Source organism: Mesorhizobium sp. WSM4884, from assembly GCF_029625675.1.
GTDB lineage: Bacteria > Pseudomonadota > Alphaproteobacteria > Rhizobiales > Rhizobiaceae > Mesorhizobium.
Map to the genome: position 1 here is coordinate 1 of NZ_JARTVO010000011.1, position 57,671 is coordinate 57,671.

The 57,671-nt window shown below is 64.6% G+C and carries 49 protein-coding genes (1 of these 49 running past the window's edge); 19 read left to right on the top strand and 30 right to left on the bottom strand.

The features are described 5' to 3' along the window. Positions 1-984: 984 nt before the first annotated feature. From P9236_RS18265 to P9236_RS18275, 3 genes are all read right to left on the bottom strand, one after another. A complete protein-coding gene (locus P9236_RS18265) occupies positions 985-1,647 on the bottom strand; it encodes an SMC-Scp complex subunit ScpB (protein WP_063169436.1) in 663 nt (220 codons plus the stop codon). 2 nt (positions 1,648-1,649) lie between these two features. Further along, positions 1,650-2,606, bottom strand: a complete 957-nt coding sequence (locus P9236_RS18270; protein ID WP_063169437.1) for a DUF1403 family protein — start codon at positions 2,604-2,606, stop codon at positions 1,650-1,652. Positions 2,607-4,134: 1,528 nt separating this feature from the next. Beyond that, positions 4,135-5,958 (bottom strand): adenylate/guanylate cyclase domain-containing protein, encoded by a 1,824-nt coding sequence (locus tag P9236_RS18275; protein WP_278075882.1) that lies wholly within the window; start codon positions 5,956-5,958, stop codon positions 4,135-4,137. 442 nt (positions 5,959-6,400) lie between these two features. On the opposite strand from P9236_RS18275, the gene P9236_RS18280 reads away from it, so the two are divergent. Beyond that, positions 6,401-8,008 carry a caspase family protein gene (locus tag P9236_RS18280; protein WP_278075883.1) on the top strand — a complete coding sequence of 536 codons (1,608 nt, stop codon included), beginning with the start codon at positions 6,401-6,403 and terminating at the stop codon, positions 8,006-8,008. 21 nt (positions 8,009-8,029) lie between these two features. On the opposite strand, the gene P9236_RS18285 is transcribed toward P9236_RS18280, so the two are convergent. After that, positions 8,030-9,163: a hypothetical protein gene (locus P9236_RS18285; RefSeq protein WP_278075884.1), complete on the bottom strand. Its 1,134-nt coding sequence runs from the start codon at positions 9,161-9,163 to the stop codon at positions 8,030-8,032. Between the two features lie 333 nt (positions 9,164-9,496). Here P9236_RS18285 and P9236_RS18290 point away from each other — a divergent pair, with 333 nt between their 5' ends. Continuing rightward, positions 9,497-10,390 (top strand): DUF1186 domain-containing protein, encoded by an 894-nt coding sequence (locus P9236_RS18290; protein ID WP_278075885.1) that lies wholly within the window; start codon positions 9,497-9,499, stop codon positions 10,388-10,390. Between the two features lie 38 nt (positions 10,391-10,428). Here the strand turns inward: P9236_RS18290 and recQ are convergent, their stop codons facing one another. Then, on the bottom strand, positions 10,429-12,294 hold the full coding sequence (gene recQ, locus P9236_RS18295) for a DNA helicase RecQ (protein WP_278075886.1): 1,866 nt from the start codon (positions 12,292-12,294) through the stop codon (positions 10,429-10,431). A gap of 178 nt (positions 12,295-12,472) precedes the next feature. On the opposite strand from recQ, the gene P9236_RS18300 reads away from it, so the two are divergent. Continuing rightward, positions 12,473-13,099, top strand: a complete 627-nt coding sequence (locus P9236_RS18300) for a LysE family translocator (protein WP_278075887.1) — start codon at positions 12,473-12,475, stop codon at positions 13,097-13,099. A 268-nt stretch (positions 13,100-13,367) separates the two neighbouring features. Here P9236_RS18300 and P9236_RS18305 read toward each other — a convergent pair whose 3' ends face one another. The 8 genes from P9236_RS18305 to uxaC are packed head-to-tail and all read right to left on the bottom strand — an operon-like array spanning position 13,368 to position 20,439. After that, positions 13,368-13,700: a cupin domain-containing protein gene (locus P9236_RS18305; RefSeq protein ID WP_278075888.1), complete on the bottom strand. Its 333-nt coding sequence runs from the start codon at positions 13,698-13,700 to the stop codon at positions 13,368-13,370. Positions 13,701-13,728: 28 nt separating this feature from the next. Next, the gene (gene kduD / locus P9236_RS18310; protein WP_278075889.1) at positions 13,729-14,496 is read right to left on the bottom strand and encodes a 2-dehydro-3-deoxy-D-gluconate 5-dehydrogenase KduD; all 768 of its coding nucleotides are present in this window, start codon (positions 14,494-14,496) and stop codon (positions 13,729-13,731) included. Further along, positions 14,493-15,344 (bottom strand): 5-dehydro-4-deoxy-D-glucuronate isomerase, encoded by an 852-nt coding sequence (kduI, locus tag P9236_RS18315; RefSeq protein ID WP_278075890.1) that lies wholly within the window; start codon positions 15,342-15,344, stop codon positions 14,493-14,495. Before kduI ends, kduD begins: the two co-directional genes overlap by 4 nt. A 16-nt stretch (positions 15,345-15,360) precedes the next feature. Next, positions 15,361-16,134, bottom strand: a complete 774-nt coding sequence (locus P9236_RS18320) for a FadR/GntR family transcriptional regulator (protein WP_278075891.1) — start codon at positions 16,132-16,134, stop codon at positions 15,361-15,363. A gap of 11 nt (positions 16,135-16,145) precedes the next feature. Further along, positions 16,146-17,426 carry a TRAP transporter large permease gene (locus P9236_RS18325; RefSeq protein WP_278075892.1) on the bottom strand — a complete coding sequence of 427 codons (1,281 nt, stop codon included), beginning with the start codon at positions 17,424-17,426 and terminating at the stop codon, positions 16,146-16,148. Between the two features lie 3 nt (positions 17,427-17,429). Continuing rightward, positions 17,430-18,014, bottom strand: a complete 585-nt coding sequence (locus P9236_RS18330) for a TRAP transporter small permease (RefSeq protein WP_278075893.1) — start codon at positions 18,012-18,014, stop codon at positions 17,430-17,432. Then, a complete protein-coding gene (locus P9236_RS18335) occupies positions 18,011-18,988 on the bottom strand; it encodes a TRAP transporter substrate-binding protein (protein WP_278075894.1) in 978 nt (325 codons plus the stop codon). The genes P9236_RS18330 and P9236_RS18335 overlap by 4 nt, the downstream gene beginning before the upstream one ends. Before the next feature lie 32 nt (positions 18,989-19,020). Further along, positions 19,021-20,439 carry a glucuronate isomerase gene (gene uxaC, locus P9236_RS18340; protein ID WP_278075895.1) on the bottom strand — a complete coding sequence of 473 codons (1,419 nt, stop codon included), beginning with the start codon at positions 20,437-20,439 and terminating at the stop codon, positions 19,021-19,023. A gap of 192 nt (positions 20,440-20,631) precedes the next feature. On the opposite strand from uxaC, the gene P9236_RS18345 reads away from it, so the two are divergent. Beyond that, the gene (locus P9236_RS18345) at positions 20,632-22,128 is read left to right on the top strand and encodes a mannitol dehydrogenase family protein (protein ID WP_278075896.1); all 1,497 of its coding nucleotides are present in this window, start codon (positions 20,632-20,634) and stop codon (positions 22,126-22,128) included. A 188-nt stretch (positions 22,129-22,316) separates the two neighbouring features. Here P9236_RS18345 and P9236_RS18350 read toward each other — a convergent pair whose 3' ends face one another. The 7 genes from P9236_RS18350 to P9236_RS18380 all read right to left on the bottom strand — a co-directional run bounded on the left by P9236_RS18350 (position 22,317) and on the right by P9236_RS18380 (position 28,971). Further along, positions 22,317-22,724, bottom strand: a complete 408-nt coding sequence (locus P9236_RS18350) for a F0F1 ATP synthase subunit epsilon (RefSeq protein ID WP_278075897.1) — start codon at positions 22,722-22,724, stop codon at positions 22,317-22,319. A 116-nt stretch (positions 22,725-22,840) separates the two neighbouring features. Then, on the bottom strand, positions 22,841-24,436 hold the full coding sequence (gene atpD / locus P9236_RS18355) for a F0F1 ATP synthase subunit beta (RefSeq protein ID WP_278075898.1): 1,596 nt from the start codon (positions 24,434-24,436) through the stop codon (positions 22,841-22,843). A 70-nt stretch (positions 24,437-24,506) separates the two neighbouring features. Further along, positions 24,507-25,391, bottom strand: coding sequence for a F0F1 ATP synthase subunit gamma (locus P9236_RS18360; protein WP_278075899.1), 885 nt, complete (start codon positions 25,389-25,391; stop codon positions 24,507-24,509). A 29-nt stretch (positions 25,392-25,420) separates the two neighbouring features. Next, entirely contained in the window at positions 25,421-26,950 is a 1,530-nt protein-coding gene (atpA, locus tag P9236_RS18365; protein WP_278075900.1) for a F0F1 ATP synthase subunit alpha, read from the bottom strand. Further along, on the bottom strand, positions 26,950-27,510 hold the full coding sequence (locus P9236_RS18370; RefSeq protein WP_278075901.1) for a F0F1 ATP synthase subunit delta: 561 nt from the start codon (positions 27,508-27,510) through the stop codon (positions 26,950-26,952). Before P9236_RS18370 ends, atpA begins: the two co-directional genes overlap by 1 nt. Positions 27,511-27,757: 247 nt before the next feature. Continuing rightward, entirely contained in the window at positions 27,758-28,153 is a 396-nt protein-coding gene (locus P9236_RS18375; protein WP_126091336.1) for a DUF4345 family protein, read from the bottom strand. A gap of 122 nt (positions 28,154-28,275) precedes the next feature. Further along, positions 28,276-28,971: an aspartate/glutamate racemase family protein gene (locus P9236_RS18380; RefSeq protein ID WP_278075902.1), complete on the bottom strand. Its 696-nt coding sequence runs from the start codon at positions 28,969-28,971 to the stop codon at positions 28,276-28,278. A gap of 66 nt (positions 28,972-29,037) precedes the next feature. Between P9236_RS18380 and P9236_RS18385 the strand changes: the two genes are divergently transcribed. Together P9236_RS18385 and P9236_RS18390 are read left to right on the top strand one after the other, a co-directional pair. Beyond that, positions 29,038-29,283, top strand: a complete 246-nt coding sequence (locus tag P9236_RS18385) for a type II toxin-antitoxin system Phd/YefM family antitoxin (protein ID WP_278075903.1) — start codon at positions 29,038-29,040, stop codon at positions 29,281-29,283. After that, positions 29,280-29,735: a type II toxin-antitoxin system VapC family toxin gene (locus tag P9236_RS18390; RefSeq protein ID WP_278075904.1), complete on the top strand. Its 456-nt coding sequence runs from the start codon at positions 29,280-29,282 to the stop codon at positions 29,733-29,735. The genes P9236_RS18385 and P9236_RS18390 overlap by 4 nt, the downstream gene beginning before the upstream one ends. A 10-nt stretch (positions 29,736-29,745) precedes the next feature. Here the strand turns inward: P9236_RS18390 and P9236_RS18395 are convergent, their stop codons facing one another. Beyond that, positions 29,746-31,929, bottom strand: coding sequence for a primosomal protein N' (locus P9236_RS18395; RefSeq protein ID WP_278075905.1), 2,184 nt, complete (start codon positions 31,927-31,929; stop codon positions 29,746-29,748). A gap of 91 nt (positions 31,930-32,020) precedes the next feature. Here P9236_RS18395 and fsa point away from each other — a divergent pair, with 91 nt between their 5' ends. Then, positions 32,021-32,677: a fructose-6-phosphate aldolase gene (gene fsa, locus P9236_RS18400; protein WP_278075906.1), complete on the top strand. Its 657-nt coding sequence runs from the start codon at positions 32,021-32,023 to the stop codon at positions 32,675-32,677. A 69-nt stretch (positions 32,678-32,746) separates the two neighbouring features. Here fsa and lptE read toward each other — a convergent pair whose 3' ends face one another. Continuing rightward, positions 32,747-33,325, bottom strand: a complete 579-nt coding sequence (gene lptE / locus P9236_RS18405) for an LPS assembly lipoprotein LptE (protein ID WP_278075907.1) — start codon at positions 33,323-33,325, stop codon at positions 32,747-32,749. Continuing rightward, entirely contained in the window at positions 33,312-35,939 is a 2,628-nt protein-coding gene (leuS, locus tag P9236_RS18410; RefSeq protein WP_278075908.1) for a leucine--tRNA ligase, read from the bottom strand. Before leuS ends, lptE begins: the two co-directional genes overlap by 14 nt. 146 nt (positions 35,940-36,085) lie before the next feature. Here leuS and P9236_RS18415 point away from each other — a divergent pair, with 146 nt between their 5' ends. The 3 genes from P9236_RS18415 (at position 36,086) to P9236_RS18425 (ending at position 38,512) form a co-directional block, all read left to right on the top strand. Next, entirely contained in the window at positions 36,086-36,751 is a 666-nt protein-coding gene (locus tag P9236_RS18415) for a YggS family pyridoxal phosphate-dependent enzyme (RefSeq protein ID WP_278075909.1), read from the top strand. 150 nt (positions 36,752-36,901) lie between these two features. Next, positions 36,902-37,303, top strand: a complete 402-nt coding sequence (locus P9236_RS18420) for a hypothetical protein (protein WP_278075910.1) — start codon at positions 36,902-36,904, stop codon at positions 37,301-37,303. Positions 37,304-37,462: 159 nt separating this feature from the next. Then, positions 37,463-38,512: an aldo/keto reductase gene (locus tag P9236_RS18425; RefSeq protein ID WP_278075911.1), complete on the top strand. Its 1,050-nt coding sequence runs from the start codon at positions 37,463-37,465 to the stop codon at positions 38,510-38,512. A gap of 61 nt (positions 38,513-38,573) precedes the next feature. Here P9236_RS18425 and P9236_RS18430 read toward each other — a convergent pair whose 3' ends face one another. Beyond that, positions 38,574-39,479, bottom strand: a complete 906-nt coding sequence (locus P9236_RS18430) for a LysR family transcriptional regulator (protein WP_278075912.1) — start codon at positions 39,477-39,479, stop codon at positions 38,574-38,576. A 123-nt stretch (positions 39,480-39,602) separates the two neighbouring features. Here P9236_RS18430 and P9236_RS18435 point away from each other — a divergent pair, with 123 nt between their 5' ends. After that, complete coding sequence (locus P9236_RS18435) at positions 39,603-40,787, top strand: MFS transporter (protein ID WP_278075913.1); 1,185 nt, start codon at positions 39,603-39,605, stop codon at positions 40,785-40,787. Between the two features lie 50 nt (positions 40,788-40,837). Next, on the top strand, positions 40,838-41,872 hold the full coding sequence (locus P9236_RS18440) for an aldo/keto reductase (protein ID WP_278075914.1): 1,035 nt from the start codon (positions 40,838-40,840) through the stop codon (positions 41,870-41,872). 134 nt (positions 41,873-42,006) lie between these two features. Here the strand turns inward: P9236_RS18440 and P9236_RS18445 are convergent, their stop codons facing one another. After that, positions 42,007-42,279, bottom strand: a complete 273-nt coding sequence (locus P9236_RS18445) for an usg protein (RefSeq protein ID WP_278075915.1) — start codon at positions 42,277-42,279, stop codon at positions 42,007-42,009. Positions 42,280-42,588: 309 nt separating this feature from the next. On the opposite strand from P9236_RS18445, the gene acs reads away from it, so the two are divergent. Together acs and P9236_RS18455 are read left to right on the top strand one after the other, a co-directional pair. Then, on the top strand, positions 42,589-44,544 hold the full coding sequence (gene acs / locus P9236_RS18450) for an acetate--CoA ligase (RefSeq protein ID WP_278075916.1): 1,956 nt from the start codon (positions 42,589-42,591) through the stop codon (positions 44,542-44,544). Next, a complete protein-coding gene (locus P9236_RS18455; RefSeq protein WP_278075917.1) occupies positions 44,544-45,290 on the top strand; it encodes an MOSC domain-containing protein in 747 nt (248 codons plus the stop codon). Before acs ends, P9236_RS18455 begins: the two co-directional genes overlap by 1 nt. 10 nt (positions 45,291-45,300) lie before the next feature. Here the strand turns inward: P9236_RS18455 and P9236_RS18460 are convergent, their stop codons facing one another. Both P9236_RS18460 and P9236_RS18465 read right to left on the bottom strand, forming a co-directional pair. Further along, a complete protein-coding gene (locus P9236_RS18460; RefSeq protein WP_278075918.1) occupies positions 45,301-46,575 on the bottom strand; it encodes a cyclopropane-fatty-acyl-phospholipid synthase family protein in 1,275 nt (424 codons plus the stop codon). 547 nt (positions 46,576-47,122) lie between these two features. Next, positions 47,123-48,499: a pilus assembly protein gene (locus tag P9236_RS18465; protein WP_278075919.1), complete on the bottom strand. Its 1,377-nt coding sequence runs from the start codon at positions 48,497-48,499 to the stop codon at positions 47,123-47,125. Between the two features lie 453 nt (positions 48,500-48,952). Here P9236_RS18465 and P9236_RS18470 point away from each other — a divergent pair, with 453 nt between their 5' ends. Then, on the top strand, positions 48,953-49,618 hold the full coding sequence (locus P9236_RS18470; RefSeq protein ID WP_278075920.1) for an HAD-IA family hydrolase: 666 nt from the start codon (positions 48,953-48,955) through the stop codon (positions 49,616-49,618). A 133-nt stretch (positions 49,619-49,751) separates the two neighbouring features. Here P9236_RS18470 and P9236_RS18475 read toward each other — a convergent pair whose 3' ends face one another. Then, positions 49,752-49,973, bottom strand: a complete 222-nt coding sequence (locus P9236_RS18475; protein ID WP_278075921.1) for a DUF1674 domain-containing protein — start codon at positions 49,971-49,973, stop codon at positions 49,752-49,754. A 122-nt stretch (positions 49,974-50,095) separates the two neighbouring features. Between P9236_RS18475 and htpX the strand changes: the two genes are divergently transcribed. Then, positions 50,096-51,130, top strand: a complete 1,035-nt coding sequence (gene htpX, locus P9236_RS18480) for a zinc metalloprotease HtpX (RefSeq protein WP_278075922.1) — start codon at positions 50,096-50,098, stop codon at positions 51,128-51,130. Beyond that, positions 51,121-52,506, top strand: a complete 1,386-nt coding sequence (locus P9236_RS18485; RefSeq protein ID WP_278075923.1) for an RsmB/NOP family class I SAM-dependent RNA methyltransferase — start codon at positions 51,121-51,123, stop codon at positions 52,504-52,506. The genes htpX and P9236_RS18485 overlap by 10 nt, the downstream gene beginning before the upstream one ends. Here the strand turns inward: P9236_RS18485 and P9236_RS18490 are convergent. Next, on the bottom strand, positions 52,503-53,435 hold the full coding sequence (locus P9236_RS18490) for a phytanoyl-CoA dioxygenase family protein (protein WP_278075924.1): 933 nt from the start codon (positions 53,433-53,435) through the stop codon (positions 52,503-52,505). The two genes, P9236_RS18485 and P9236_RS18490, sit on opposite strands and share 4 nt — an antisense overlap. Before the next feature lie 229 nt (positions 53,436-53,664). Between P9236_RS18490 and P9236_RS18495 the strand changes: the two genes are divergently transcribed. Together P9236_RS18495 and purH are read left to right on the top strand one after the other, a co-directional pair. After that, the gene (locus tag P9236_RS18495; RefSeq protein ID WP_278075925.1) at positions 53,665-55,389 is read left to right on the top strand and encodes a heparinase II/III family protein; all 1,725 of its coding nucleotides are present in this window, start codon (positions 53,665-53,667) and stop codon (positions 55,387-55,389) included. A 97-nt stretch (positions 55,390-55,486) separates the two neighbouring features. Further along, a complete protein-coding gene (gene purH, locus P9236_RS18500; RefSeq protein ID WP_278075926.1) occupies positions 55,487-57,103 on the top strand; it encodes a bifunctional phosphoribosylaminoimidazolecarboxamide formyltransferase/IMP cyclohydrolase in 1,617 nt (538 codons plus the stop codon). A gap of 193 nt (positions 57,104-57,296) precedes the next feature. Here the strand turns inward: purH and P9236_RS18505 are convergent, their stop codons facing one another. Next, a protein-coding gene (locus tag P9236_RS18505; protein WP_278075927.1) for an MFS transporter crosses the window boundary here: on the bottom strand, positions 57,297-57,671 show its 3' end. The gene runs 1,002 nt beyond the window's last position; the window shows 375 of its 1,377 coding nt (coding positions 1,003-1,377); its start codon lies beyond the right edge, outside the window; the stop codon is at positions 57,297-57,299.

The window sequence follows — 57,671 nt, forward strand, 5'->3', positions numbered from 1 at the left end:
GATGGATGCTGAAGCGTGGTAACTCCAGTCTCCTCGGTCCGGTCCGAATGGACAACCTCTCGAAAGCTCACACCTAGAACTCCTCTTGAAAGCGTATCTAGCTTCAAAGGGCGTGTCGAAACGCGGTCTCCGGCTCGGCTTCGGTCACAAGATCGAGGACATTTACGAAGCCGCAGTGGCCCTAGGAATGCCGCCGATTGGGAACGTGAAGATGATTGCCAACAACCTTGACCTGATGAATTCTCAGCAAGATTTTAGGTACCCGTCGGGGTACAAGCTGAATGTCCCGCCGCCGAGCTTCTGCCGAGAAACGTATAACGCTCTCCACACAGCGATCGAGCCGAGGATCCCCACCGAGGTACTGAAAGCCAACCTCAAATTTCATTGGGATTTTCGGGGGAAGACTGTCATTTGGAAGGACGAATAGCCCGAGGATGATCTTCCCCATCTACGTTGGCGTTCTTATGGCGCTGCTGTCAGCATCCGCCATTGGCGGTGGCGGCAAGGCGATCTTGTTGGGATGGCCGCCTCGCTGACAATGGCCGGGATGGGCACTCGCCGGCTGGCTAGGTTCTTAGCAGGCCATAGCCGGCTGTCTGGTGGAGATCGTCTTTCAGGGCTTTGATCGTCTGTGAAAGGTCGCGAACCTTGTCCATCAGCGTCTGAATGGTCGCCCCGATGGGCTGGATCTTAACGCCTCAATCGTCGCGAGAAGCTCAAGGTAGACGTGGTTCAATTGAACTTTCTCCCTTCGAGAGCTCTCAATGGTGATCGACATGTGCGACCAGGCTCGATCAATTGCCTGTTCGCTTATCCTTCATCGACAAGCGGACGCGTGCCGCCACCTCCCTTCCGTCACGCGAAGGACCCAGCCGGCGAGACCAGACGGCGTGCGTGGCGCAATCTTCTATGTGACGAGCGGCGAGATCGCGTGTGTCCCGCCGTGATGGGATCATCTATTCGTCGAGCGCGGCGCTGGCGCCATCATCGTCGATATCTGCAAACCCTGGGATGATCCAGCAGCTTCTCCTTCGACAGCAGCCCGGCGTCCTCGAGCGCCTCGAAATCCGGCAGCTGGCGCAGCGTGTCGAGCCCGAACTGCGACAGAAAAGTTTTGGTCGTCACATAGGTGTAGGGCGCGCCCGGCTGCGGGCTGCGCGGCCCCGAGGCGACCAGCTGCTCAGCGCGCAGCACGCCGATCAGGTCACGTGACACCTCCTTGCCGAAAAAGCTCGACAGCTCGCCACGGGTGATCGGCTGGAAATAGGCAATGCACATCAAGACAAGCGCCTCCGCCTGCGACAGTTCTTTTGCTCCCTCGCCCGCTGCCGTGCCGAAGGCTGCGTGAATGGCGTCGCCAAAAACCTTTTTGGTCCGGTGCTGCCAGCCGCCGGCGACCGCGACCAGCTCGTAAGGGCGGCCGGCGAGTTCGGCGCGAATGTCGTCGATGATCAGCTCGATATTGCAGTTTTTTCCCACCACCCGCGCGAGGACACTACGTGTCACCGGTTCATTTGCCGCAAAGATCACCGCTTCGACGCGGGCCATCCATTCGCACCAGCGCAGCTCCGGCGGCAGATGTTCCAGTTCGGTGTCGAGCAGCGCCGGCTGATCGTTTGGCTTGCGGCGGGCGGACGCTTCGCTCATCGCTACAGCCCGAACAGCCGGAATGTGGGGCGGCCGGAGAGCTCGCGCACGACCTCCAGTTGCTGCAGCCGTTCGAACAGCCGTCGCGATGCAAAGCGCGACAGATTGTCCGTCGTCAGCGATCCGGACACGGCGTCTTCACTGAGCAGCAGAAAGATTACGTCGCCGGCGCCTTTGGCGCGCAGTTTCGGCGCCACCGCCAGGAGTTTTTCGGCCCGGCGCGACAGCTCGGCGGCCAACCGACAAGCGTCCGCGGCGGCCGCGACGAGCGCGATGCAAACCGCCCGCTCAAAATTCTTGTCCCCGGGCCGGATGCGCCGGCCACCGCCGGCCTCGGTGCGGAAAGATGGTCCAAAACCCTGCGCCATTAGGAGCGGCAGGGGCTGCGGCCAGCCCAGGCGTTGCGCCAGTACCAGGTCGGCGAGCCACCAGCCAAAGACTTCGGCATCGGGACGCATGGCGACGACCTCAGCGGCGATCGCCGCGGCGTCGAATGGCGCCGACCGCTGGGATACCCCGAGTTTTTCGATCTGCGTGCAAAGGTCGGCGAGCGCGGCGCCGTCCCAATGGAGGCCAAGCTGGTCGAGTATCTTCCCGAGCCGGCCGGGCGTAGCGGCGGGCGGCTGCCTGGCCAACTGCCGCCAGGCGCCAAAGACGGCGCCTGCGGGACCGGGGTCAGCACGTAGGGGACGCAAATGCCAGGCATCGCGCAAGGCGGCCGCATCCTCGGCGCGGCCGGCGAGCCGCATGCTGGAGGCGGCGCAGCGAACCGCCAGCCGCTGCCGCCAAGCGCCGGCCCAGGCTGCCTGCGCGCGGGCGAGCGTGTCGAGGGCACCCAGGGCGGCGCCGGCCCGGAAGGCGGCGTCGCCGTCACTCGGCGCGCCGGCGCTTGTGATCGCCCACGCGGGAACGGAGGGCGGCGCAGAGGAGCTGGCGGTCGCGGGATCGAGGCGAATCATAATTTGGAGAGTAAAGTGCCGGTGCGCTTTTCGCCATGATTTTCGTGCCAAAACGCACAGCCTGTCGGATCAGCACAACGACTGATAGTGTTGCATTATCAATCTCTTCACGAGTTCGTCCCTGCTAAGCCATTTGGCCAACAAGTAAGTCTCGACAGGGCACCTTTTTGCGCAGCCGGACGAAACTCCGTTCGGAAATGTGCCGGCTCGCGGCGTAGGAGCCTGCTCAGGTTCAGATGTCATGAAGGCATCTAACGCCCGATCTGCCGCGCAACTTCGGTCCCATATTCATTGCCGACGGGGTATCTGAGGGCGACGTTTTTTGCGGGTTTTTCCTGGTCGGCTTTGGAGGTGATGCTGGCGCCGATTGTCACAGGCTACTTCACTATCTGTTCCTTGACCGATGAGATCTTTTGCGCTGCGGCGCTCCCGTCTTTGCTGTGGGTCACCTTCTGACCCAAGCCCCAACGTACACACGCGGGAGTGTCCTACAAGCCATCGGTTTCGACAGATCGGATGGATTGGGCAGGCGAGCCCAAAAGCTGCGAGCTTAGAGCGGTTATAAATCGTAGTTGTAGCTGTGTAACAAACTGTGTAACAAAAAGCGCGAAAAGACTAGTATTTTCAGTATCATAGAGGTGAAAGGGAATCCCTCCCTCTCCGCCATCTTGCTTCGCGCTGCGCGCTTCGCAGGACAGGTCCCGAATTCCTCTCAGCGCGAAGCAGGATATCCTCCGAAGCTTTGGCGAAGGAGGGGTGCAGCAGCCCGCATGTTACGTGACAAAAATCCGACCATGGCGATAATAATAGGATCTCAGGAGATCACCCTGCGGAGGACCGTTCGACATGCGCTCTGGGCGGAATCCAGCGGTGTCCGGATTGATTGTTAGACACCGGATGGAAAGATGATCGGGCGAACTATAGCGGCTGCCCTTGCAATGGCGTTTTCCTTTTCGCCTGCGCATGCGCAACCACGGCATCGTCTACCGAGCGGTTATAAATGGGGCCGCTGCCTGCTTGTTGTTCACGGTCAGACTCGCATATCCGGAAGATGCTTCTATCAAATCGAGAAGGGCGGCGATTTTAATATCCAGGGGCCTCGGCAGGTTTTTGCAGGTATCGACTACCCCGACACGCATAGCGGGGCTGGAGAAATGTCAAAAGATTACTGGGCAGTCGTATACAAGGACGGTGATCTTTGGGAAGGCTATGGGAACGCGGACGTTCGCGACACTCACGGCGAGGTGGGAGATTGGGGAGACCTTCGCCGTGAAGGCGCGTGCTATGTTGGGAAGGACGTTCGAGTGTGCCTTTGGCGCTAGCGGGCCCAAAGGCGATCGCAGGGTCGAGCTCAGTGAGATCGATTGGTGGGTAGGCTGGTCGCCGCCCGTTGATCCATCGGACGGTCTTCCTTCCGGTCGATGCGGGCTCATGCTTCGTGTGGCTACGCTGCGTTCATGGCCGATGTTCAAGCGACACCGCCTGCCGGACTGACGCTCAGGAGAGGCACCCTTTGCAACGGCGGCGATCACTCCGGCACGCCGGCGACGCCTAGCGCGTCGAGGTATCGCTCGGCGAACGCCTTGTCCTGCCACGGGTTGATCTGTCTCTGCAGGGTGAGCGTGTAGGTTGGGAACGCCTCCATCAGCCGCCGCGCCGCTGCCTGCGCTTCGTCTAGCCGGTTGAGCTTGACCAGCGCCATGATCACCACCCGGTGCGAAGAACCATAGTTCGGCATCTCGTGCAGCGCGCGTTCTCCCCATGCCAGCGCTTCCTCGTAGCGCTCGAGCATCAGGTAGCTCATCCCGATGCCGGAGAGCGCGATGCCCCTCTCGGGGTCGATCGGGCTCAGCCGCATCGCCCTGTGAAAGTGCTCGATCGCGACGAGCGGACGGCCGGAATGTGCGTTCACCCAGCCGCTGCCCGTATGACCCTGCGCCGAATTGGGGTTGAGCAGCAGGGATCGTTCGATGGTGCGCAGCGCCATCTCGTAGTCCTTCGCGCTGTAGGCGATCACCTGCGCGGCGAACCGCAGGCTCGTGGGGTCGTCGCGCGCTTCCGCCAACACCTCGCGCGCCATGCGCGCGGCGACTCTGGTATCGTCGGGCTCGTGCCAGCACTGGCTCACGGATAGGCTGCGGATATACGCGCCGAGTGCCTTCGCCAGGTTGAAGCCGGGGTCGATGCTGAGCGCTTCGTTGGTGAGCCGGCGCACGTCGGCAAAGCCTTCGCGCGTCATGCTATAGAAGCGCGGCAGGGCGCGAAGGTAGAGGTCGTAGGCGCTGATGTAGTCGGTCGGCTTCATGCGCGCCTGCTTGATCTCCTGCAGCCGGATGCTCGGCTCGACAGCGCCGACGACGCTCTCGGTCACCTTGTCCTGCAGATCGAAGATGTCGCTCACGTCGCCCTCGAAGCGGTCCGCCCAGACGTGGTGTCCGCTGATCGCGTCCACCAACTGCCCGCTGATGCGCACCCGCGATCCTGCCCTGCGGATGCTGCCTTCGAGCACGTAGCGGACGCCCAGTTCGCGCCCGACCTGACGCAGGTCGACCGCCCGTCCCTTGTAGGTGAAGGACGAGTTGCGGGCGATCACGAAGAAGGAGTTCACCCGGCTCAATCCGGTGATGATGTCCTCCACCAGCCCGTCGGCGAAGTATTCCTGGTCGGGGTCGCCGCTCATGTTGGTGAAAGGCAGCACCGCGATCGAGGGTTTCTCGGGCAGGGGAGGCGGTGCAGCGCCGGCGTCGGTCTCGACGCGGTAGGCGCGCACAGGCCGCTCGATGTTCTTGAGGCGCAGGTCGCCGAGCGGCGTGAAGCCGCAGTCGAGCTTGCCCTGAAGGTGGTCGTAGGCGGTGCCCGAGACGACCACGCTGCCGGGATCGGCGACGTTTTCGAGGCGGGCGGCGACGTTGACCCCGTCGCCGTAGATGTCGCCGTCCTCCTCGCAGACCACGTCGCCGAGATTGACGCCGATGCGGAAGCGAATCCGCTCTTCCTCAGGCGTCTCCGCCTCGTTTTCCGCCAAGGCCTGCTGGATCGCCATCGCCGTCGTCACCGCGTTGACGACGCTCGCGAACTCGCACAGCATGCCGTCGCCGGTGAGCTTGACGATTCGGCCCTGGTGCTCGCAGACCAGCGGTTCGAGGAGGTCCTTGCGGTAGATCTTCAGCCGCTCGAGTGTGCCGCGCTCGTCGCGCTCCGTTAGCCGCGAATAGCCGACCACGTCGCAAGCCAGGATCGCTGCGAGGCGACGCTGCGTGGTCATTGCGTCACCCAGCCAAGCGCCTGCACGCGGGCCGCCCCGCGTCCATGTCCCGCCAACCTCCAGACGCGCCACGCGCATGGTATCCATCTCTCCCAGTCTCCGTCCGTCGCCGATACAGAACGGAGAACGCAGCCTGACCTTGCCCTTCACGAGATTCGCTATCGCGCTTGCGAGGCGTGGAGCGTTCCGGTCGCCGCGCTCACGCCCGACCGATGACACGCCCACGCAGCCTCAGGAACGCTGACGCGCCACTCCCGGAAGGCCGGGGATATTTCCTGCTCTGTGTAACCGGTTGACGCCACCGTGGCGGTGCTTTTGTATCGGGCATCACACCGGACGTTCGGCATCGAGACGCGCCAGCGCCGGCCGGTGGCAGCAACAAACCCGGCCGCCGCCGCATCCTCGGTACGAAGCAGGATGCACATTCAACCCCGCTAATGTGTTATGTATTTCATGGAAGGGGCTCCCCCCACGTGAAATGCGACTGGAATGAGCAGGTAAAGCCGCAACCTGATTGAGAGTGCGCGCGATGAGGTTATGGGCCGCCATTGTCGGTTTGATTTTCCTGGCCGCTGCCGATCTGCTGCAGGCAGGCGCCCTTGCCGCCGGCAGCAGTCGGGTCGCGCTGGTCATCGGCAACAGCAAATATGTCTACGCGCCCGCCCTTCCCAATCCTGCCGGCGATGCCCGGCTGATGGCCGATGTGCTGCGCAAGGCGGGGTTCAACGTCATCGAAGGGGTCGATCTCGACTATGCCGGAATGCGTGACCGGCTGAACAAGTTCACCGAGGCCTCCTACGACGCCGATACCGCGCTGATCTATTACGCCGGCCACGGCATGCAGGTGAATGGCAAGAATTACCTGATCCCGATCGATGCCGAGCTCACAGCCCCGGCGCATCTCAAGACCAGAACCATCCAGATGGACGAGCTGCTCGCCGCCCTGCCGCCCGACCCGGCCGTGGGCATCGTCATCCTCGATGCCTGTCGCGACAATCCACTGGCGAGAACCCTGGCGGCCGCGTTGCCGAAGAGCCGCTCGACCACCGCGCCGGGCCTGGCGCCCATCGACGTCAGCGGGTCGGAAGTCGGCACCGGCGGCGTGCTGATCGCCTTTGCGACCGATCCCGGAGCCGTGTCCTACGACGGCAGCGGCGCCAACAGCCCTTACACGACTTCGCTGGCCAGGCATCTCGCCGAGCCGGGCGTGGAAATCCAGAGCGCGCTGACCCGCGTTCGCGGCGAAGTGACGGCCGAAACGGACGGCCGCCAGCGGCCCTGGCACAATGCCTCGCTCGGCCGCGAGGTCTTTATCGGCCCGCAGACGCCGCCACCGGCGGCGCCCGCTCCGCAGCCATCCGCGACCGAAACTCCGGCCGTGCCGCCAAGCTCGGATGCGCGCGGATGGGAAATCGAGCAGCGTGTGTGGGACGAAGCCTCGAAGCGCAACACGCTTGCCCACTACGAGGCCTATCTGCAGCAATTCCCCAACGGAGCGTTCGCCGACCTCGCCCGCCTCAACATCAATCAGTTGAAGAAGCCGCCGATCACTGTCGGAAATGCACCGGCTGCCGACGCCAAGACAGAGGGCGACGCGTCGCGGTCGGCCACGGCGGCGGAACCTCCGGCCCCGGCCGCCAATCCGGAAACCGACGCCGGGACCGAACTGACGGAAAGCGCAATCGGCCTTGATCGTCAGGCAAAGATCGATCTGCAGGAGAGGCTGCTGGCCATCGGTTACGACCTGGACGAGGCCGATGGCGACTTCGGCATCAAGACGCGCCAAGCCATCGGCCGGTGGCAGGAAGAAAACCGGCTGCCGCCGACCACCTACCTTACGCAAAAGCAATATGCCCGGCTGAAGCTCGACACGAACGATGCCCTGAAGAACTACCGCGCTCAAAAAGCGTCGGAGGCCGAAGCGAAGAAGCAGGAAAGCACCACGTCGCAAAAGACTGAGAAGCCGCAACCGGTCGTCCGCGCGAAGCCGAGACGCGAAGCAGCCAATCCAAGGCCGGCGCCGAAATCCAAGCCGGCGCAGCGAAAGTCCGGATACCGCACCTGCAGCGGCATCGACGGAACCTTCGAGGTTCCCGCGTCCCAGAGATGCCCGTTGAGCGGCTACGCGCATTATTGAATGGATGGCGGCCCCGCGGACCTATCCCAGCGTCGCCAGACGTTCGATGAAACGGCCTTTACCGGCATGGCGCTCCCGGATCGATTGAAGCCGGAGGCGGAATTCCTCGACACCGTCCTGTCTTTCGGCGAGCGCCAGGAGATCGGAAAGAAGGGCTGCTGCCTTGTCATATCCGGCGGGATTGCGTCGCCCGATTTCATCCTCGACGTCGCTCCACACGCTTTCGCCCCGGCCGCGAATGGCCTCGAGCCGCACCTCACGCGCCTTCTCGGCCGCCTCCGCCTCCAGTCGCCGCTGCGCTTCCGCCAGTTCCGCCTCGGCGCGCTCGCGGGCAAGACGGATCTCACGGGCGCGGTTCAACAAGTCCGCGGCTATGCGCGGAGCGTCGGGCGAGATTGCCGTCTGGAGTTCTGAGCGCGCCCGCACCAAGGCTCGCAACTCTGCTGTCACATGCGGCTCGCCATTGAAAATCCGTGTGAGCAGGCTGGTTTTCTCCGCATCGCTCATCGCCGCGACTATTCGCCCGGCCGTCTCCGGCGGCAACCTGTCCGGAGCCGCTGCCGAGTTCTGTTCCGCGGCTGCCCGGACAAGGTCCCGATCGATGCAGAAGAATTCGGCGAAGGCTTCGAGCGCGTCGGTCAACGGCCCAAGTCCGGGCATCGGCTCCGGTTCGTCCGGCTCGACCGCTTCGGCTTCGACATCCATGAGCCAAATCAGATAAAACAGCCTGAGGTCGCCCGCGAGCACGTCGGCCCGGAGCGGCGACAGGTTCGCTAGCCAACCCTCGCCATCATCCCAGTCGCCGGGCTCCAGTTCGTCGCGCCAGATGCTCAAGACGACGTTCTCACCGGCGATCCTGAGCACGGAATAGTCGTTATTTCCCAGAAACGCGCCGAGGCGATCCCGGTCGACCAGCCGGGTCGGCAGCTTCATCATCAAGCGGCGCGAGCCCCAATTCGCCAGGTAGAGGTGAAGATCGAACCAGTGCTCCATGAGTTGGTCCGGATCGCCCTTGAAGTCGCCCCACTCGTAGAAATTGGTGAAGCTGGTGGCCGTGATACGCGCCCGTGACGACAGGTCGCGAAGCGCCCGGCGATCCGCGTCGCTGAGTGGTCGATCGATCGCCTGGAATTCGTAATACTGATATTCGCTCATCGTCGCCAAACCGGATGCAGGAAGCCGTCGGTTTCAAGGATTCGCAGGGCCTCTGCAAGGTCTACATCCATGCGGAGCCACCACCCTTCCCGTCTGTCGCATCCAGAACGCCGCCTTCCGTAGTCTGCATATTTTCAGAAACACGGCACGCCATCAAAATTGTGGTACGAAGCGCATCCGCCTCGGATGAGCGTTTGCAAGGCGACTGATACGCCTTAGATTTGGCGGGAACCAGCGCGTGAGGATGACATGAGGAAGGAAGAAGTCGAAAGGCTCTTCGGCGGCGGCAGGGAGGACTTCGACCTTGGTCCGATAGAAGACTACCTTCAAGCGGTGGCGACCGAGCGCGAAGTGCCGGATGTCGCGATCGGGCTTTGCACGATGAGGATCGAGGAATCCGCTCCCCCGCTGCGCGCGATCCTCGAGCGCGCCGCCGATGGAGAGGCTCTTTCGGACGATGACGAGATGCTGGTCTTCAGAGGCCTGTACATTCTCGGCGGAGCCCGGGACAGCCAGGCATGCCAACCCTTGCTGCGCCTGCTGCGCCGTCCCACGGAGGAAACCAACTGGCTGCTTGGCGATACCATAACCGAAACCTTGTCGCGCATCGTCGCGGGCGTATTCGACGGCGACGCCGACGCGCTGTTCGGCATCATCGCCGACCGCTCCGTCGACGAATTCATCCGCGACGCGGTGTTTGGCGCGGTGACCTTTTTGACATGGGAAGGTCGTATCGAGCGCGATCGGACACGGCATTTCGTGGAGCGGTTCTACCAGGAGAGGCTGGCCGACGACTGGGACTACGCCTGGGTCGGCTGGCTGCAGGCGATTTCGATGCTTGCCCTGCGGGACCTCGTTCCGCTTGCCTACAGCGCCTGGGACGAGGGCCGTATACCGGAAGACGTGCTTGAACGCAGCGATTTCGAAAGCGACCTGCGGGACGCCGAGCAGCAACCCGAAGACATCGGCCGGTTCGACCGTGCCAGTCTGAGTTACATCGAGGATGTTCTCGTGGCGCTGGATTGGACTCGTGGCCTTGGAGACTATGACGACTTCGAGCTTGGCGATGACGATTTCGAGCTTGGCGAGGACGACGACTGGCAGCCCTCGGGGCTAGACGGGGCGAACGCAACGCCGGTTACGAATCCCTGGCGTGACGTTGGGCGTAACGATCCGTGCCCCTGTGGCAGCGGCAAGAAATTCAAGAAGTGCTGCCTCACCAACTGAGGATCGTAGGGCGCCTGGTCGGCTGAGTCGGCGAAGATTCAGCCTCCAGAATTGTGCGCCGCTATCGCGCTCAAGAAGATCTCGCCGAACTCCCTGAGCTTGGCCTCGCCGACGCCGTTCACTTGCGCGAAGGCATCGAGGTCGCGCGGGCGGCGCTCGGCCATGTCGATCAGCGTGCGGTCGGAAAAGACGACATAGGCCGGCACCTGGCGTTCCCTCGCCAGGCGCAGCCGCAGCGCCTTCAGCGTGGCGAGCAGTGCGGAGTCCAGATCGTCGGTGCCGGCTGCGGCGGCAGCCTGGGCCGAGCGCGCCTTGTTGCGCAAGGAGCGGTGCCGTGTCTCGACGCGGTATTCGAACGCGGTCTCGCCACGGCCGAGCGCGCGGCCGCTTTCGGAAATGGCAAGGCCGCCATAGCCGTCCGGGTCCGGCATCAGGAACCCGCCCGCCACGAGCTGGCGGATCAGCGACAGCCACGCGGGCCGCTTGTGCGCCGCGCCGGTGCCGAAGCTGGCAAGCCTTTGATGGCCCCTGGCCAGCACTTTCTCGGTCTCGTGGCCGAGCAGGATGTCGACGATATGCGAGGCGCCGAACCGCTCGCCGGTTTGCACGATGGCCGAAAGGATGATGCGCGCCTCGGCGCTGCCGTCCGCGCGCGGCGCCTGATTGAGGCAGTTGTCGCAATTGCCGCAAGGCTGCGCCATCTCGCCGAAATAGCCAAGCAGGACTTGGCGGCGGCACTGCGCTGTCTCGCAATAGCCGATCAGCGTGTCCAGCCGGCCGTGCGAACGCCGCTTGTGCTCGGGCGAGGCATCCTCGTCGTCGATGAACAGGCGGCGCGTACGGATGTCGCCGAGGCCGTAAAGCATATGCGCTTCGGCCGACCGCCCGTCGCGGCCGGCGCGGCCGATCTCCTGGTAATAGGCCTCCAGGCTCGCCGGCAGGTCGGTGTGGAAGACATAGGCCACGTCCGGCTTGTCGATGCCCATGCCGAAGGCGATGGTCGCCACCATGACGACGCCCGAGAGCGTCATGAAGGCGTTCTGATTGGCCTCCCGCGCCTCCTTGCTCATGCCGGCATGGTAGGCGAGCGCGGTGACGCCGTTCTTTTCGAGGAAGGCCGCCATCTCCTCGGTCTTGCGGCGCGACAGGCAATAGACGATGCCGCTCTGCCCCGCATGGCGCTCGACGAAGCGCAGCAGCTGGCGCTTGCTGTCCTGCTTCGGCTCGATGGCGAGCCGGATGTTCGGCCGGTCGAAGCCCAATACCAGCGTATCGACGCGGTCTGCAAACAGCCGCGCCGAGATGTCGGTGCGCGTCGCCTCGTCCGCGGTCGCCGTCAGCGCGATGATCGGCACCTTCGGAAAAATGTCGCGCAGCCGCGCAAGCTCCTCATATTCGCGCCGGAAGGCCGGCCCCCATTGCGAGATGCAATGCGCCTCGTCGATGGCGATCAGCCGGATGTCGAGCCTGGCGAGCGCGTCGAGCATCCGCTCGGTCATCAGCCGCTCCGGCGCGAGGTAGAGCAGGCGCGTCTGGCCCGACGCGACCCGGCGCCACGCCGCGACATTGGCATCGCGGTCGAGCGAGGAATTGATCGTGTCGGCGGCGACGCCGGCGAGCCGCAGCGCCGCGACCTGGTCCTGCATCAGCGCCACCAGCGGCGAGACGACGATGGTGAGCCCGCCGAGCACAAGCGCCGGAACCTGGTAGCAAAGCGACTTGCCGGCGCCGGTCGGCATGACCGCCAGCACGTGACGACCGGAGAGCAGCGTCTCCATAACGTCGGCCTGGCCGGGGCGAAAATCGTCGAAGCCGAACACGTCCTTCAGCACGCGCCGCTTGGGATCGCGTCCTTCCACCGGAATGCCCGCCGTCGATGTCTGGCCCGCCATCGATGTTTGCATGAGAGTGATTCCCGGATTCGGCTGAGGCCAAGTTCTTAAGGCGCGGATTGCCCGAACACCACCGTAACCCTTGTTTGTCCGCCGTTTTGCCTGCGCCGCCGCTGGCGCATCGCCGTTGCGTTGCCTTTCCGCGCAAAGGATGGCTTGCTGTCCCGGCCCGCAGCGGAGGAACCCGGCAATGATCGACTTGGCCACGTTGGCGACCTATGTCGCGATCGTGCTTGGCTTCGTTTTCATTCCAGGACCTGCGACGCTGCTTACCGTGGCGCGGGCGACGAGCTCGGGAACCAGGGTCGGCATCGCCACCGGCGCCGGCGTCGCGGCGGGCGATGTCGTCCACACCGTCATGGCGATCTTCGGCATCTCGGCCATCATCGCCACCTCGGCGATGCTGTTCTCCATCATCAAATATATCGGCGCGGCCTATCTCGTTTATCTTGGTATCCGCGCCATCCTCGAGAAGGCACCGGCCGATCTCGCGAGGAGCGCTCTGCCGATACCGGCACACAAAGCATTCCGGCAGGCCATGTTGACCGAGGTGCTGAACCCGAAGACGGCGCTGTTCTTCCTCGCCTTCCTGCCCCAGTTCGTGCATCCGGAACATGGATCGGTCGTTCTGCAGCTGACGGTCCTCGGCGCCGTCTTCGTCCTTCTCGGCCTCTTCAGCACGGTGGTCTTCGCCGTCTCCGCCGGAGGTCTGGGCTCCTTTCTGCGCCGCAACCCGACCGTGCTGAAGTGGCAGGGCAAGGTGGTCGGCGGCATATACTGCGCCCTCGGCGTGCGGCTCGCGCTGCAGCAGCGTTAGAGCAATTCCAGGAAACGTGGGTAACGGTTTTCCGTCCGGAATTGCGTCAAAACAAAGAGATAGAGCGGTTCGCCGTTTCCGTGAAACGGTGAAACGCTCTAGACCCCTGTCAGCATCACCTGCAGCGGGCGCCGTTAAACCTATCTTCACCATGTTGCGGCACCATCATCGTCCTGCGGCGATGTTTTGAGTACCGCGGCGGCGCCACGAGCGCCCAGGCAACAAACCCGCGCCTCACGGCGCGGGTTTTCCTTTGGAAAATGGGTTCTCAGGCGAGGAAGTCGGGCCGGCAAGGCGCAAAACTGTCGACCAGCCGTCCCGCTTCCAGCGCCTTGACGCCGTGCATCAGGTTGGACGGCACGATGAAGCTGCTTCCCGCTTCCAGGATGTCCGACTTGCCGTCGATGGTGACTTCGAAGCGGCCCTCGGCGACGTAGCTTGCCTGCACATGCGGATGCGAATGCAGCGCGCCGACACCACCCTTTTCGAAGGCGAACTCGACCATCATCAGTTCGTGCGTGTGCACCAGGACGCGCCGCCTGTTGCCGTCCGGCGTCGGCCCCCAGGCTTTTTCGCCTGGATGGGAAAAGAAATCGGTCATCACGAGCTTCCGTTCTAAAATTGAAATGTCACCGCGCCAGCCAGCCGCCGTCCACCGGCATCACCGCGCCGTGCATGTAGTCCGATGCGGGCGCGAGCAGGAAAACGGCCGCATCGCCGATGTCCTCGGGTCGGCCCCAGCGCGCCGCGGGAATGCGTCCGAGGATGGCGGCGCTGCGGTCGGGATCGGCGCGCAGGGCCTCGGTGTTGTTGGTTTCGATATAGCCCGGCGCGATGCCGTTGACGTTGATGCCTTTCGGCGCCCATTCGCAGGCGAGCAACCGCGTGAGGCCGAGCACGCCATGTTTCGAGGCGGTGTAGGAGGCAACGCGGATACCGCCCTGAAAACTCAACACCGAGGCGATGTTGACGATCTTGCCGCATCGGCCGGGCTCCGCCAGCACGCGCTTGGCAAAGCTCTGGCAGAGCCGAAAGACCGTCTTCAGATTGATGTCCATCACCTCGTCCCAATCGGCCTCGGTCAGGTCGACCGCATCGGCGCGTCTAATGATGCCGGCATTGTTGACCAGGCCGTCGAGCGGTCCGCTCTCGTCCCAGACCCGATCGAGCATGGCGGCGGCCTTGGCCGGATCGCCGAGATTGGCGACTACTGCCTCGAAACGTCCCCCTATGGCCGCGATTTTTTCCGCCGTGTCGTTCATCGCCGAACGGCCGACGCCGATCACGGCGCCGCCGGCGCGCGCGACCGACACGGCGATGCCCTGGCCGATGCCGGTGTTGGCGCCGGTGACGAGGATGCGCTTGCCGGCGAGGCTGAAAGCGGAAAGGTCGCTCACCTGAGCTGCTCCATCGTCACTTGGTCGACATCGGTATAGTCGACATTGTCGCCGGCCATGGCCCAGATGAAGGCATAGTTCGAGGTGCCGGCGCCCGAATGGATCGACCAGCCCGGCGACAGCACTGCCTCCTCGTTGCGCATGACGATGTGGCGCGTCTCGTCCGGCTCGCCCATGAAGTGGAAGACACGCGCATCCTCGGCCAGGTCGAAATAGAGATAGGCCTCCATGCGCCGGTCATGCACATGGCAAGGCATGGTATTCCAGACCGAGCCCGGCGCGAGCTGGGTCATGCCGACGACGAGTTGGCAGGTCTTTACCCCGTCGGCATGGATGAACTGGAAGATCGAGCGCTCGTTGCTGGTCGCCTGGCTGCCGAGGTCGAGCCGCTTCGCGTCGCCGACGCGGATCAACTGGCTGGGATACGACTGATGCGCCGGGGCGCTTAGCAGATAGAACTTGGCCGGCTTGTCCGGCTCAGCCGAAGCGAACGAGACCTGCTGCGTGGCCATGCCGAGATAGACCATGTCCCGCGCCGCCATCTCATAGGGCAGGCCATCGGCCGTCACCGTACCGGCGCCGCCGATATTGACGGCGATCATTTCGCGGCGGTCGAGGAATGCCTGGGTGCCGGTCGGTTTGATGGCTTCCAGCGCCAGGACCGAATCCACCGGCATGGCGCCGCCGACGATCATGCGGTCGTAATGCGTGTAGGTCAGGTTGATACGGCCGGGCTGGAACAGCCCTTCGACGTGGAAATTGTGGCGCAGCTCGTCGGTTCCCATTGCCGCGGCCGCGGTTGGGTCGATGGCGAAGCGCGAGGAGAATTCGGTGTGTTTCTGATCCATCATCTTGCTCGAATGATCATCCGGTCGATGCCGCCGCCACCGACTTCGCGTAATAGGCCTGCCGCGCCTGCAGACGCTCGCGGTAGCGCTGCTGGCTGGCGGTGAGATGCGCCCGCATCGCCTCGCGCGCGGCATTGGCGTCGCCCGCCGAGATCGCGTTGAGAATCACCAGGTGCTCGCGCTGCAGGCCGCGCTGGTAGTCGTCGGACTGGACGAGCTCCGTCGACCAGGGCGAGGTCACGTCGCAAGGAATGGCGCGGCGGCCGAGCACGTCGAGCATCTCGACATAGAACGGATTGTTGGTGGCGCTGGCGATCGCGCGGTGGAAGGCGAGGTCGGCCGGGCCGGTCGGCTGGCTGTCGAGCAGGAGCCGCTCGAACTCGAAGAAGGCCTCCTGGATCGCCGCCTCCTGCGCGGCGTTGCGGCGAATGGCGGCAAGGCCGGCCGATTCGATCTCGATCGCCAGTCGCACCTCGAGCACGTTGAGCGCGATCGAGTCCTTGCTCGCCATGTCGGCAGCCAGCACCCCCAGGGTGGTGGAGATGTGTTCGGTGACGAAGACGCCGGCGCCTTGGCGTGCCTCGACGAGGCCGTCGGCGGCGAGCTTGGCCAGCGCCTCGCGGACGACGGTGCGGCTGACGCCGAAGGTTTCCGTCAACTGGCCCTCGGTCGGCAGCTTGTGTCCGGGCGGAATCTCGCCCGCCAGGAGCTGCTTGCGGATCGCCGCGACCACCGTTTCCGACAGTTTCGGCTTCCGTTCGACCCTGAGGTCGGTTGTGCTATCGGCCAACTCGATCGCTCCTAATGGAAAAGGTTCGGTAGCCACAATGATATTGCCGGCACATAGGTGACAAGCATCAACACCGCGAAAGCCGCCCCGTAGAAGGGCCAGATCGACCGCATCGCCGTCCAGATCGGAATCCGGCCTATGGCGCAGCTGACGAAGAGCACGGCCCCGACCGGCGGCGTGCATAGACCGATGCCGAGATTGAGGATGAGGATGACGCCGAAATGCACCGGATCGACGCCGTAGGCCATGACCACCGGCAGGAAGATCGGCGTGGTGATGATGATCAGCGGCGACATGTCCATGAACGTGCCGAGGATAAGCAGGACGACATTGATCAAGAGCAGGATGACCAGCTTGTCGCCGGATATCTCCTGCAGGAAGGCGACGAGCGCCGCCGGCACCCGCAGATAGGCGAGCAGCCAGCCGAAGGCGGCGGCGCAGCCTATGATCATCAGGACCATGGCCGTCGTGCGCACCGCCGCGGTGGTGGCTGCGACGAAGTCGCTCCAGCTCATCGAGCGGTAGATGATGAGCGTGACCAGGAAAGCATAGACGATGGCGATGCAGGAGCTTTCGGTCGCCGTGAAGATGCCCGATCGCACGCCGCCGAAGATGATGCCGATCAGGATGAGACCCGGAATGGCGCCGAAGAGCAACTGCAGCGCCCGGCCGAAACCGGCGAAAGGCTCGGTCGGATAGCCGCGCCGGCTTGCGACCAGATAGGCCGTGATCATCAGCGCGAGCGCCAGAAGCAGGCCCGGGATGACACCCGCCGTAAACAGGTCGGCGATCGAGATGCGGCCGCCGGCCGAGATCGAATAGATGATCATGTTGTGCGACGGCGGGATCAGAAGGGCGATGATGGCGCCGACCGAGGTGATGTTGACGGCATAGTCGATCCCGTAGCCGCGTGCCTTCATCTGCGGGATCATCAGCCCGCCGACGGCCGATGCATCGGCCACCGCCGAACCGGAGATGCCGCCAAACATGGTCGACGCGGCGATGTTGACTTGGCCCAAGCCGCCGCGCAGATGCCCGACGACGGAGCCGGCCAGCGCCACGAGGCGGGCGGCGATGCCGCCGCGCACCATCAGGTCGCCGGCAAAGATGAAGAACGGTATCGCCATCAGCGAGAAGACGCTGACGCCCGAGTTCAGCCGCTGGAACACCACCACCGGCGGCAGGCCGAGCACGATGATCGTCGCGAAGCTCGCCACCCCGAGGCAGAACGCAATCGGCGTGCCGATGATCAGCAGGAAGACGAAAGTGCCGAAAAGCACGGTCAAGGCCATGGCTTACATCTCCGCCCCGGTGGCGTGGATGTCGACGTCGACGGGAAGCCCGGCGAAGCGCCCGGCCAGCCGCTCCAACGAGAAAAGACAGACGAGCGCGCCTCCGAAAATGACCGGCAGGAAGCTCACGCCGCCGGGCAGGGCGAGGGACGGCATCACCGTATTCCAGGTCAGCCTGGCCAGCTGGACGCCGTAGATGATCATGCCGGCGCCGAACGCCAGCACGACGATGTCGGAGATCGTGCGCAGCACCGCCTTTGCCGGCGCCGGCAGGAAATAGAGCAGCACGTCGAAGCCGAGATGCGTGCGCTCGCGCACGCCGACCGCAGCCCCAAGGAAGATGAACCAGCCCATCAGCAGCACCGAGGAGGCCTCTGTCCAGCTCGGCGAGCGGTTGAGCACATAGCGCGAGAAGACCTGCCAGGTGATGATGATCGTCATCAAGGTCAGCCCGGCGCCGCTGACCCACAGCGCCAGCGTTGCCAAGCCCGACAACAACCGCTCGGCACGCAGCCAGAACGCCGCGCCGCCACCCTGCCGCGCTGGCGGCGCTGAAGCGCCGCTGGGCCTATCGTCGGTGCTCGTCATTTCGCCGCCTGGATGCGGGCGGCGAGATCCTTGAGCTCGGGCGTCGCGAGATACTTCTCATAGACCGGCTTCATGGCGTCGATCAGCGGCTGCTTGTCGATTTCGCTGACCTTGACGCCGGCCTTCTCGACGATGTCGCGCGACTTCTTCTCCTGCGCGTCCCACAGCTCGCGCATCTTGACGACGCTGTCCTTGGCCGCCTGCCTGACGATCGCCTGGTCTTCCGGCGACAGCTTGCCCCAGCTGGCCTTCGACATCACCAGCACTTCCGGCACGATCTGGTGCTGATCCAGTGTGTAATGCTTGGCGACCTCGTAGTGCTTGGCGGATTCGAAGCTTGGCCAATTGTTCTCCGCGCCGTCGATGACGCCTGTCTGCAGGGCGGAATAGACCTCGCCATAGGCCATCGGCGTGGCGTTGGCGCCGAGCGCGTTGACCATGTCGACGAACACGTCCGACTGGATGACGCGGAACTTCATGCCCTTGAGATCGGCGATCGAGGTGATGTCCTTCTTGGTGTTGTAGAAGGAACGCGCGCCGGAATCGTAGAAGGCGAGGCCGACGAGGTCATGCGCCTCGAAAGCCTTCAGGATCTGGTCGCCGATCGGCCCGTCCATGACGTGGCGCATATGCTCGACCGAGCGGAAGATGTAAGGTAGCGACGGCACGGCGGTTTCCGGCACGATGCCGTTGAACGGTCCCATCGACACACGATCCAGGTCGATCACGCCCGATTGCGTCTGCTCGATCGTGTCCTTCTCCTCGCCGAGCTGTGCCGAATGATAGACCTCGATGGAGTAGCGACCATTGGTCCGCTGCTTGATCAGCTCGCCCATATATTTGACCGCCTCGACGGTCGGGTAGCCGTCGGGATGCGTGTCCGACGAGCGCAGCACGGTCTCGGCATTGGCAATGCCGATGAGCAGTGAGCCGAAGGCCAATGTGGCCGCCGTCAATTTCGAAAAATGCAACATGACTTCCTCCCTTTGAAACCCTGACGCACCGCTCAGAGCCGGTACGCCTTCTTGGCAAGCGTATAGGCAAGCTCGCGCGCCAGCTCATGCGCTTCATCCTCGCGCAGCCGGTGCTCGGCGACGAGCCGCGCCAGAAATGCGCAGTCGACGCGGCGGGCGACATCGTGGCGCGCCGGTATCGACGGAAAGGCGCGCGTGTCGTCGTTGAAGCCGACGGTGCTGTAGAAGCCGGCGGTCTCGGTGGTCATCTCGCGGAAGCGGCGCATGCCTTCCGGGCTGTCGTGGAACCACCAGGCCGGCCCGAGCCTGAGCGCGGGATAGACGCCGGCAAGCGGCGCCAGCTCGCGCGCGTAGCTCGTCTCGTCCAGCGTGAACAGGATGATCGTGAGGTCGCGCTCCAGCCCGGCGCAGTCGAGCAATGGCTTCAGCGCTGTCACATAGTCGGTCCTGGTCGGGATATCGAAGCCCTTGTCCCTGCCGAACTTCTGGAAAATAGCCGGCGAATGATTGCGCCATGACCCTGGATGGATCTGCAGCACCAGGCCATCGTCACGGCTCATCTTGGCCATTTCTGTCAGCATCTGGGCGCGAAACAGCCGCCGCTCGCGCTCGTCCTCCGAGCCGCGGCGGATGCGGCTGAACAGTTCCCCGGCCGCGGCGTCGGAAAGATTGGCGGTCTCGGCGGTTGGGTGACCGTGGTCGGACGAGGTCGCGCCGAACTCCTTGAAATAGGCGCGGCGCTTCCGGTGCGCCTCGAGATAGCCGGCCCAACTGCCGGTATCGCAGCCGGTGATCTCGCCCAGACGGTCGAGACTGGTCAAGAAGCCTTCGAAGTCGGGATCGACCACGGCGTCCGGCCGGTAGGCGGTGACGACGCGGCCTTTCCAGCCGCTGTCGCGGATCATCCGGTGCCATTTGAGGTCGTCGAGTGCGCCTTCGGTCGTCGCGATGACCTCGATGTTGAAGCGCTCGAACAGCGCCCGCGGGCAATAGTCCTCGCGCTGAAGCTGCGCGGCGATCGTGTCGTAGTGGCGGTCGGCCGTGCTCGCATCGAGCGGCTCGTCGATGCCGAACAGATGTTCGAACACATGGTTGAGCCAGAGTCGGGTCGGCGTGCCGCGGAACAGATAATAATGCTCCGCGAAGCGCCGCCAGATCACCCTGCCGTCGGTCTCGACCGGAGCCTCACCGAACTTCGGGGAATCGAGCGTTGGCACGCCGAGCTCTTCGAGCCGCACGCCCTGGCTGAACAGCATGCGGAAGATGTAGTGGTCCGGCACGATCAGCAATTGCGCCGGATCGGGAAACGGCTCGTTGAGCGCATACCAGCGCGGGTCGGTGTGACCATGCGGGCTGACGATCGGCAGGTCCTTCACCCCGGTATAAAGGGCACGAGCCAACGTTCGCGTTTCCGGCGCGAACAGCAGGTCCGGATCGGTCAGTGCTGCCACGTGGCTCCTCCCAGGCTGGCCTATTGGTAGATCGGGCGGAGATAATGTCAACATACAAAAATCATCAGGTTGTATGATGACTTTTGCATAAGCAGCTGCCATTGTACGGGGCGGCGACGGATGCTACGCCGCAGCCGTCCGGTTGCTGCCCAGCGAGCGGCTCGACGCGCCGATCGGAGACTTCAGACGCCAATGAACAGCCGTCTTTCCAACGCCACTGTCGCCAAGCTGCCAGGCGCGATTGCCATACCGCGCTATGATCGCGGCGCCGTGACACCCGGCATCGTCCATCTCGGCGTCGGCGCCTTCCACCGGGCTCACCAGGCGGCTTATGTCGACGCCTGCCTGGCGGATGGTGAGGCGGATTGGGGCATCGTCGGCGTCTCGCTGCGCAGCCCCGACACGCGCGATGCGCTGGCGCCGCAGGACGGGCTCTACACGCTGGCGGTGAGGGACAGCGCCGGCGAGCACCTGCAGGTGATCGGCTCGATCCTGTCGCTGCTGGTGGCGCCGGAAGATCCCGACGCGGTGCTCGCCGCGCTCATCGACCCGCGCACCCGCATCGTCACGCTGACCATCACCGAAAAAGCCTATCTGAGGGCGGCTGACGGCAGCCTCGATGAGAACCATCCCGACATCGTCCACGACCTGGCAAACCCCGGATCGCCGAAGACCGCGCATGGTTTTCTCACCGAGGCGCTTCTGCGCCGCCGCGTTGCCGGCGTGCCGCCCTTCACCGTGCTCTGCTGCGACAACCTTCCGGCCAACGGCGCCACGCTGCACCGGCTGCTGGTCGAGTTTGCAAGGCTGCGCGACGCCCGTGCCAGCGCAGGCGATCTTCCGTTAGCCGGCCACATAGCCGACGATGTGGCTTTCCCGTCGAGCATGGTCGACCGCATCGTGCCGGCGACCACCGATGCCGACCGCGCCCGCATCGCCGGCGAACTCGGCCACGAGGATGCTTGGCCGGTGATGACCGAGCCGTTCCGCCAATGGGTGATCGAGGATCGTTTCTCATGCGGACGGCCGGCCTGGGAAAGATTCGGCGTCACCATGGTCGAGGACGTCGGTCCCTTCGAGGACATGAAGCTCAGGCTGCTCAACGGCGCCCATTCGGGCATAGCCTATCTGGGGTTGCTGAGTGGCCATGCCACCGTCGATCGCGCTTTTGCCGATCCGGCGATCCGGCAATTCGTCGATGCGTTGTGGGCCGAAGCCATCCCGACCCTGCCGGAGGGTGCCGGGCTCGACACGGCCGCCTACACCGCCGAGCTCGCGGCGCGCTTTTCCAACACGGCGCTTGCCCATCGCACGGCTCAGATCGCCAATGACGGCAGCCAGAAGCTGCCGCAGCGCATCATTGCGTCGGCCTTGGAGTGCCTGGAGGCCGGCACTGAGCTGGTCCATCTGACACTGGTGGTGGCCGCCTGGATCGCCGCCTGCGCAGCACGGGGAAGCACCTTGCCGGAGGGCCATTTCACCGATCCTCTCGATGCTGCGCTGACCTCACTTTTGGCCCAGCAGCTGCCGGCGAATGAAACGGTGACGGAGGTGTTTGAGCTGGCCGGCTTCGCCAAGGGCCACGCCGAACGCCAGACGTTGATCGAACTCGTGGCCGTGCATCTCGTCCACTTGCGGCGGGAGGGACCGGTATTGGCGTTCGCCGCGCTCGGCATAGATAGCCGATAACGCTCGCGCCTAGAGTAATTCCAGGAAAAGTGCGAAGCAGTTTTCCGTCAGGGATTGCGTCAAGACAAGGAGATGGAGCGTCTGCCGTTTCCGTGAAACGGCAGACGCTCTGACAAGCAGGCGGACTGTCCATCAAACGAAAAAGCGGGGCAAGCCCCGCCTTTTCAATCATCTGTAAGGAGCCGTCGTCAGGCTGGAATAAGCGCGCCTTCCAGCGTGGTGAGTTGGCTGAGGAACTGCTCGGCCTTGGCGCGGCTCTCGTCATCCTTGGCGTCGGCGGCGTCTTCCCTCGCCTCCTGGATGCGGCGGGTGATGTCGGCGCGGTCGATGTCGTTCACATGAGTCGCCGATTCGGCGAGCAGCGTGCACCCAGAAGGCAGGATGTCGGCGAAGCCGCCGAACACCACGTAGCGCTCTTCCTTGCCGGCCGCGGTCTTCACCGTGACGACGCCGGGCTTGATCGTGGTCATGACCGGAGCGTGCTGCGCCATCACGGTCATCTCGCCTTCGGCGCCCGGGATGACGACGGACTCGACCTGCTCGGAAACGAGCAGCCGCTCCGGCGAGACCAGTTCGAACTTGAAAGCTTCAGCCATGATCAATTTAGCGAATGGTGAATGGTGAATGGTGAATGGTCCAAAATGGCCATCACCCAGCCCGATTTCCGATCCGCTACTCCCTATTCACCATTCACTATTGACCATTCACCGGCTTACGCCGCTTCAGCCGCCAGGCGCTGCGCCTTCTCGACCGCTTCCTCGATGCCGCCGACCATGTAGAAGGCGGCTTCCGGCAGGTGGTCGTAGTCGCCGGCGCAAAGGCCCTTGAAGCCCTTGATGGTGTCGGCGAGGTCGACAAGCTTGCCCGGCGATCCCGTGAACACTTCGGCGACGAAGAACGGCTGCGACAGGAAGCGCTCGATCTTGCGGGCGCGCGCAACGGTCTGCTTGTCCTCTTCCGACAGCTCGTCCATGCCCAGGATGGCGATGATGTCCTGCAGCGACTTATAGCGCTGCAGAATCGACTGCACCTGGCGAGCGACCTGGTAGTGCTCCTCGCCGACGACCATCGGGTCGAGCATGCGCGAGGTGGAATCCAGCGGATCGACGGCCGGGTAGATGCCCTTTTCCGAGATCGCGCGGTTGAGCACGGTGGTGGCGTCGAGGTGGGCGAACGAGGTCGCCGGCGCCGGATCGGTCAAGTCGTCGGCCGGAACGTAGATGGCCTGCACCGAGGTGATCGAGCCCTTGGTCGTCGTCGTGATGCGCTCCTGCAGCGCGCCCATGTCGGTGGCGAGAGTCGGCTGGTAGCCCACCGCCGACGGGATGCGGCCGAGCAGCGCCGACACTTCCGAGCCCGCCTGCGTGAAGCGGAAGATGTTGTCGACGAAGAACAGCACGTCCTGGCCCTGGTCGCGGAAATACTCGGCGACGGTCAGACCGGTCAGGCCGACACGGGCGCGGGCGCCCGGCGGCTCGTTCATCTGGCCATAGACGAGCGCGGCCTTGGAGCCCTGGCCGCCGCCCTTCTTGTTGACGCCGGATTCGATGAATTCGTGATAGAGGTCGTTGCCTTCGCGGGTGCGCTCGCCGACGCCGGCGAACACCGAGAAGCCGCCATGGGCCTTGGCGACGTTGTTGATCAGCTCCTGGATCAGCACGGTCTTGCCGACGCCGGCACCGCCGAACAGGCCAATCTTGCCGCCGCGGGCGTAAGGGGCGAGCAGGTCGAGAACCTTGATGCCGGTGACCAGGATCTGCGCTTCCGTCGACTGGTCGACATAGGCCGGAGCCGGCTGGTGGATGGCGCGCATTTCGACGGCGTCGACCGGGCCTGCTTCATCGACCGGCTCGCCGATGACGTTGATGATGCGGCCGAGCATGCCCGGGCCGACCGGAACCGAGATCGGCCCGCCGGTGTCGAAGACCTCCTGGCCACGCACGAGACCCTCGGTCGAGTCCATGGCAATGCAGCGCACGGTGTTCTCGCCGAGATGCTGGGCGACCTCGAGCACCAGGCGGTTGCCGACATTGTCGGTTTCGAGCGCGTTCAGAATGGCCGGCAGATGGTCTTCGAACTGCACGTCGACGACGGCGCCGATGACCTGGCGCACCTTGCCGGCGGCGCCGACCCTCTTTGCCGCGACGTTGGCCGTCTTCGCCGCTGCCGCCTTGGCGGGTGCCGCTGCCTTGGCCGGAGCGGCCGCCTTCTTGGCCGGAGCGGCCTTCGCTGCTGCTGCCGGAGCCTTTGCCGCTTCCTTGGGGGCCGATGCCGCCTTGGCGGTCTTCGGGGTAGCTGCTTTCGCCATCGTCTTTGCCCTTTTCGTCTATCTGTTGTTCACGCCATCGCCGCGAGATCGATGACCTCGCGCGGCGCGCCTAGAGCGCCTCGGCGCCCGAAATGATTTCGATCAGTTCCTTGGTGATCTGCGCCTGCCGCTGGCGGTTGTAGGTGATCGACAGCCTGTTGATCATGTCGCCGGCGTTGCGCGTCGCATTGTCCATCGCGCTCATCTTGGCGCCCATCTCGCCCGCCGCGTTCTCGAGCAGCGCGCGGAAAATCTGCACCGCGATGTTGCGCGGGATGAGGTCGGAAAGGATCTCGCCCGGCTCCGGCTCGTATTCGTAGACGGCGGTGGCGCCGTTGCTCGTCTCGGCTGCGGCGGAAGCCTGGGCCGCCGGAATGATCTGCTGCGCCGTCGGGATCTGGCTGATCACCGACTTGAACTGCGAATAGAACAGCGTGCAGACGTCGAAGCCGCCCTGGTTGAACAGGTTGATGACCTTGCGCGCGATCGCATCGGCATTGACGAAGCCGAGCGTCTTGACCTCGCGCAGGTCGACACGATCGAGGATCAGCGAGCCGTATTCGCGGCGCAGGATGTCGTAGCCCTTCTTGCCGACGCAGATGATCTTGACCTGCTTGCCGTCGGCGAGAAGCCTGCGGATATGATCGCGGGCAAGACGCGCGATCTGCGAGTTGAAGCCACCGCACAGGCCCCGCTCGGCGGTGCAGACGATGAGCAGTTGCACGTCGTCCCTGCCGGTGCCGGTCATCAGCGCCGGGGCGTCGCCGCCGCCGCCGATCGCCTGGGTGATGTTGGCCAGCACCGCGCCCATCCGCTCGGAATAGGGTCTGGCGGCTTCCGCCGCTTCCTGCGCGCGACGCAGCTTCGCCGCGGCGACCATCTGCATCGCCTTGGTGATCTTCTGCGTCGCCTTGACCGAGGCGATACGGTTACGAAGGTCTTTTAACGAAGCCATGCTTCAAACCCGATCCCGTCCGGCTTCGTTCAAGCAAAGGTCTTGGCGAAGGCGTCGATTTCCGCCTTCAGCTTGGCGCGCAGGTCGTCCGATAGCGCCTTCTCCTTGCGGATGCCGTCGAGCACGTCCTTGCCGGCCGAGCGCATGTGGCTGAGCAGGCCATGCTCGAACTTGCCGACCTGGTTGAGCGACAGCTTGTCGAGATAGCCGTTGACGCCGGCAAAGATCACGGCGACCTGCTCCTCGGTCTTGAGCGGCGAGAACTGCGGCTGCTTCAAGAGTTCCGTCAGGCGCGAACCGCGATTCAAGAGGCGCTGCGTGGCGGCGTCGAGGTCGGAGCCGAACTGCGCGAAGGCCGCCATTTCGCGGTACTGCGCAAGCTCACCCTTGATCGAGCCGGCAACCTGCTTCATCGCCTTGATCTGCGCCGACGAGCCGACGCGCGACACCGACAGACCAACGTTCACCGCCGGGCGGATGCCCTGGAAGAACAGGTTGGTTTCGAGGAAGATCTGGCCGTCGGTGATCGAGATCACGTTGGTCGGGATGTAGGCCGACACGTCATTGGCCTGCGTTTCGATGATCGGCAGCGCGGTCAGCGAACCGTTGCCGTTGTCGTCGTTGAGCTTGGCGGCACGCTCCAAGAGACGCGAGTGCAGGTAGAACACGTCGCCCGGATAGGCTTCGCGGCCCGGCGGGCGGCGCAGCAGCAGCGACATCTGGCGGTAGGCGACGGCCTGCTTCGACAGGTCGTCATAGCTGATGAGGGCATGCATGCCGTTGTCGCGGAAATACTCGCCCATCGTGCAGCCGGCGAACGGCGCCAGGAACTGCATCGGCGCAGGGTCGGACGCGGTGGCGGCGATGATGATGGAGTAGTCGAGCGCGCCGCGCTCCTCCAGCACCTTCACGAACTGCGCGACGGTCGAGCGCTTCTGGCCGACGGCGACGTAGACGCAGTAAAGCTTCTCCTTCTCGGGGCCGTTGTCGTGCACCGACTTCTGGTTCAGCATCGTGTCGAGGATGATGGCGGTCTTACCGGTCTGGCGGTCGCCGATGACCAGCTCGCGCTGGCCGCGGCCGACCGGGATCAGCGCGTCGATGGCCTTGAGACCGGTCGACATCGGCTCGTGCACCGACTTGCGCGGAATGATGCCGGGCGCCTTGACATCGACGCGGCGGCGTTCGGTGGCCTTGATCGGTCCCTTGCCGTCGATCGGATTGCCGAGCGCGTCGACCACGCGGCCGAGCAGGCCGGGGCCGACCGGCACGTCGACGATGGCGCCGGTGCGCTTGACGGTGTCGCCTTCCTTGATGTCGCGGTCGTTGCCGAAGATGACGACGCCGACATTGTCGGCTTCGAGGTTCAGCGCCATGCCGCGGATGCCGCCCGGGAATTCGACCATCTCGCCGGCCTGGACGTTGTCGAGGCCGTAGACGCGGGCGATGCCGTCACCGACGGACAGAACCTGGCCGACTTCGGAGACCTCGGCCTCCTTGCCGAAATTCTTGATCTGGTCTTTCAGAATTGCGGAAATTTCCGCGGCGCGGATGTCCATCAGCCGACCTCTTTCAGTGCAAGCTTGAGCGAATTGAGTTTGGTTTTGAGCGACGTGTCGATCTGGCGCGAGCCCATCTTCACGATCAGGCCGCCGAGCAGCGACGGGTCAACCGTCATGGCGATGGCCACGTCCTTGCCGGCGATGCTCTTCAGTGTCGCCTTGAGCTCGGTCTGCTGCGCGGCCGTCAGGGCATGCGCCGAAGTGACCTCGGCGGAAGCCTCGCCACGATGGTCGGCGGCGATCTGGCGGAACGCCTTGATCATGCCAGGCACGGCGAACAGGCGGCGGTTGCGGGCAACGACGCGCAGGAAGTTGCCGACGAGGCCGGTGATCTTGGCCCTGCCGATGATCGCGCCGATGGCCTTGGCCTGATCGTCACTGGAGAACACCGGGCTGTTGATCAGCCGGGTAAGATCGGCGCTGCCGTTCAGCATCGCCTCGAAGTCGTTGAGGTCGGCTTCGACCTTGGCGACCGAATTTTCCTGCAGCGCGAGCTCGAACAGCGAGCTTGCATAGCGTTCTGCGACAGCTGAGATTGGCGATGACGATTGGGCCACGGACCGTCTTTTCTCTTGTCTGACAGGCCGCAGATTGTTGGCGCGAGCAAAAACTCTGGCTAAATCTTTGACCTTACTGCGATTTTTCCAAGCACGGAGGGATGGCTTCCGCTATCCCCGGCCGAAAGTCGATTGCCGTCTAGCACAGGCCTTTTAAGACCGCAATGCATCGTCCGGCATGGTTTTCAGACACTTTTGTCGCATCAGGCGGCGAGGGCCGATCCTGAGCGCCGGATTAATCACGAATTCACGGCACGAAGCCGAAGGCGAAGGCCAGCGGCAGCGCCGCCAACGCCAATTCAACCACGATGGAGGCCCAGTTGAAAGGGGTGTTGGCGCCATCCGACATCATCGACAAAAGCCGGCCGAAAGCGGTGAACAGCCAGGAGAAGCCGAGGGCCATGTAGAGAAGCGGCTGCGCCAACAGGATGCAGCACAGGCTGACGCCAAGATAGAAGCCCGACATGCGGCCGCGCCCCTCGGCGATCGCCGCGGCCTTCTCCGGCTTAGCCTGCAGGCGCAGGATGCGGAAGGCGAGGTTCGGCGCCAGGAATAGAAGCAGGCCGATGAGCAGCGTGACGACGGCGCTCGACCAAGCCAGCCACTCGCCCTGGCTCGCCGGCCACGGAAATGCGAATTCCATCTGATCCCTCGTAAAGTCTTGTTCTGAAATTGCCGGCATTCTAGCGGAGGAAAAGCCGCACGCCAGATGGCGGCCGGCACATTAGAACAGGCGCAAGAAAGACACGTCGGAGGAGCGCCTGATCAGGACAGCGCGAACTCGATCGCGGCCTCGGCATGGATGCGCGTGGTGTCGAACACCGGGATATCGAAATCGCCCTGCCCGATCAGCATGGTGATCTCGGTGCAGCCCATGATGAGGCCGTCGATCTCTTCATCGCGCCGCATGCGGCCGACCTCGGCGATATAGGCGGCCTTCGAGCTGTCCTTGACGACGCCCTGGCAGAGTTCGTCATAGATCACCCGGTGCACCATGTCGCGGCCGGCCTGGTCCGGCACCACGGGCTGCAGTCCGTATTTGTCGGCAAGCCGCCCTTTGTAGAAATCCTGCTCCATGGTGAAGCGGGTCGCCAGCAGCGCCGGACGCTTTACGCCCGCCGCGACGACGGCGTGTGCCGTGGCATCGGCGATGTGGATGAGTGGGATCGACACCGCCGCTTGTACGTCGCCTGCGAGCTTGTGCATGGTGTTGGTGCAGATCACCAACCCATGCGCGCCGGCCGCCTCCAATCCGCGCGCTGCTTCGACAAGCAGCACGCCAGCGCCGTGCCAGTCGCCCGCGTGTTGCCGCTCCGCGATCTCAGCGAAATCGAATGACCACAACAAGAGCTTCGCCGAATGGAGCCCGCCCAGCCGCTCGCGCACGACCTCGTTGAGCAGGCGATAGTAGATGGCGGTCGATTCCCAGCTCATGCCGCCGATGAGGCCAAGGGTTTTCACGAGGACTTGTTCCTTTCCTATGTAATCTCTATATGGTGACCACATGAGACTACAATGGAGGTCATCATGAAAACGGTCCAGCTTCGGGAGGCCAAGGCAGGGCTCTCGGCGCTCGTCGAGGCCGCGGGAAACGGTGAACCTACTACCATCACCAGGCATGGCAAAGCGATTGCCATGGTTGTTCCGATTGATGAGGGGAGAAAGCTTTATCCGCAAGGCAGCCAAAAAGCCTTTGTCGACTTCCTGCTTCAGTATCCTGGTGGCATAGAATTTGAGCGCAACGAATCGCCGTCAGGGGACGTCGAATTTTGAGCGGTTATTTACTCGACACGTCGTTCCTATCGGCCTTTGCGCCTGACCGTCCTCCGCTTCCCTCACACCTGCTGACGTGGGTTGACGAACAGCGGGAACGCGGCTCCTGGCACATGTCATCCGTCGTCGTTTTGGAGCTGGAAAAAGGCATCGCGAAACTGAAGCGATCGGGCGCAAGTTCGAAGGCAGCGCGTATCGGTGACTGGTTCGAACGGCTGCTGACGGAATTCGACCAACGCATTCTGCCAGTGGACGTCGCAATCGCGCGAGAGGCCGGCAAACTGGAAGATGCCGCGATCGCCAAAGGCTTCAATCCTGGCTTGGCCGATGTGCTGATCGCATCGACTGCTCGTTTGAACAGCATGTCCGTCTTAACGGCCAATCTCCGGCATTTCGCGATTCTCGATGTACCTCACCTGAATCCCTTCACTGAAAGTGGTCCGAGGGGGTAATTCCACAAACTCACAGAAAGCTCTGCGGGTCGATGTCGACCTGCACGCGCACCGAGCCGCGCAGCTTCGGCCCGTCCGCCAGCATGGCGCGAATGAAACCCTGCATGTCGGCGCGCCGTTCGCCCTGCACCAGGAGGCGGAAGCGGTGGCGGCCGCCGATCAGCGACAGCGGCGCCTCGGCCGGGCCGAGCACGAAGAGATCGGACGCATTAGGTGCCGCACGCCGCAAGCCCCGCGCATGGGTTTCGGCCTCGCCTCGCGTCGCGGCGCTTACGATGATGCCGGCGAGCCGGCCGAAGGGCGGTAGAGCCGCCCGCTCGCGCTCGGCGATCTCGCGCTCGTAGAACGCTTCCGAATCGCCGGAGACGATCGCCCGCATCACCGGATGGTCCGGCTGGTAGGTCTGCAACAGGCCGAGGCTCTTCTTGCCGGTGCGGCCGGCACGCCCCGTCACCTGGCTGAGCAGCTGGAAGGTGCGCTCGGCGGCGCGCGGATCGCCATTGGCGAGGCCGAGATCGGCGTCGACCACGCCGACCAGCGTCATGCCGGGAAAATTATGGCCCTTGGCGACGAGCTGCGTGCCGATGACAATGTCGGCCTCGCCATTGGCGACGGCCTCGAGCTCGAGCCGCAGCCGGCGCACGCCGCCTAAGAGATCCGACGAGAGCACGATCGTACGCGCCTCCGGGAAATGCGCCACCACCTCCTCGGCGATGCGCTCGACGCCCGGCCCGCAGGCAACCAGGTGATCGAGCGTGCCGCATTCCGGGCAGGCTTCAGGCCGGCGCTCGTTGTGGCCGCAATGATGGCAGACGAGCTGGCCGCGAAAGCGATGCTCCACCAGCCAGGCTGAGCAGACCGGGCAGCCGAAGCGATGGCCGCAGACGCGGCAGAGCGTCAGCGGCGCATAGCCGCGCCGGTTGAGGAAGAGCAGCGACTGCTCTTTTTTCTCAAGCGTGCGCTGCATCTGTTCAAGAAGGACAGGCGACAGGAAGCCGCCGCGCGCCGGCGGCGCGCGCCGCATGTCGATCGATTTCAGGTCGGGAAGTGCCGCCTCGGCGAAGCGCGACGACAGCACCGCTCTGGTGTAGCGGCCCTGGCTTGCATTGACGCGGCTTTCCACCGAAGGCGTCGCCGAGGCGAGCACGACCGGGAAGCTGCCTATATGGCCGCGCACCACCGCCATGTCGCGCGCATTGTAGAAGACGCGGTCCTCCTGCTTGTAGGCGGGGTCGTGCTCTTCGTCGACCACGATCAGGCCTAGCTCCCTGAACGGCAGGAACAGCGCCGAGCGCGCGCCGGCGACGACGCGCACACCGCCTTCCGCCACCTGCCGCCAGACGCGCTCGCGCATCCTGGGCGGCAGGTCCGAATGCCACTCCGCCGGCTTGGCGCCGAAGCGGTCCTGGAAGCGTTCGAGGAAGGCATGGGTCAGCGCGATCTCCGGCAGCAGGATCAGCACCTGCCTGCCCTTGTCGAGCGCCGCCGCCACCGCCTCGAAATAGACTTCCGTTTTGCCCGATCCGGTAACGCCGTCGAGAAGAGTGACGTTGAAGGCATCGGTGGCGATTGCCGCGCGCAGCTTGTCGGCCGCAGCCTTCTGGTCGGGCATCAATTCCGGCACAGCATGGCAGGGATCGGGCGCGGCGACCACCGGCCTTGGCGGGATCATGACCGTCTCGAACACGCCTTGCGCCCTCAAGCCGTCTATGACGGTCGACGACACGCCCGCCGCATGCGCGAGCCCCGAGCGCGTCCAGGCAAGGCCGCCCTCGGCCGTCTCCAGCACGCGGCGCCGGGCGTCGGTCAATCGGTCGGGTTCCGCGAGGGTGCGCTGCAGCCCTTCGATCCACGGTTCCGGGTCGAAGGCTTCGGGTGCCCTGAGCAGCATGCGCGCCACCATGCCGGGGGCCGACAGCGTATATTGCGCGATCCAGTCGACGAAGCGGCGCATGGCCTTGTCGATCGGCGGGCAGTCGAAGACCTCCTCGATCGGCCGCAGTTTTTTCGGATCGACCGTTTCGACGACGCCGTCCCAGACGATGCCGGCGACCTGGCGCGGTCCCAGCGGCACGCGCACGATCGAGCCCGGCACCACGCGCATGCCGGGCGGCACGGCATAGGTGTAGGGCCGTTCGGCCGGCATCGGCACCAGCACCGGTGCGGCCGCGACAAAGGGCGAATCTTCCATCATGAGGCGTGACCTTGCCCCGACTTTGCTCTAGATCAAAGGGTGACTCTCGAACGTGCCAGACCGGCACCAGGAAATCCCCAAGGAGACCGCAATGAAATTTTTTGTCGACACCGCCGACATCAAGGAGATCAAGGAACTGAACGACCTGGGGCTGCTCGACGGCGTCACCACCAACCCCTCGCTGATCCTGAAATCCGGCGGCAAGATCTCCGAGGTGACGAAGCAGATCTGCGACATCGTCGAAGGCCCGGTCTCGGCCGAGGTCGTGGCCACCGAATTCAAGGACATGATGGGCGAAGCCGAGGTGCTGGCCAAGATCGCGCCCAATGTCTGCATCAAGGTGCCGCTGACGCTGGATGGTCTGAAGGCCTGCAAGACGATCCGTACCCAGATGAACCGCATGGTCAACGTCACGCTCTGCTTCTCGGCCAACCAGGCGCTGCTTGCCGCCAAGGCCGGCGCCTCCTTCATCTCACCTTTCGTCGGCCGCATCGACGACACCGGCTCGGACGGCATGGAGCTGATCTCGGAAATCCGCACCATCTACGACAATTACGATTTCAAGACCGAGATTCTCACTGCTTCGGTGCGTACGGTGAACCACGTCAAGCAGGCAGCCTTGATCGGCGCCGACGTGGTGACCGCGCCGCCGGCGACGCTGCGGGCGCTGGTCAACCACCCGCTCACCGACAAGGGCCTTGCCGCCTTCCTCGCCGACTGGGCCAAGACCGGCCAGAAGATCAACTGAGACGACACGCCGAACGGAAAAAGGCCGGGCAACCGGCCTTTATTCGTTGGTGAAGCACGATCTGTGTGATCAGGCCTTGCCGTGCTTGGCCAGATCCTGGGCGATCGCCAGGCGCAGCAGATCGGCGAGCTCGCGGGCGGCGCGGTTCTCGGCGTCGATCTGCGCCCGGTAGGCGGCGAACTCTTGGCGCGGCCGATCGAAGGATGACGGGATCGAGCGCTTGCCGACCGCGACCACCGTGCCGGTCGCGGAATCACGCAGGACATAATTGGCGGTGAGCGTCACGGTGCCTGCCGTCGGCTCGTCCTCTTCGGTCTGCACCTGGACGATGGCCGCCGATTCGACCAGCTCGCTGACGCCGAGATCCAGCGTGTAGGCAGGCGATGCCGGCTCGCCCGAGCCCTGGCCGAAGGCGAAGATCAGATTGTTGCGCACCTGCTGGCCGTAACGCGTGCCGACCGGCTTGATCGAGATCGATGCCAGCTCGGCGGCTGCGCCGGCCTGCGAGCCGACGGCAAGCGGCGCGCTGGAATAGAGCGGCCGCACCGTGCAGGCCGAGACCAGCGCCAGCGAGGCGACCAGGCCACCGATAGCCGCGCGGCGCAGCAAACGCGCCGCCTGTGACTTTTCCGGATCAGGCAACGACATTGACGATCCTCTGCGGGACGATGATCACCTTGCGCGGGGCCTTGCCATCGAGCGCTTTTTGCACGAAGTCGAGAGCCAGCACCGCTTGTTCGACGGCACCTTGATCCGCGTCGCGGGCAATTGTCAAATCCCCGCGCTTCTTGCCGTTGACCTGCACCGGCAGCACGATCTCGTTGTCGACGACCAGAGCCGGATCGTAGACCGGCCACGGCCGTTCGGCGACCATGTCGGTGCTGCCCAGCGCCTCCCAGCATTCCTCGGCCAGATGCGGCATCACCGGCGCGATCACGTGCACAAGGATCTCGACGGCCTCGCGGCAGGCGGCTTTCAGCGCCGCGTCCGCCTTGCCCTCGGCGACATCATTGAGCGGCGTGGTCAGCGCGTTCGCAAGCTCGTAGATGCGCGCGATCGCCCGGTTGAAGCCGAGCTTCTCGATGTCCTCGCCGATCGCCTTCAGGATCTTGTGCGCGGCCTTGGAGACGGCGCCCGCCTCGCCGTCCTTCGCCGCGGCCGGCTTGACGCCGGCGAGCTGCTCGGCCGCGATCTGCACCAGGCGCCAGACGCGCTGCACGAAGCGATGCGCGCCGGCGGCACCCTCGTCCGTCCATTCGACGTCGCGTTCGGGCGGCGAGTCCGACAGCATGAACCAGCGCGCTGTGTCGGCGCCGTAGCCGTCGGTAATCTCTTCTGGGCTCACCGTGTTCTTCTTCGACTTCGACATTTTCTCGAGCGCGCCGATCGTCGCTTCCTCGCCGGTCGCGATCTCGATGGCGCGGCGCCTGCCGCCGACATCCTCGATCTTGATCTCGCCCGGCGACAGCCAGCGCCCATTGGCCGACGAGCCGCCGACACGATAGGTTTCGTGCACCACCATGCCTTGCGTGAACAGGCCCTTGAACGGCTCGGCGAGGTTGAGATGCCCGGTCTCGCGCATGGCGCGGGTGAAGAAGCGCGAATAGAGCAGATGCAGGATCGCGTGCTCGATGCCGCCGATATACTGGTCGACCGCCAGCCATTCGTCGGCCGCCTTCGGCTCGGTCGGCTCGTTGGCCCAGGGCGCGGTGAAACGGGCGAAATACCAGGACGAGTCAACGAAGGTGTCCATCGTGTCAGTCTCGCGCCGCGCGTCGCGCCCGCATTGCGGGCACTTCACGTGGCGCCAGGTCGGATGGCGGTCGAGCGGATTGCCCGGACGGTCGAACTCGATGTCGTCGGGCAGCCGGACCGGCAGGTCGGCCTTCGGCACCGGCACGACGCCGCAGGCTTCGCAATGGATCATCGGGATCGGGCAGCCCCAGTAGCGCTGGCGCGAGATGCCCCAGTCGCGCAGGCGGAAATTCACCTTGCGCTCCGCCATCGGCCGGCCGCCGATCGTCTTCTGCTCGAGCAGCTTGGCCACCTCGTCGAAGGCCCGCTCCGGCTTCATGCCGTCGAGGAAGCGCGAGTTGATCATCACGCCGTCGCCGTCATAGGCCTCCTCGATGATCTGGAAGCTTCCCTGATTTTCGCCTTCCGGCATCACCACCGGGATCACCGGCAGGCCATATTTGTTAGCGAAGTCGAGGTCGCGCTGATCGCCCGACGGGCAGCCGAAGATGGCGCCGGTGCCGTATTCCATCAGCACGAAATTGGCCACATAGACCGGCAGCGTCCAGCCGTCATCGAAGGGATGGACGACGCGGATGCCGGTGTCGAAACCCTTCTTCTCGGCCGTCTCGAGCGCAGCCACCGAGGTGCCCATGTGGCGGACCTCGTCGATGAACTTGGCCAGCGCCGGATTGTTCTCGGCGGCTTTTTTGGCCAGCGGATGGTCGGCGGCGACCGCCATGAAGGAGGCGCCGAAGATCGTGTCCGGCCTGGTCGTGTAGACTTCCAGCTCGTGCATGTCGCCAACCGGAGCGGCCAGCGGCCAGCGGATCAGCAGCCCTTCCGAGCGGCCGATCCAGTTGTGCTGCATCAGCTTGACCTTTTCCGGCCACTCGTCGAGGCGGTCGAGCGACTCCAGCAGGTCCTGCGCATAGTCGGTGATCTTGAAGAACCATTGCGTCAGCTCGCGCTGCTCGACCAGCGCGCCCGAGCGCCAGCCGCGGCCGTCGATGACCTGCTCGTTGGCGAGCACCGTCATGTCTTCCGGGTCCCAGTTGACCTTGGAGGATTTGCGCGTCACCAGCCCTTTCTCAACGAAGTCGAGGAACAGCATCTGCTGGCGGTGGTAGTAGTCGACGTCGCAGGTTGCGAACTCGCGCGCCCAGTCGAGCGACAGGCCCATGACCTTGAGCTGCTCGCGCATGACGGCGATGTTCTCATAGGTCCAGTCCTTCGGATGGACCTTGTTCTGCATCGCCGCGTTCTCGGCTGGCATGCCGAAGGCATCCCAGCCCATCGGGTGCAGCACGTTGAAGCCCTTGGCCCGCTTGTAGCGCGCCACGACGTCGCCCATCGTGTAGTTGCGGGTGTGGCCGATATGGATCTTCCCCGACGGATAGGGGAACATCTCGAGCACGTAATATTTCGGCTTCGGGTCGTCGTTCCTGGCCTCGAACAGCTTCTTTTCGGCCCAGGCCTTCTGCCATTTGGGCTCTGACGTGCGCGGATTGTATCGTTCGGTTGCCATCGGATGTTTTTCACTTAAAAGCGGCTGTGCGGCGCCGGACAAGGCCGGCAGCCTAGACAATGTCGTCGCGGTGTTCACCATGGATTGCCGGACCCGTCAACTGTGGCGATCCGGCGTTGGCGCTAAACTATAGGCAGGATATGGGCATGACGAGTGCCGCCGAACAGCTTCTCGCCGTCAAGGCGAGGATCGCGAATGCCGAGCGCGAGGCCGGGCGCGAGCCCGGCGCCGTCACGCTGGTCGCGGTATCGAAGACCTTTGCGGCCGAGGATATTCGCCCCGTGATCGAGGCCGGACAGCGCGTTTTCGGCGAGAACCGCGTGCAGGAAGCCCAAGCCAAATGGCCGGGGCTGAGAGAAGCGTTTCCCGATGTCGAGCTGCACCTGATCGGACCGCTGCAGTCCAACAAGGCCAAGGAAGCGGTGGCGCTTTTCGATGTCATCGAGACGATCGATCGCGAGAAGATCGCCGCCGAGCTTGCCAAGGAGATTGCGAGACAAGGTCGCACGCCAAAACTCTACGTCCAGGTCAACACCGGCTCCGAACCGCAAAAGGCCGGCATCGAGCCGCGCGAGGCCGTCGCCTTCGTCAGCCGCTGCCGCGAGGCGCATGGCCTCGTTATCGAAGGGTTGATGTGCATTCCGCCGGCGGACGAGAATCCTGGCCCGCATTTCGCGCTTCTGGAAAAGATCGCCCGCGAAGCCGGCGTCGCAAAACTCTCGATGGGCATGTCCAGCGATTACGAGACCGCGATCGCCTTCGGCGCGACCAGCGTCAGGGTCGGCTCGGCGATCTTCGGCGGCCGGGCCTGAGCATTCCCCGGGAAAGCGTGTACCGGCATTCCATCGGGAAAAACAAAGGCTGGCGCAGGCGCGTCATACCACCGCATTGTCGCGCCATGCCACCTCACTAGGTGCGGATGAGGAACGAGCGCGTGGCTCCTCAAGTCATAGGAGGCCCCGATGACTGTCACACGCCAAGACCAGGAAATCACACACGACCAGCAGGCCTCCCGCGGACTGCACCGATGGGTCTATTATGCCATGGTGGGGCTTGCGGCCTGCTATTCGCTGTCGGCCTGGATCGGCTTTGCCGGCGGCTATGACGAATATCTGCTTTTCGTCGTGACCGGCTTCATCGTGATGTCGGTCGCACTGCCGGCTATCGCCGGCCGCGTCTGGCGCCATCACCGGCTCAGTCGTCCCGGCAAGGCAAAGGCTTTCCCCGACTGGATCGCAGGCGAGTTCGATACAAGCGATCATCCGGTGAAAGCCAGCACCGCGATGATTGAAATTCTCCTGCCGCTTGCCGCCGTCGCATTCGGCATGACGCTGTTCGCGGTCCTTGCTCTCGTGGAGAGCTGATCCACTCTATTCGTCACGATCTCGTTACCGAGCCCTCAGCGGGGCGATTTCGTAGCCCCGGCGCTTGAAACGAAACGGGCCGTTCCTATTTCCCTCGTGTCATTCAGACAAACCTGTCGTTCAGACATCACCCAATCCTTCTCTCGGGGAAATCTCACCATGCGCTACAACCAGCTCGGCAACACCGGCCTGTTCGTCTCCGAACTCTGCCTCGGCACGATGACCTTCGGCGCCGCCGGCGAGAATGCTCAATGGGGCTTGATCGCCAGCCTCGACCAGAAAGGCGTCAACGAGATCGTCGGTCGCTCGATCGCCGCAGGCATCAATTTCTTCGACACCGCGGACGTCTACTCTTTCGGCCAGTCGGAGCGGCTTCTCGGCCAGTCACTCAAGGATCTCGGCGTCAAGCGCTCGGACGTCATCATCGCCACCAAGGTGCATGGCGTCATGGGCGAAGGCCCCAACCAGCGCGGCTCCTCGCGCGGCCACATCATGGATTCGATCGACGGCAGCCTCGAGCGGCTGCAGACCGACCATATCGACCTCTACCAGTTGCACGGCACCGATACGGTGACGCCGATCGACGAGACGCTGCGCGCGCTCGACGACCTCGTCGCCAGCGGCAAGGTGCGTTACGTCGGCGTCTCCAACTGGCAGGCCTGGCGCATCGCCAAGGCCCTCGGCATCGCCGAGCGCAAGGACTATGCCCGCTTCGAGACGGTGCAGTCCTATTACTCGATCGCCGGCCGCGATCTCGAACGCGAGATCGTGCCGCTCATCAACGAGGAGAAGCTCGGCCTCATGGTCTGGTCGCCGATGGCTGGCGGGCTGCTCTCCGGCAAATATGGCCCCGGCGCACCGGGCAATGGCGAGGGCCGCCGCGCCAGTTTCAACTTCCCGCCGGTCAACGAGGACCGCGCCTGGGCGGCGGTCGCCGCCATGCGCGAGATTGCCAGGAGGCACGATGTCAGCGTCGCCACGGTGGCGCTGGGCTATGTGCTGGCCAAGCCCTTCGTGATGAGCGTCCTCATCGGCGCCAGCCGCATGGATCAGCTCGAACAGAACCTCGCGGCCACCGGACTGAAGCTCGACGCCGACGATCTCGCCAGGCTCGACGAGGTCAGCGCGCTGCCTTCCGAATATCCCGGCTGGATGCTGGAGCGGCAGGGCGCCGGCCGGCGTCCAGCGCCCTTCGTGCCGAAGGCGTAATTGTCCCAACACGGGCCAAACTTTCGCAAGCCGCGCGTCCTTCTGGTGCGCGGCTTGTTCTTTAGAGGCGCACCGTCTCGGCGAGAAAGTCGAGAAAGGCGCGCACCCTGGCCGGCAGATGCTTGCCCTGGCCAACATAGACGGCGTGCGTCGGCTCCTCGTCGCCGGGATTGAACTCTTCCAGCAGCGGCACCAACCGCCCGGTGACAATATCGGGCTCGACATGCCAGCGCGCCAGGCGCGCGACACCCGCTCCGGCCAACGTCGTCAGCCGCATCGCCTCGCCGTCGCTAACCGTCGCGTTGCCGACAATCGGGACGATGATCGGCGCACCATCCGGACCGATGAACGGCAAGCCATCGATATGCCGCACAAAGCCGAAGGCGAGCAGATTGTGATTGCTGAGATCGGCAGGCTTGCGTGGCGTGCCGCGCGCTTCGAGATAGGCAGGCGACGCGACCACCACCATCCGGCTCTGGCCGAGCTTGCGCGCCACCAGGCGTGACTCGCGCAGCGGCCCGGCGCGGATGGCGACGTCGGCGCGCTCTTCCAGAAGGTCGATGACACTGTCGGTCAGCACGGCTTCGACGAAAATCTCGGGGTACTTTTCCAGGAAACGCGGCAGCAGCGCCATCAGCCGGTGCTGGCCGAACGGCACATAGGAATTGACCCTCAGCCTGCCGCGCGGCGCCGCACCCGCCGCCGCTTCGCGTTCCGCCGCATCCATATCGGCGAGGATCCGCACGCCGCTGTCGTGGAAGGCGACCCCTTCCGGGGTCAGCTGCAGCCGCCGCGTCGAGCGGCCGAGAAGTCGCGCGCCGAGCCGCGCCTCCAGCCGCGCGATCAGCTTGCTCACCGCTGACGGCGTCATGCGCAGCGCGCGCGCCGCGGCCGAGAAGCTGCCCGCCTCGACGACGCGGACGAACACCTCGATCTCGCCGGAACGGTTGATTTCGGGCCTCGCCATTCGTGAACCTATTTCACAGAAAATATGCCTGATGCAAGGCTGGTTCACAGCTCCGAGGATCACGATGTTCCCGGTCGGGGCGCGGGATTGAGCGTCCTCTTTTCGACCAATCGGACCATCGCCATGCCTCTTGCTCTCTATGCCCTCACCGCCGGCGCCTTCGGCATCGGTGTCACCGAATTCGTCATCATGGGCCTGCTGCTCGACGTCAGCGCCGATCTCGGCGTCTCGATCTCGGCCGCGGGCATGCTGATCTCCGGCTATGCGCTGGGCGTCGTCGTCGGCGCGCCGTTGCTTGGCGCGCTCACCGGCCGCCTGTCGAAGAAGACGCTGCTGCTTGCCCTGATGGTGGTCTTTACCGTCGGCAACCTCGCCTGCGCGCTGGCGCCCGACTACTGGACGCTGATGGCGGCGCGTGTGCTCACCGCCTTCGCCCATGCCTCCTTCTTCGGCGTCGGCTCGGTCGTCGCCACCAGCCTTGTCGCGCCCAACCGGAAAGCCTCGGCCATCGCGCTGATGTTCACCGGCCTTACCGTCGCCAACATCCTCGGCGTGCCGTTCGGCACTTGGCTCGGCCAGGCCTATGGCTGGCGCTCCACCTTCCTTGCCGTCACGTTGGTCGGCATCGTCGCCTTTGCCGTCATCGCGCTTTTGGTGCCGCGCGACGAACCGGCCGCGGCCGGCGGGGAAGAGAGCTCGGAAGGCGCGCTTGCCGTGCTTGGCCGCCGGCCGGTGCTGCTCGGCCTGCTGACCACGGTGCTGAGCTGGGTCGGCGTCTTCGCCGCCTTCACCTATCTAGCGCCGATCCTCACCCGCATCAGCGGCTTTTCCGAAGCCGCCGTGTCGCCGATCCTTCTCGTCTTCGGCGGCGGGCTGGTGGCCGGCAACCTGCTTGGCGGACGCCTGGCCGACCGGCATCTGGTGCCGACCGTCATCGGCACGCTGGTCGCGCTCTCGGCCGTGCTGTTCGTCATGACCGCCGCGATCCATCAGGCGGTTGCGGCAATCGTCGCCGTCGGCCTGCTGGGCGCGGCCGCCTTCGCCACCGTGGCGCCGCTGCAGATGTGGGTGCTGGACAAGGCCAGGGGCGCCGGCCAGGGCCTCGCCTCGTCCTTCAACATCGCCGCCTTCAACCTCGGTAACGCGATCGGCGCCTGGCTCGGCGGCTTCGTCATCGATCATGGGCCGGGCCTCGGCGCCGTCACCCTTGTCGCAGGCCTGGTGCCGCTCGCGGCGATTGCCCTCGTGTTCCTGGCCCTTCGCCTTGAGCGCCGCGCGATCGGTTCGCCGGCGCTGGCCCAGTGCTGACCAGCCCAAATCCGCCCTCGACATTACAATTTTGGACAAGGAGCAAAACCATGGACTATCGACGTCTCGGCGCATCCGGCCTGAAAGTGCCGGCGCTTTCCTTCGGCGCCGGAATCTTCGGCGGCTCCGGGCCGCTGTTCGGCGCCTGGGGCAACAGCGACGCTAAGGAGGCGCGCCGGCTGGTCGACATCTGCCTGGAAGCAGGCGCCAACCTCTTCGACACGGCCGACGTCTATTCGAACGGTGCTTCGGAGGAGGTGCTGGGCGAAGCGATCAAGGGCCGCCGCGACGCGGTTCTGATCTCCACCAAGACCGCGCTGCCGATGGGCGACGGCCCGGCCGATTACGGTTCGTCGCGCTCGCGGCTGATCCGCTCCGTCGACGCGGCGCTGAAGCGCCTCGGCACCGACTATATCGACTTGCTTCAGCTCCACGCCTTCGACGCCGCGACGCCGATCGAGGAGGTGCTGTCGACGCTGGGCGACCTCGTTCGCGTGGGCAAGCTGCGCTATGTCGGCGTCTCCAACTTCTCCGGCTGGCAGGTGATGAAATCGCTCGGCCTGGCGGAGAAGCATGGCTATCCGCGCTATGTCGCGCATCAGGTCTACTACTCGCTGGTCGGTCGCGACTATGAATGGGAGCTGATGCCGCTCGGTCTCGACCAGGGCGTCGGCGCCCTTGTGTGGAGTCCGCTCGGCTGGGGCCGGCTGACCGGCAAGATCCGTCGCGGCCAACCGCTGCCGAAAACGAGCCGGCTGCACGACACGGCAAGCTTCGGCCCGCCGGTCGAAGACGGGCATCTCTATCGGGTAGTCGACGCGCTCGAAACCGTGGCCGCCGAAGCCGGCAAGACCGTGCCGCAGGTCGCGATCAACTGGCTGCTACAGCGGCCGACCGTGTCGTCGGTAATCATAGGCGCGCGCAACGAGGAGCAGTTGCGGCAAAATCTCGGCGCCGTCGGCTGGTCATTGACGCCGGAACAGATGAAGGCGCTCGATGAAGCGAGCGCGGTGACCGCGCCCTATCCTTACTTCCCCTATCGGCGGCAGGAAGGGTTCGCCCGGCTCAACCCACCGGCGGTGTGATTGAGTCGCGAACACCCCATCGGGGCGATCGTGAACATACCGGATTAGCCGCAGCCTCCGAACTTCGTCATCCACGGGCGGAGCAGCCGCGAAGCGGCGTCGCGAAGACCCGGGGATGACGAAGCGAGAGCCGTTCAGTGCAGCACGAACTCCCCGTCCACCTTCCGCCACTCGTTCGGCGCGATCAGCTTCTGGTGCGTGTAGGTCACCGAATGCAGCGGGCCGTCGAGCTTGGTCTTCCAGAATTCGATGAAGCGGATCAGCACCGGAAATTGCGGCGCGATGTCGTAGTCCTGCCAGATGAAGCTTTGCAGCAAATGCGGGTGATCGGGAAAATGGTAGAGTATCTTGGCCGTGGTCAGCCCATAGCCCCTGAGCATCAGATCCATTTCGGAATGGTCATGCATGGCAGCCCCCTTAAGGCTCGATCTCCTTTCCTCCCGATCTCCGATTCTGCGCTCGGTTGCTTAACTGTCTATTGATTTTCGCACATCTGACCCAAGTTTTCCATCGGAAAAACAAGTGGTTAGCAGCCCTGGAGCGAGAGTGCTAACAGGCATTTGGACTTGCCCCTGCGTCATCCCGCCGCGCGAATCCAACGTCTAATATTGCCGTGAAGGCGGAACTGTTAATAATGCCGGCGAATTCGCGGCCGCTTCGCCGCGATACCGCCGGCACTTCAAGCCGGCGGAACGGTTCTGGAGGAAAGCTGAAAAATGTCCGATGTCTATGTCCACCGCGTCCAGCCGGCGTGGAAGAAGAACGCGCTGATCGACAACGACACCTATCTCAAATGGTATGCCGACAGCGTGAAGAACCCGGACAAGTTCTGGGGCAAGCACGGCAAGCGCATCGACTGGTTCAAACCTTTCACCAAGGTCAAGAACACCTCCTTCGATGGCAAGGTCTCGATCAAGTGGTTCGAGGACGGCCAGACCAATGTTTCCTATAACTGCATCGACCGGCATCTGAAGAAGCGCGGCAACCAGACCGCCATCATCTGGGAGGGCGACAACCCTTACGATGACCGCAAGATCACCTATAACGAGCTTTATGCGCATGTCTGCCGCTTTGCCAACGTGCTGAAGAAGCACGGCGTCAAGAAGGGCGACCGCGTCACCATTTACATGCCGATGATCCCGGAAACGGCCTATGCGATGCTTGCCTGCACGCGTATCGGCGCCATCCATTCGGTCGTCTTCGGCGGCTTCTCGCCCGACGCTCTCGCCGGGCGCATCGACGACTGCAAGTCGACCGTCGTCGTCACTGCGGACGAGGGCCTGCGCGGCGGCAAGCCTATCCCGCTGAAGGACAACACCGACAAGGCGATCGACATCGCGGCCAAGGCCGGCACCAAGGTCGAGAAGGTGGTGGTGGTGCGCCGCACCGGCGGCAAGACCGGCTGGGTGCCCGGACGCGACGTCTGGTACCATGAGGAGGCAGCGACCGTTAAGGCCGAGTGCAAGCCGGAGAAGATGAAGGCGGAGGACCCGCTGTTCATCCTCTACACCTCGGGCTCGACCGGCAAGCCGAAGGGTGTGCTGCACACCACGGCCGGCTATCTCGTCTATGTCTCGATGACCCACCAATATGTCTTCGACTACCATGACGGCGACATCTACTGGTGCACCGCCGATGTCGGCTGGGTCACCGGCCATAGCTACATCGTCTATGGGCCTTTGGCCAACGGCGCCACGACGCTGATGTTTGAGGGCGTGCCCAACTACCCGTCGCAGTCGCGCTTCTGGGAAGTCATCGACAAGCACCAGGTCAACATCTTCTACACCGCACCGACGGCGCTGCGCGCGCTGATGGGCGCCGGCGACCAACATGTGAAGAAGACCTCGCGCAAGTCGCTGCGCGTGCTTGGTACCGTCGGCGAGCCGATCAATCCGGAAGCCTGGGAGTGGTACTACAACGTCATCGGCAACGCCAAATTGCCGATCGTCGACACCTGGTGGCAGACCGAAACCGGCGGCATCCTGATCACGCCGCTGCCGGGCGCCACCGACCTCAAGGCCGGGTCGGCGACGCGGCCGTTCTTCGGCGTCAAGCCGCAGCTGGTCGACGGCGACGGCAAGGTGCTCGAAGGGGCGGCCGACGGCAATCTCTGCATCGTCGATGCATGGCCCGGCATGATGCGCACGGTCTATGGCGATCACGACCGCTTCGTGCAGACCTACTTTTCGACCTATAAGGGCAAGTACTTCACCGGCGACGGCTGCCGCCGCGACGAAGACGGCTATTACTGGATCACGGGCCGCGTCGACGACGTCATCAACGTCTCCGGCCATCGCATGGGCACGGCTGAAGTGGAGTCGGCGCTGGTCAGCCACGACTTGGTCTCGGAAGCCGCGGTCGTCGGCTATCCGCACGACATCAAGGGGCAAGGAATCTACTGCTACGTCACGCTGATGGCCGGCAGCACATCGAGCGATGATCTGCGCAAGGAGCTTGTCGCCCACGTCCGCAAGGAGATCGGCGCCATCGCCACGCCCGACAAGATCCAGTTCGCGCCGGGTCTGCCCAAGACCCGCTCGGGCAAGATCATGCGCCGCATCCTGCGCAAGATCGCCGAGGACGATTACGGCGCGCTCGGCGACACCTCGACGTTGGCCGATCCGGCCGTCGTCGACGATCTCGTCGCCAACCGGCAGAACAAAAGAGCCTGATGGCAGACCAGGCGGCACTCGGCACCGTCAGCCAGCTCTGGCGCTATCCGGCGAGCTCGCTCGCAGGGGAGCGGCTGGACGCAATCTCCGTCGGCACATCGACTGTCGACGGGGACCGTCTGTTCGGCCTTGTCGATGCTTCCGACAACGAAATTGCCCGGCCGGACCGCGGGCCGAAATGGCACAAGGTGCCGCTGATCCGCACCCGGCTGACCGAAGATCGCGAGCTTGAAGTGGCCGTGCCCGGCGGCGACTGGCTGCCGGCGCCCCACCCGGAAAGCGACCGCGTCGTTTCCGAATTTCTCGGCTTCGAGGCCTCGATCCGGCCCTATTTCCGCGAGAACGCGTCAGGCTATACGGGACCGCTGACCGTCGAGCGTTACAGCAGGACGCCGATCCATCTGCTGACCACCGCCTCGCTGGCGCGGTTGAAGGCGTTGCATCCCGAAGGCGTGCCCGATCCGCGCCGTTTCCGCCCCAACATCGTCGTCGACATGGACCCGGTCGAAGGCTCCTTCCCGGAGACCGAATGGATCGGCCGCAAGCTCGCGATCGGCGATCTTCTGGTCACCGTCTCGGAGCCCTGCCGTCGCTGCGGCTTCACCATCATTGCCCAGGACGGCTTCGACAACGATCCCGGCATCCTACGCAACCTTGTCCGCTACAACGCCCACAACATCGGCGTTTACTGCACCATCGACCGGCCGGCGCGGATCGAGATCGGCGCGCCGATGCGCTTCGCCTGACCGGCCGCTTTCATTCCTGCCGATAGAGATCCGCCCGCGTCGGCGGCAGCCCGCTCGGGCCACGCGCGCGCTTTGTGGCGACGGTCTGGAAAACCTGCGCCGAGGCGCGCTCGAAGGCGATCGAGCAGCCGGTGAGATAGAGCAGCCAGAGCCGCGCCTTCGCCTCGCCGACCTCGGCGATCGCCTCGTCGAAGCGGGCATGGAGCCGCTCCGCCCACAGGCGGCAGGTGCGCTGATAATGCTCGCGCAGGTTCTCGACATCATGGACGAGGAAGCCATGCGCCTCGAGATTGCCGAGCGTCATGCCGATCGTGTCGAGCTCGCCGCCAGGAAAGATGTATTTGATCAGCGCCTTGTATTCCGGCCCCTTGCGCAGCGTCTTCTTGATGTCGCCCTTGCTGCGCCTGGTGATGGCATGATGCAGGTAGATGCCGCCCGGCTTCAGCAAGCGGTGGACCGCCGAGAAGTAGGCATCATGGTTGGCGAGCCCCAGATGCTCGAACATGCCGATCGACGAGATCTTGTCGAAAGTGCCGGAGAGCTCGGCATAGGATTTGATCTCGATGGTGATGCGATCCTCCAGCCCCTCGGTGCGAATGCGCTCGCGGGCAAGGTCCGTCTGGGCTTGCGACAGCGAGACGCCGTGGCCGACCACGCCATAATTCTTCGCCGCATGGATGAGCATCGCACCCCAGCCGCAGCCGATGTCGAGCAGTTTTTCGCCGGGCTTCAGCCTGAGCTTGCGGCAGATATGGTCGAGCTTGTCGACCTGCGCCTGGTCGATGCCGTTGGCGAAATCTGTAAAATAGCCGCAGCTGTAGACCATGCGCTCGTCGAGGAAGAGCCGGTAGAAGGCATTCGAGATGTCGTAGTGATGCTGGATCGCCTCCTTGTTCGACCCGCTGACATAGGGGTTGCGCCCGGAAAGATCGCCGCGCGCCGTCATCTGCTTGCGCGAAAACAGCACGCTTGGCAGGTCGCGCAGGATCGCGAGCTTGGGTAACGATCTGAGCTTCGTCTTGAGCTTGCCCTGCGAGGGCAGGGCGTAGAAATCGAACAGCATGCCCCCTTCGACATCGACGGTCTTGGAAATCCACATCTCGACCAGCGTCGAGAAGGTCGGCCGGCGAACCAGCTGCCAGACGATGTCCTGATCGTTGATGGCGAGCACCGGACCGTCGGCGGGACCGATCCGCTCGCCGGTCCACAGCCTGACCGCAAAGCCTGGCTTCAGCGTTTCGACCACCGTTCGCACGATCCGCGCGGCCCTGTCGGCGGCATTCATTCCCACCTCCCGATGCGTCGAATAGACTCGCTAGACTGAGGCACTGTTGTCCAATTGGCCTCGGCACCGCAATCCCGATCTGTTGCGCAAATGCACTACTGCGAGCATTTCCGATCTGGCCATTCCGTCGCGGCACCTTGTCATTTGCCGCGACGCACCCCATTCTTTGGGCCGTGTTCAACCAATCGAAAGGAGGTGATCCGATGTCGAGTGATTTCGTTTTCCATAACGTGAGCTCAGCGGATTGCACTTCCGGGAAGCAGTCTTCCCGTTAAGGCGCGAGACGCGCGGCAGGTGACCCGATGGGGTCGTCGCCATGAGCCGCGTCATGGACGGAAACACGGAAGGCCGCCGGCTTCGTCGAGAAGCGGCGGCCTTTTCCTTTGGTAGCTGATCTGCGCTGGCCTAAAGCATGTCTCCCGAAGGTGGGAACCGGGTTCGGGATAAAGACATGCGTAAATCAAAAACCTAAAGCGCATGGAGCGAATCTGAAAGATCGCGACGCGCTTTAAGGCAATCCAGGAAATGCGCTGCGGAACCGGCGCCGCTACTTGGTCACTGTGAGGTTGTCGATGTTGCGCACGATCGACTGGAAAGCCTGGTCGAGCTCCGTGCCGTTGGCGGCCTGATAGAAATGCTTGATGCTCGCCGTGTCCGGGCTGGAGCAAGCCTGCAACGTCGACTTGGCGTTCTTTTCGGTGAGGTCGAAGCCGATCGTGAAGATTTCGATACCCTGGTCGCGCATCGCGGAGCACAGCGTCGTCGCGGCGGTGCGTGTCTGCTCCTTGCCGGCGGCGTTATAAACCTGGCCCACGCTGGTGGCATCGAAATAGGAAAGGTTGAACTCGCCGTCGGTCATCACGATCACGTATTTGGCGACCTTCGTCGGATCCAGCTTGGCCGGCCGCTCCGAAACCTTCATCACGCCGCCCCAGTTCTCGGACAGCATGTACCAGGCCCACTGTACGCCGATATGGCCGGCGGTGCCGCCGGAGGCGACGAAGCCCTTGATGACATTCTTCAGCGCCGTGGCGTCGGCTGTCAGCGGCTTCACCGCCGCGGCCGGACAAGCGGACGTGCCGGTCTGTTGGGCGAACGGGGACAGGAAATAGTCGCGGTTGACCATGCTGACGTCCGGTCCGGCATCCGAATACTGATAGGTGCCCTTGCGCTCGGTCGCGCAGGTATCGGGCCGCGCCGGCGCCGACACCATTTGCGCGTCGCCATTGCTCGGCGCCTGCTTGCGCTCGCTGAGCTTGGTTTCGACGAAGACGGTGCTTGCGGCAAGTGAACCGACATTGACGGAATTGGCGTAAGGAACGATCGCCACCCGCACACGAGGATTGGCCGAGTCCTGGCCGGTGAGGAACGAGTCGACCGCATTGCCGGCTGCCGTCTTCAAATCCTTGATCTTCTGGCCCGCCATCGAGCCGGTGATGTCGAGCATCATCGCCACCTCGACCTTCTTGTCCGAATAGAGCGCGGTGGTCGACGTGGTCACGCGCCGCATGTCGCCCACGCTGAAGATCGGAAAATAGAGGCCGACATCGGCATGCACATCCGCCTGCACGGTTTTCGCCGTTCTGTCGACGGTTAGCTTGTCGAGCACGATCTGGTTGGCCTGCAGGATACCGGCGGTGCTGTTGGCGTCGAGAAATGCCTGCACCGATCGATTGGCATCGGCTTCCTTGATGACGCCGAGGGTGAGATCGCGTGCCGTCGAGGTGACGGCGGCGTCGACGACGCCCTGCAAGCTCGATTTCGCGTTGTAGAGCTGCGAGATATTGACCGCGAATCCCACCCCCAGCGCCAGGACCGATGCGGCAATCCCGAACAGAACCGCGAAATTGCCTCCGCGATCCCGGGCAAAGCCGTCCACCCCACGAACGAGACCCCCGTGAACGAGACCTTTGAATCGCCGCATCCTTCCGCCCCCGCTGACTGCGGCATCGAGCCGCTCGACGCAGGCGCTGCAGGATTTCGGCCAGACGCGCCCATCGGCCGGTCGAAGGGCGCTTACGACAGATTAACTTATTGTTTTTTCTTACTTTCGGCAGATAGGAAGGTGAATGGCGGGTAAACGAAAGAAGCGGCGGCGGAATATCGTTCACGAGGTGCTTACCATGTTCTGCTGAGCGATCGCGGCCCTTCCCGCTTCGGCACAGCCGGGTGTGTGCCGAAGCGGGTCGGCAACAGTGCCAGAACCGCAGTGAGACAGCCGTCCGGTTGACGATTTATCCGGGCATCCGAGCGCTCGCCTGAGGTCGAGGTTTCTGCGGCGGACAGAAATGCCGGCGCTTACCCTTCCCACGCGCGGCCGGTGAAGCTACGGTGCAATCGCGCTTCGCGCCTCCCCGAAACGTTCCCAAGGTAACAGATGTTCGCAGGTAGAAAGTTCGCCGCCTTCCTTTTCGACATGGACGGCACGGTGCTCAACTCGATCGCGGCGGCGGAACGTGTGTGGACTGAGTGGGCAAGCGGCCATGGCCTCGACGTCGCGAGCTTCCTGCCGACGATCCACGGCAGGCGCGCGCGGGAGACGATCGCCGCTCTGCAACTCCCGGGCATCGATCCCGTGGCGGAGGCCGATGCGCTGCTCAAGGCAGAGGCGGCAGACCTCGACGGCATCGTGCCGATCGCGGGCGCGGTGGCGTTTCTGCAATCGCTGCCGCCCGAGCGCTGGGCGATCGTCACTTCGGCGCCGCGCGAGCTGGCGCTGCTGCGCATGGCGGCGGCCGGCATTCCGGTTCCCGCCATGATGGTCTCGGCCGAGGACGTCACCCGCGGCAAGCCGGCGCCCGACTGCTTCCTGCTGGCGGCAGAACGTCTCGGCGTCGAGGCGCGCGATTGCCTGGTCTTCGAGGATGCTCCGGCCGGTATCGCGGCGGGCGAAGCTGCCGGCGCCTCGGTGATGGTGATCAGCGCCACGCATGTCCATCCGATGCAGACGGCGCATGCCAGCATCGCCACCTACGATGCGCTTGGGATCGCCGTGGACGACAGCGGCTGGATGGTCGTCGAGCCGCAGCGCGACGCGGCTTAGAGCAATTCCAGGAAAAGTGTGTAACGGTTTTCCGTCCGGAATTGCGTAAAAACAAATACTTAGAGCGGTTCGGCGATTCCGTGAAACGCTGAACCGCTCTAGGATGCGCTGAGATCAGGTCAGGCATATCCGACTAAAAATCGCTGGTCAGGCCTTTCACCTCCCAGTCGCCGTAGCGCCCCGGTTCCTTGCCGCCGCGGCCACCGATTTCCTTCGGCAGTTGGGCTTCCGCCTCGCGGTATGCCTGTCGCCTGGCCTCGGCCTCTGCCAGCGCGCGCTCGGCCGCCGGCGTCGGCGTCCTCTGCGGCTTGTCGCCTTCGGGAGCGGTTTCGATTTTGCTGGGGCGTTCGGTCATGCGATATGCCTTGCCAATTAAAACAGGGGGTCGATTGAAACAGGGGCCGGCCTTTCCCATCATATAGCCATGACAACCGCAGGATCGACCCCTATTCGCCACCACGCCAGACGGAAGAGACGATGAACACGCTTCGCACCGCCATGCTTCTTGCCGCGATGACCGCGCTGTTCATGGGCGTCGGCTTTCTGATCGGCGGCACGGGCGGCATGATGATCGCGCTCTTGATCGCCGCCGGCATGAACCTGTTCAGCTATTGGAATGCCGACAAGATGGTGCTGTCGATGAACCGCGCCGTCGAGGTCGACGAGAAGAACGCCCCCGAATATTATGCGATCGTCCAGGCGCTGGCCAAGCAGGCCGGCCTGCCGATGCCGAAGACCTATCTGATCGACAGCCCGCAGCCCAACGCTTTCGCCACCGGCCGTAACCCTCAGAACGCCGCGGTGGCAGCGTCGACCGGCCTGCTGGAGCGCCTCAGCCACGAAGAGGTCGCGGCGGTGATGGCGCATGAGCTTGCCCATGTCCAGCACCGCGACACATTGACCATGACGATCGTCGCGACGCTCGCCGGCGCGATCTCGATGCTCGGCAATTTCGCCTTCTTCTTCGGCGGCAGCCGCGACAACAACAACCCGTTCGGCTTCGTCGGCGTGCTGGTGGCGATGCTGGTCGCGCCCTTCGCCGCCATGATCGTGCAGATGGCGGTGAGCCGCACCCGCGAGTACGAGGCCGACCGACGCGGCGCCGAGATCTGCGGCCACCCGTTGTGGCTGGCCTCCGCGCTCGGCAAGATCGCCCGAGGCGCCGAGCGCATTCCCAACCCGGACGCCGAGCGCAATCCAGCCATGGCGCATCTCTTCATCATCAATCCGCTTCACGGCGAGCGCATGGACAACCTGTTCTCGACCCATCCTAACACCGAGAACCGCATCGCCGCGCTGCAGCAGATGGCCAGTGAGATGGGCGGCGGCGCGCAAGACGCCAGGCGCGAAGCGTCGGCGCCAGCCCAGCCAGACGAGCCGCGGGCAGGCCCATGGAGCAGGCGGCCGGCTGAGTCCGCGTCGCCGGCCGAGCCCAAGCGGCCGAAGCCCAATCCGTGGGGCCGCAACCCGACCGGCCCCCGCGGCGCCGGACCCAAGGGCCCGTGGTCGTGAGCGGAGCAACACGCCGACCGCAAATCCCAGGCAGACGTGACGGCAATGCGGGCGAGCAGATCGCAGGCCTTGCCGCACGCAAGACCGCCGCGCGCCTGCTCGCCGCCGTCATCGATGCCCATACACCGCTCGACGGCCTGACCGACAACGAGCACGGACACCCGCAATACAAGGCGCTCGACCAACGCGACCGCGCATTGGTGCGCGCCATCCTGGTCACGGCGCTGCGCCACCGCATGACCATTGCCGGGCTGCTGGCCAAGCGTCTGGAGAGGCCGCTGCCTGCCAACGCAACCGCGCTCTCGCACATCCTGCACGTCGCCGCGGCGCAGATCCTGTTCCTCGATATCCCCGACAGCGCCGCCGTCGACCTTGCCGTCACGCACGCCAAGTCCGATCCGCGCACGCTGCGCTTCTCCGGCCTCGTCAACGGCGTGCTGCGCGCGCTGGCGCGCGCCAAGGATGCCGAGCTCGCGCCGGCGCTCGCCGCGACGAGCGAGGCGCCGCAGTGGTTCGCGGACCGGCTTACCGCGGCCTATGGCGCCGACAAGGCGCGTGCAGTCCTTGCCGCGCATCGCCATGAGGCGCCGGTCGACTTCACGGTCAAGTCAGACCCGGCGGCCTGGGCAGAGAAGCTGGGCGGTATCGTGCTGCCCACCGGCACGGTGCGGGTCGATAAGCTGCAGGCCGGCGTGACCGAACTGCCCGGCTTCGCCGAGGGCGCCTGGTGGGTGCAGGATGCGGCGGCAGCCCTGCCCGCGCGCCTGTTCGGCGACATCGAAGGGCAGCGCGTTGCCGATCTTTGCGCCGCGCCCGGCGGCAAGACGGCGCAGCTCATCCTCGCCGGCGCGAGCGTCACCGCGGTCGACACCGCGAAGAACCGGCTGGCCAGGCTGGAACAGAACCTAAGGCGCCTCGGCCTGTCGGCGGAGCTGCTGCAGACCGATCTGCTCGACTACCGGCCGGCGGAGCTGTTCGACGCCGTGCTGCTCGACGCCCCCTGCTCGTCGACGGGAACCGTACGCCGTCACCCCGACGTGCCGTGGACGAAGACCATGGCCGATGTCGAAAAACTCGCCGCGCTCCAAAAGAAGCTCCTCGCTCACGCTGTCAGTTTCGTCAAACCCGGCGGGCGGATCGTCTTTTCCAACTGCTCGCTCGACCCGATCGAGGGTGAGGAGCTGTACCGCGCCTTCCTTGCCGAGACTTCCGGCGTGGCCGCCGATCCGATCCAACCGGGCGAATTCGCCGGCCTCGACCCGTTCCTGACGCCCGACGGCACGCTGCGCACGACGCCAGCCGACCTGGTGCTGGACTTGCCGGGGATTTCAGGCCTGGACGGCTTCTATGCCGCCCGGATGCGCCGGGCGGTTTAGAGCATGTCGTCAAGGCTCCAGTGATTGCCCCATCGGGCATCGATTTCGTCGTCGACGTTCTGGTAACGAATGTCGGTCGACAGCCGGATCAGACCATTGATGCTCTGGTTCGTCGTGGAGGCGTGGATCATGTAGGGCGAGTGAAGGACGACATCGCCCGCTTCGAAATCCGCCACCAGCCAGCGGCTGTCGAATCGTTCCGCCATTTGAGGCAGGTCCTTCGACACCCAGCCGCCCTCGGCCATGTTGCGGTTATAGGCGCTGATCCGCTCCTGCGGGCTGAGCCCGGCATTGTCTTTGCTGGACTGCGCTTCCATGGCGACGCCAACGGCGTGCGATCCTTCCAGATAGATGAGGCCACCCATGTCGATAGGCGTGTCGCCGATCGGTATCCAAGCCGTCACCACACGGTCGGTACCGCCGCGCAAGTAGACGAGGTCGTAATGCGCCGGCGTCGCGGCGGCGGTTCCCGGCAAGGTGAAGCGCATGATCTTCCGCTTGTGCAGATAGGACAGGCCGCCGACGAATCCGTCCATGAGGCGGGACAGGCGCGGTTGCGCGCAGAACCCTTCATAGGCGGTCGAGCGGACCAGCGACATCAGCCGGCGATCGGCAATCTGGCGATCGAATGCGCCACTGGAAGCGATACCAACCGAAGGGTCCGTCCCCGGCTTCAGAAGCCCGCTCTCCGCCAGGTGAGAAAGCACCCAGCCGCGGAAGTCGATCACCTCCGCGCGCGGCAGGAGGCCCTTCAGCCAGACATGGCCTTGCAGTCCGAAAAGGTGGCGTATGGCCTCGACGCCGACCGAAGGGTCGGTCGGAGTCAGATATCCCAATCGGTTCGGCGCGGTCGACAGGATCCTGCCATTGGCCGTCAGAGCGACCGGAGGAGCGTGCGGCGACACCGGTTCCCACGCCGATATTGACATTTCAATCACTCGGAATTCTTCGATTAAGGAAGAATGCCTTATCTTTCCGGCCTTTCCCAGGGACATTATGCCCTTGCACCTGTCGCGCCGTTGTGGCGTGGCTGGCTGGAAACCGGGGATGACCCCGAAGGCGCCGCGTGAAGTGCTTCACTCCGGTGAAATCCGCCTTCGCATAAGTTCTTGAATCATATAAGCTTGTGCTTGGGGTAGCGGACAATCAGGAGGGGTTTTGGCACTTGCTGCCGGCAGCACGACGCGTCTGTGGACGCTTGTCGCGAGGGAGTTCTGGCGCAAGACGCGCCGGCGCCTGCGCGCCGGTCCCATCTATCGCTGGCGCTATTCCGGCCGCACGCCCGAGCGCGTCCTCATCGCGCCGCCGGATCTGAGGCTCGCCGATCCGCAGATCGCGCTCGAAATCTACTATGGCCGCTATCCGCTGTCCGGCCACATGGTCGAGAGCGGCGGCAAATCGCCCTTCCAGATCAACGTGCCCAACCGCGGCTGGCAAAAGTCGCTGCACGGCTTCCGCTGGCTGCGCCACATGCGCGCCGCCGGTACCGAGCTCGCCGCCGCCAACGCTCGCGCCCTGGTTTCGGACTGGATCGCCCTGCACGGCAACCAGATATCCGGCGTTGCCTGGGAGCCGGGCACGACGGCCAAGCGGGTGATCGCCTGGCTGCAGCATTCCTCGGTCGTGCTGCAGGGGGCCGAATTCCCTTTTTACCGCGCCTTCCTCAAGTCGCTCGCCATGCAGATCCGCTATCTGCGATCGATGGCGCGCGAGATGCCGGACGGTAAGGACAGGCTGCGCGCCCGCATCGCGCTTGCCTTCGCCGCCCTGTCGCTGCCCGCGCCGGCCTCGGCGCTGCGCAGCGCCACGCGCAATCTTGCCGAGGAACTCGACCGTCAGATCCTGCCTGACGGCGGCCATATCTCGCGCAATCCGATGACGGTGCTGGAATTGCTCGCCGATCTTTTGCCGCTGCGCCAGACCTATGCCAACCAGGCGGAGGCGCCGCCGCCCGCCTTGATCAACGCCATCGACCGCATGCTGCCGGCGCTGCGCTTCTTCCGTCACCAGGACGGCAGCCTCGCCCGCTTCAACGGCATGGGCGCCACCATCCACGACCGCATCGCCACCATCCTGCGCCACGACGACACGGTCGGCGCGCCGCTGCTGCACGCGCCGCATTCCGGCTACGAGCGCCTGTCGATGGGCGGCGTGACGGTGATCGCCGATACCGGCCTGCCGCCGCCGATCGACGTCTCCAACGCCGCCCATGCCGGCTGCCTCGCCTTCGAGCTTTCTTCCGGACGCCAGCATTTCATTGTCAACGCCGGCATCGACACCTATGGCGCCGCTGAATTCCGGCCGCTCGCTCGCGCCACCGCCGCGCACTCGACCGCAACCGTCAACGATACGTCCTCGGCGCGCTTCAGCCATTCGCTGCGGGTCAGCGACCTGCTCGGCTCGCCGCTGATCGGCGGCCCGCAGCACGTGCCCTGCAAACGCATCGACCAGAAGGGCGTCCACGGCTTCATCGCCCGCCACGACGGCTACGCCGCGCGCTTCGGCTTCCTGCACGAGCGTGAGCTGAAGCTGACGGAGAACGGCAATGTACTCACCGGCCGCGACCGCTTCCTGCGCCCAAGCGGCGCGGCGATCCGCAACAATGGCCGCGACTTCGTGACCGTGCGCTTCCACATCCATCCCGACATCAACCTGCTGCAGGACGAACAGGACCGTCTGACCCTGGCGGCCTCCCAGGGCGATACCTGGGTCTTCACCGGCGCGGAAGTGGTGCCCGAGATCGAGGAATCGATCTATTTCGCCGGGCTTGGCGGACCGCGCCGCACCCGCCAGATCGTGCTTGCCTTCAAGGCCTCGGAGATCGCCGAAGTGCACTGGCAGCTGACGCGCACCGTCATCGCCGGCTATCCCGAGAACAACTGAGCGTCTCCGAACAAATCAGGCTGCAAGCTTGATTTCCGGGCCTCATATGCTACGGCCCGCGAACGCTCTCCAACCAGCCTCGAAAGGCCGCAAGCCCATGGCCGTCCCCGCCAAGAACATTACGGCACCCGACCTCGTCCCGGTTCGCCGCGCGCTGCTTTCCGTCTTCGACAAGACGGGCCTGATCGATTTCGCCAAGGCGCTGGCCGCCGCCGGCGTCGAGCTGGTCTCCACCGGCGGCACGGCGAAAGCCATCGCCGAGGCGGGCCTCGGCGTTCTCGACGTTTCCGAGCTGACCGGCTTTCCCGAAATCATGGACGGACGCGTCAAGACCCTGCATCCGTCGGTGCATGGCGCGCTGCTCGGTGTCCGCGACGATCCCGAGCACGCGAAGGCAATGCACGATCACCACATCCAGCCGATCGACCTCGTCGTCTCCAACCTCTACCCGTTCGAGGAAGTCCGCCGTTCCGGCGCCGGCTACGCATCGATCGTCGAGAACATCGACATCGGCGGCCCGGCGATGATCCGCGCCTCGGCCAAGAACCATGCCTATGTCGCCATCGTCACCGACCCGGAGGACTACGCGGCGGTGCTCAACGCGCTGGAGATGAATCTCGGCTCGCTGTCGCTCGATTTCCGCAAGAAGCTGGCGGCCAAGGCCTTTGCCCGCACCGCGACCTATGACGCGGCGATCTCCGGCTGGTTCGCCGAAGCGCTCGAGATCGAGCATCCGACCTGGCGAGCCTTCGGCGGTCGTCTCGACCAGGTGATGCGCTATGGCGAGAACCCGCATCAGAGCGCCGGCTTCTACCTCTCGGGCGACAAGCGGCCGGGTGTGGCGACGGCCAGGCAGTTGCAGGGCAAGCAGCTCTCCTACAACAACATCAACGACACCGACGCCGCCTTCGAGCTGGTCGGCGAATTCGATCCGGTCCGCTCGGCGGCGATCGCTATCATCAAGCATGCCAATCCCTGTGGCGTCGCCGAAGGTGAAACCCTGAAGGCTGCCTACGCCAAGGCGCTGGCCTGCGACCCGGTCTCGGCCTTCGGCGGCATCGTCGCCATGAACCGCATCCTCGACGCCGAGGCGGCCGAGGAGATCGTGAAGACCTTCACCGAGGTGATCATCGCCCCCGACGCGACCGACGAGGCGGCCGCGATCGTCGCCGCGAAGAAGAATTTGCGCCTGCTGGTCACCGGCGGCCTGCCCGATCCGCGTGCTGTCGGCACCACGGTGAAATCCGTCGCTGGCGGTCTCCTGGTGCAGAGCCGCGACAATGCGGTGGTCGACGACCTCGAGCTGAAGGTGGTGACCAAGCGCGCCCCGACGCCGGCCGAGCTGGCCGATCTCAAATTCGCCTTCCGCGTCGCCAAGCACGTCAAGTCGAACGCGATCGTCTATGCGAAGGACTGCGCCACCGTCGGCATCGGCGCCGGCCAGATGAGCCGCGTCGATTCCTCGCGCATCGCCGCCCGCAAGGCACTCGACGCGGCGCAGGCGGCTGGCCCGGCCGAGCCGCTGACCAAGGGCTCGGTGGTGGCTTCCGATGCCTTCTTCCCTTTCGCCGACGGCCTGCTGTCGGCGATCGAGGCCGGCGCCACGGCCGTGATCCAGCCCGGCGGCTCGATGCGCGACGACGACGTGATCGCCGCCGCCGACGAACACGGCATCGCCATGGTGTTCACCGGGGTCAGGCATTTCAGGCATTAGCGCCCTCTCCTTCTCCCCTTGTGGGAGAACGTGGATCGGCGCGCAGCGCCGCGACGGAGGGTTCCAGCGGAGTGAGCCGTCTGCGATCCAGTCGTGGTGCCTAACGCTGGCGAAGGTCTGCGCCCAAGCTGGAGCACCCCTCATCCGGCCGCTTCGCGGCCACCTTCTCCCACAAGGGGAGAAGGGAAAGGCGCTACTCCACCGGCTTGTCCGCCGGGTAAGGCGTCCTGACCAGGATCGCCATGCCGAGGCCGAGGAACAGCGCGATCACCGCCATGCCGAGCCGCGCCGAGCCGCTGGCGAGCGTGATCGTCGAGACCAGGAACGGCGCCAGGAAGCTGGTTGCCCGTCCGGCAAGTGCGTAGATGCCGAAATAGCGGCCGGACTCGGCCGCCGTGACGCTGCGCGCCATGTAGGAGCGCGACGAAGCCTGGACCGGCCCGAAGGCGAGGCCGATCAGCAGCCCATAGAGGATGTAGGCCTTCTCGGCCGCGGTGCCGAACAGGCCGCCGGAATCGGTGGTGGGCAATTGTATCAGGCCGAGCAGCGTGAAACCCGGTCCGGTCGA

Coding starts and splice junctions, on each gene's coding strand:
- P9236_RS18265 (WP_063169436.1), bottom strand. CDS start 1,647: ATGAGCGAAGCGTCCGCCCGCCGCAAGCCAAACGATCAGCCGGCGCTG.
- P9236_RS18270 (WP_063169437.1), bottom strand. CDS start 2,606: ATGATTCGCCTCGATCCCGCGACCGCCAGCTCCTCTGCGCCGCCCTCC.
- P9236_RS18275 (WP_278075882.1), bottom strand. CDS start 5,958: ATGGATACCATGCGCGTGGCGCGTCTGGAGGTTGGCGGGACATGGACG.
- P9236_RS18280 (WP_278075883.1), top strand. CDS start 6,401: ATGAGGTTATGGGCCGCCATTGTCGGTTTGATTTTCCTGGCCGCTGCC.
- P9236_RS18285 (WP_278075884.1), bottom strand. CDS start 9,163: ATGAGCGAATATCAGTATTACGAATTCCAGGCGATCGATCGACCACTC.
- recQ (WP_278075886.1), bottom strand. CDS start 12,294: ATGCAAACATCGATGGCGGGCCAGACATCGACGGCGGGCATTCCGGTG.
- P9236_RS18300 (WP_278075887.1), top strand. CDS start 12,473: ATGATCGACTTGGCCACGTTGGCGACCTATGTCGCGATCGTGCTTGGC.
- P9236_RS18305 (WP_278075888.1), bottom strand. CDS start 13,700: ATGACCGATTTCTTTTCCCATCCAGGCGAAAAAGCCTGGGGGCCGACG.
- kduI (WP_278075890.1), bottom strand. CDS start 15,344: ATGGATCAGAAACACACCGAATTCTCCTCGCGCTTCGCCATCGACCCA.
- P9236_RS18325 (WP_278075892.1), bottom strand. CDS start 17,426: ATGGCCTTGACCGTGCTTTTCGGCACTTTCGTCTTCCTGCTGATCATC.
- P9236_RS18330 (WP_278075893.1), bottom strand. CDS start 18,014: ATGACGAGCACCGACGATAGGCCCAGCGGCGCTTCAGCGCCGCCAGCG.
- P9236_RS18335 (WP_278075894.1), bottom strand. CDS start 18,988: ATGTTGCATTTTTCGAAATTGACGGCGGCCACATTGGCCTTCGGCTCA.
- P9236_RS18345 (WP_278075896.1), top strand. CDS start 20,632: ATGAACAGCCGTCTTTCCAACGCCACTGTCGCCAAGCTGCCAGGCGCG.
- P9236_RS18350 (WP_278075897.1), bottom strand. CDS start 22,724: ATGGCTGAAGCTTTCAAGTTCGAACTGGTCTCGCCGGAGCGGCTGCTC.
- atpD (WP_278075898.1), bottom strand. CDS start 24,436: ATGGCGAAAGCAGCTACCCCGAAGACCGCCAAGGCGGCATCGGCCCCC.
- P9236_RS18360 (WP_278075899.1), bottom strand. CDS start 25,391: ATGGCTTCGTTAAAAGACCTTCGTAACCGTATCGCCTCGGTCAAGGCG.
- atpA (WP_278075900.1), bottom strand. CDS start 26,950: ATGGACATCCGCGCCGCGGAAATTTCCGCAATTCTGAAAGACCAGATC.
- P9236_RS18375 (WP_126091336.1), bottom strand. CDS start 28,153: ATGGAATTCGCATTTCCGTGGCCGGCGAGCCAGGGCGAGTGGCTGGCT.
- P9236_RS18385 (WP_278075903.1), top strand. CDS start 29,038: ATGAAAACGGTCCAGCTTCGGGAGGCCAAGGCAGGGCTCTCGGCGCTC.
- P9236_RS18395 (WP_278075905.1), bottom strand. CDS start 31,929: ATGATGGAAGATTCGCCCTTTGTCGCGGCCGCACCGGTGCTGGTGCCG.
- fsa (WP_278075906.1), top strand. CDS start 32,021: ATGAAATTTTTTGTCGACACCGCCGACATCAAGGAGATCAAGGAACTG.
- lptE (WP_278075907.1), bottom strand. CDS start 33,325: ATGTCGTTGCCTGATCCGGAAAAGTCACAGGCGGCGCGTTTGCTGCGC.
- leuS (WP_278075908.1), bottom strand. CDS start 35,939: ATGGCAACCGAACGATACAATCCGCGCACGTCAGAGCCCAAATGGCAG.
- P9236_RS18415 (WP_278075909.1), top strand. CDS start 36,086: ATGACGAGTGCCGCCGAACAGCTTCTCGCCGTCAAGGCGAGGATCGCG.
- P9236_RS18420 (WP_278075910.1), top strand. CDS start 36,902: ATGACTGTCACACGCCAAGACCAGGAAATCACACACGACCAGCAGGCC.
- P9236_RS18425 (WP_278075911.1), top strand. CDS start 37,463: ATGCGCTACAACCAGCTCGGCAACACCGGCCTGTTCGTCTCCGAACTC.
- P9236_RS18430 (WP_278075912.1), bottom strand. CDS start 39,479: ATGGCGAGGCCCGAAATCAACCGTTCCGGCGAGATCGAGGTGTTCGTC.
- P9236_RS18435 (WP_278075913.1), top strand. CDS start 39,603: ATGCCTCTTGCTCTCTATGCCCTCACCGCCGGCGCCTTCGGCATCGGT.
- P9236_RS18440 (WP_278075914.1), top strand. CDS start 40,838: ATGGACTATCGACGTCTCGGCGCATCCGGCCTGAAAGTGCCGGCGCTT.
- P9236_RS18445 (WP_278075915.1), bottom strand. CDS start 42,279: ATGCATGACCATTCCGAAATGGATCTGATGCTCAGGGGCTATGGGCTG.
- acs (WP_278075916.1), top strand. CDS start 42,589: ATGTCCGATGTCTATGTCCACCGCGTCCAGCCGGCGTGGAAGAAGAAC.
- P9236_RS18455 (WP_278075917.1), top strand. CDS start 44,544: ATGGCAGACCAGGCGGCACTCGGCACCGTCAGCCAGCTCTGGCGCTAT.
- P9236_RS18460 (WP_278075918.1), bottom strand. CDS start 46,575: ATGAATGCCGCCGACAGGGCCGCGCGGATCGTGCGAACGGTGGTCGAA.
- P9236_RS18465 (WP_278075919.1), bottom strand. CDS start 48,499: ATGCGGCGATTCAAAGGTCTCGTTCACGGGGGTCTCGTTCGTGGGGTG.
- P9236_RS18470 (WP_278075920.1), top strand. CDS start 48,953: ATGTTCGCAGGTAGAAAGTTCGCCGCCTTCCTTTTCGACATGGACGGC.
- P9236_RS18475 (WP_278075921.1), bottom strand. CDS start 49,973: ATGACCGAACGCCCCAGCAAAATCGAAACCGCTCCCGAAGGCGACAAG.
- htpX (WP_278075922.1), top strand. CDS start 50,096: ATGAACACGCTTCGCACCGCCATGCTTCTTGCCGCGATGACCGCGCTG.
- P9236_RS18490 (WP_278075924.1), bottom strand. CDS start 53,435: ATGTCAATATCGGCGTGGGAACCGGTGTCGCCGCACGCTCCTCCGGTC.
- purH (WP_278075926.1), top strand. CDS start 55,487: ATGGCCGTCCCCGCCAAGAACATTACGGCACCCGACCTCGTCCCGGTT.